This window comes from Ochrobactrum sp. P6BSIII, assembly GCF_014138065.1.
Taxonomy (GTDB): Bacteria; Pseudomonadota; Alphaproteobacteria; order Rhizobiales; family Rhizobiaceae; genus Brucella.
Genome location: NZ_JACGXB010000007.1, coordinates 57,672 through 113,424, shown reverse-complemented (window position 1 = coordinate 113,424; position 55,753 = coordinate 57,672). Strand labels below are relative to the sequence as shown.

Here is a 55,753-nt window from a genome sequence, read left to right as displayed (position 1 = left end):
CTGGTCAGCATGACTTCCAGACCGAGCATTTCCAGTTCACGTGCTACATAGCGGACGGCTTCATCTGTAAAGCCCGTTGGGCTTGGTATCGCAAGAAGTGCCTTGAGCCGTGTGACGAGATAGTCCTGATCAATGGAGATGGAATTTTGCATGATGCGAATGTCGCAGAATGCGGAAATATCGTCAACAATGCGGGGCCAACCTATCGTAAAGTTGCCCCGCGAAGTTCAATCATTAGCGATTTGCGAAGACGCTTTCAACCGCTGCTTTTGTTGCTGAAACGACTTGATCCGCTTCGTCCTGCGTCAGACAAAGTGGCGGCGCAAAGCCCAGAATGTCACCTTCCGGCATTGCACGCCCGATGACCCCATTGGCAAGAAGAGCAGCCGAAATCTGCGCTCCAATCTTGAGTGATGGATCGAAGAATTTGCGATCGGCGCGATCTTCTACAAACTCGATAGCAGCCATCAGCCCGTCGCCGCGCACATCTCCGACATGCTTGTGATTGCCGATAGCATCGTTGAGAGCATTACGGAAATAAGCGCCGGTAGAACCGGCATTTTCTACCAGTTTCAAGTCATCGATGAGCTGGAGATTTGCCACACCAGCTGCTGCGCAGATGGGATGCGCCGAATAGGTCCAGCCATGGCCTATCGGTCCCATCTTGTCCGACCCTTTGACCAGCACGTCCCACATGCGATCCGAAACTATCGATCCGGAAAGCGGTGCATAGGCAGACGTCAATCCCTTGGCGATTGTGATCAGGTCAGGCTTCATTCCATAATGTTCGGACCCAAACATGCTGCCCAGGCGACCGAAACCAGTCACGACCTCGTCTGCAACGAGCAGAATGTCGTATTTGTCGAGAACGGCCTGTATTTTTTGCCAATAGCCAGCCGTAGGCGGAACAATCCCACCGGTTCCCAATACAGGCTCACCGATGAACGCAGCAATCGTGTCTGGCCCTTCAGCGAGGATCATTTCTTCAAGCTGGTCAGCACAATATTGCGAGAATTGCTCTTCGTTCATCGAGCGATCTTCACGACGGAAATAATAAGGCGCCTGTGTGTGCAAGATGGGTGCACGTGGCAAATCGAACGCGTTATGGAAGGTCGCAAGACCGGTCAAACTGCCTGTCATCACACCCGAGCCATGATAGCCGCGCCAGCGCGAGATGATCTTTTTCTTCTCGGGACGTCCTAGAATATTGTTGTAGTACCATATCAATTTAATGTTGGTTTCATTGGCATCAGAACCGGACAAGCCGAAATAGACGCGGCTCATATGCGCTGGTGCCCGGTCGATAATCATCTTGGCAAGCGTGATCGATACTTCCGTACCGTGGCCGACATAGGCATGATAATAGGCAAGCTTATGAGCCTGCTCAGCGATAGCATCAGCGATTTCCGTCCTGCCATAACCCACATTCACGCAGTAGAGACCGGCAAACGCATCGAGGCTCTTACGTCCATTCACATCGGTGATAAACACGCCCTTGCCTTCGTCCAATACGCGGGTTGGCGTTTCGCCACGCGCATGCATGCCCATATGTGTCGACGGATGGAAAAAATGGTCGCGGTCCCAGGCGGTCAATTCGTTGCTGTTGTTCAACATTGTCAGTTTCCTTTCATTTCGCGACACATTCATGCGGCGGTATCGATGCAGAGATATTTGAGTTCCGTGAAGGCGTGGATGCCATGATGTGACCCTTCGCGCGCCAATCCGGATTGTTTCCAGCCGCCAAAGGGGATGGGAGCGCCGGTGATTTTGGCGCGATTGATGGCAACCATGCCGTATTCGAGCGCACGCCCCATCCTCAGTTGCCGTGCACCGTTTGCCGTTACGACATAAGCGACGAGGCCATATTCTGTGGCATTAGCCCGCGCGATGACCTCATCTTCTGTTTCAAAAGCAGTGATTGCAGCAACCGGGCCAAATGTTTCTTCGTGCATAATCGCAGCGTCATTTGGCACATCGACCAGCAAGGTCGGCTCATAAAACAGCGTATTGTCGCCCATACGATTTCCGCCAACAAGCACGCGTGCTCCACACGCACGCGCATCCGCAACGTGCTCTTCGACCTTGGCGACGGCGCGCTCGTGCATCAGGGGTCCGATATCCACCTCATCCTCGAAACCCTGACCAACTTTGAGCATAGCGATGCGCGCAGCAAAGGCTTCGGTGAAGGAAGCGAGAATGCCGCGCTGAACAAAGATGCGGTTTGCGGCAAGGCAGTCCTGACCTGACGTGGCGAATTTGGCTGCCATCGCCACGTCTACGGCTCGCTCGAGATCGGCATCGTCGAAGATGATCAGTGGTGCATGCCCGCCAAGCTCCATGACAAGGCGTTTGACGGTCGCAGCGCATTTGGATGCAATCAACGTGCCAATGTGGGTAGAACCGGTGAAGCTCAAGGCACGTATACGAGTGTCGTTGCAAAGCGTATCGACGATTGGAGCGGCCTTGCCCGTGACTACATTGAAAATACCGGCCGGAAATCCTGCTCTCTCGCCAAGCTCAGCCAGTGCAAGTGCAGAAAGTGGCGTCTCCGACGATGGATGAACGACAACCGGACAGCCTGCAGAAAGAGCCGCAGCTGCTTTTCTGGTAATCATGGCATTTGGAAAATTCCACGGCGTTACCAGACCCACAACACCAAGAGCCTCACGACGCACGAGCATTTCGGCATCGGGCAGATGGCTGGCTATTGTTTCTCCGTTCAGGCGTTTTGCTTCTTCAGCGAACCACTCGATAAAGGCTGCGCCATAGTCGATCTCGCCGAGGGATTCATAGAACGGTTTGCCCTGCTCCAGCGTCAAGAGCACTGCGAGGTCGCCCCTGTTCTGAACAATCAATTCGTACCATCGCCGCAAAATGCCCGCGCGATCCTGTGGGAGGCGCCGTGACCATTCAGGGAATGCCTTTTCCGCGACATCAATCGCTGTAAGCGTCCGGGTTTCATTCAAACTTGCGACACGTGCGAGGCGCTGTCCAGTTGCGGGATCTACAACCGGAAATGTCTCCGCATTCTCGCCCGACATCCAACGTCCGTTGATATAGGCAAGCTCTCGAAAGAGATGCTTGTCCCTGAGCCTTTTAAGCCCGTCGTGTTGTATAGGATGATCCAGAACGGCATTCATGGTGCTTCTCCCAATTCAGGAAAAGCATCTCATGGGAGCACTGTCGATTTGGACCAAAGCAAAGCACAACACAACTGATTTGGACCAATATTGCCTCCGTTTGTAGTCCGCTTGGTCTATGCCGGATGGTCCGCAAGAAGCGATAGCGGCGCAGCGCCGTTCGCGTCCTTGACCAGCTTGGTTACGATATAGGTGAAATAGCGCTCTATACCGATATTCTGGTCCAAGAGGCGATCAATCAGCCTCTGATAGCCATCAATATCGCGCGCGGCGACCATTAGAAAATAGTCCACGCCGCCGCCAACAGACCAACACGAAATGATTTCCGGTAACGCCGAAACGGCACGTTCAAACCGATCAAAGTCGCTCTGACGATGATTACCAAGTGTAATCTGCACAATGACATGCGCGATGGGGGCGACTTTCCGATAGGCAATGTGCGCATGATAACCGGTTACTATGCCCGCTTCTTCCAGTTTGCGGAGACGGAGCCAGCATGGTGTCGGCGACAAGCCGACCTTTTCCGCCAATGCAAGTTTTGTGATTTTCGCATTTTCCTGCACGGCATCGAGAATGCGCAGATCAACGGCATCGAGCTTCAAGGCGGACTTCATTTGGTTGATCCGGTTCAAGTGAGGTTGTCCAATTCGGAGCGCTACTCCTTGGCATGAGCAAGCAGGGCTGGCAAGGCGTGTTCCCAAAACAGCGGCGCAAATCTAATTGTAATGATCCAATATAATCATTGACATGATCTTTTCTGTCTTTCACACATATTGCAACGAAAATAATCAAGACACGGGGAACGAGCTTGCGGCCACACGGTTTCGCATATGGTGCATTATTGCGCCCTGCGTTTGAGCACCAATCAAATTGGCCGCAGCCCTTCCGTTCCTCAACAGGTTTTGAGAGGCTATAGGCGTGTCCGAAACGGTGAGTATCAGGGAAATCGAACAAGCCCGTGACAGGCTGCGCGGCCATATTGAGCGAACTCCACTTGTCCGCTCAAACGCTTTAAGCAAACTGTCCGGAACAGACATATTCCTCAAACTTGAAAATCGCCAGACCACCGGCAGCTTCAAATTGCGAGGTGCAACAAATGCTGTTCTAAGCCTGTCGACGTCGAAGAGAAACTTCGGAGTCGTCACGGCTTCAACGGGCAATCATGGTCGCGCATTGGCTCGTGCAGCTTCCTTGCAAGGCCTCAAAGCCACGATCTGCCTGTCTTCGCTTGTTCCGTCAAACAAAGTCGAAGCTATCCATCGACTGGGTGCCGACATTCGCATTGTCGGAAAATCTCAAGATGATGCGATGGAAGAAGTCGCGCGTCTCGTTCGCGACGACAACATGAATTCGATCCCACCGTTTGATGATCCGCATGTAATCGCGGGTCAAGGAACCATCGGGCTTGAACTTCTTGAAAGTTCACCTGAGATCGAGTCCGTGTTGATCCCACTCTCCGGTGGCGGGCTTGCATCAGGCATAGCTGCGGCAATCAAAGCGCATAAGCCGACGGCTAGAATAATTGGCATTTCCATGAAACGTGGTGCAGCGATGCAAGCAAGTCTCGCTGCCGGTAGGCCTGTGAATGTGGAGGAAGTGGATACGCTGGCGGACTCGCTCGGGGGCGGTATCGGCCTCGATAATCGCTGGACTTTTGCCATGTGCCGCAACCTTCTGGACGATGTTGTTCTTCTTGATGAGGAAGAGATTGCAGCTGGCATAAGGCATATGGCCATCCATGAGAACGAGATTGTTGAGGGTGCTGCAGCCGTTGGCATTGGGGCGCTTCTCAGCGGAAAAATTGCGGTTTCCACGCCTACTGCGATCATCGTTTCTGGCGGCAATATAGACCCCCGACAGCATCGCATGATCATGAATGCCAGCGTGGAAGGAGCGACCTGATGGCCGAGATGCGGATATTGAGCGAAGGGGATCTCCGTCAGTTCATAACCCTCGATCTGGAAAGCATTGCCTGTGTTGAGGATGCGTTTCGTGCGCTTGCAAGCGGCAAAGTTAGTATGCCGCCAATCCTCCGGCTCGATATCCCCTCTGAGCGCGGAGAAGTCGACGTTAAAACCGCCTATATTCCTGGCCTCGACAGTTTCGCCATCAAAATCAGTCCCGGATTTTTCAACAATCCGTCCATTGGCTTGCCCTCAACGAACGGCTTAATGATCCAGTTCTCGGCTAAGACCGGACTTATCGAAGCCTTGCTGCTCGACAATGGCTATCTGACAGATGTGCGCACCGCCGCAGCGGGCGCAGTTGCTGCAAAATATCTGGCGCGTGAAGACGCGACCACAGCGGCAATCTTCGGTGCAGGCATTCAGGCCCAGTTGCAGCTGGAAGCCTTGACGCTGGTGCGACCGATCAAAGAAGCTCGTATCTGGGCGCGTGACTTCACCAAAGCGAAAAGTGTAGCCGCTAGTCTGGAACAGAAACTCAGTATCCCAGTCATTCCTGTGCAGGATGCTCGAAAAGCCTGCGCTGGTGTTGATATCATCGTCACGACGACTCCATCTGAAACACCGCTTCTCGACGCCGACTGGCTAGAGACAGGGCAGCATCTCACTGCAATGGGTTCTGATGCTGAACACAAGAATGAAATAGATCCCGCGATCTTCCGCCGTCCAGTCCTCTACGTTGCAGACAGCTTGAGCCAAACGCGCAGACTGGGCGAATTGCATCATGCAATTGAAGCCGGGATTGTCAGAGCCGATGCTTCTTTGCCGGAACTCGAACAGATCATTTCCGAGGACGGTATTTTTCATCGCAATGCCGAAGACATCACATTCTGCGACCTGACGGGTACGGGGGTTCAGGACACCGCTATTGCACGTCTTGCGACTGAGCGGGCGACCAAGCGCAACGCAGGCACCAAAATCGACTCGAACAAATCTGCTGGAGGCAATCAATGAGCGTTGAACTCAATTTCACCCGCGCCGAGTATGATGCCAGAATTGCCAAGACCAGACGCGCGATGGAAAAGGCGGGTTTCGATATTATCATCGTAACGGACCCATCCAACATGCACTGGCTGACCGGTTACGACGGCTGGTCCTTCTATGTCCATCAATGTGTCGTTCTTGCGATGGATGGAGAACCGATCTGGTATGGGCGCGGTCAGGACGGAAACGGCGCAAAGCGCACGGCTTGGATCGGTCATGACAGCATCATTGGCTACCCGGATCATTATGTGCAGTCGCTGGAGCGGCATCCGATGGATTTGCTGGCGTCCATCCTGGACGACAAGGGGTGGGGCAACAAGACAATCGCGGTGGAGTTCGACAATTACTGGTATACCGCCGCCGCCCATCATGCCTTGCAGAAAAACCTGCCAAACGCGCGTTTCAAGGATGCGCAGGGGCTGGTGAACTGGCAACGCGCCGTCAAAAGCTCCACAGAGATCGACTATATGCGCAAGGCTGGCCGTATTGTTGAAGCCATGCACAAGCGGATCGTAGACACGATCGAACCGGGCATGCGTAAATGCGATCTGGTGGCGGAAATCTACGATGCGGGAACGCGTGGCGTCGGTGAATTTGGCGGTGATTATCCGGCCATTGTGCCGCTCTTGCCGTCTGGCGCAGATGCTTCGGCTCCGCATTTGACTTGGAACGACTTACCGATGAAGTCCGGCGAAGGCACGTTCTTTGAGATCGCCGGTTGCTACAAGCGCTATCATTGTCCACTGTCTCGCACGGTCTTTCTCGGCAAGCCCATGCAGGCATTTCTCGATGCCGAAAAGGCCACATTGGAGGGGATGGAAGCGGGTCTTTCAGCTGCCCGTCCCGGCAGTACATGCGAAGATATTGCTGCCGGATTTTTCGACGTTCTGAAAAAATATGGCATCGTGAAAGACAATCGCACTGGCTATTCGATTGGGCTTTCCTATCCACCAGACTGGGGCGAACGCACAATGAGCCTGAGATCCGGCGACCGCACTGAATTGCAGCCGGGCATGACTTTCCACTTCATGACAGGGCTTTGGCTCGAAACCATGGGGCTGGAGATCACCGAAAGCATCGTCATTACCGAAACCGGCGTCGAATGTCTTTCAAACGTACCGCGCAAGCTGGTGGTCAAGGACTAGGTCTGTCATGATGCACACAACGCCCCCTTCCCGCCCTTCCCCAATCACGCCGAGTGTCGATCTCAACCGGGATGGGATTCAGCATGGTCATTTGCGGCTGCCTTGGTCGCGGGACGATTCCGCCTGGGGTTCGTTGATGATCCCTATCTGCGTGATCCGCAACGGCGACGGTCCGACAGCGTTGCTTACAGGCGCCAACCATGGCGACGAGTATGAGGGTCCCGTTGCACTCTATGATCTTGCAGCGAACCTGAAGCCGGATCAGATCAAAGGTCGCGTTATCATCGTGCCAGCGATGAATTTTCCGGCCTTTCAAGCGGGTACACGCACCTCCCCAATTGATAAAGGCAATCTCAATCGCAGTTTTCCGGGCCGCCCTGATGGTGCCGTGACGGAGAGAATTGCCGACTACTTCACCCGCTATCTGTTGCCGGAAGCCGATATCGTTCTGGACTTTCATTCAGGAGGTCGCACGCTGGATTTTCTGCCCTATGCGGCTGCTCATGCTTTGCCGAACAAAGTGCAGGAGAAGAATTGCTTCGCCGCTGTGAAAGCTTTCTGCGCGCCCTATTCGATGCGCATGATCGAGATTGATGCCGTTGGCATGTATGACACAACTGCGGAAGAAGCAGGGAAGCTCTTTGTAACAACAGAGCTTGCCGGTGGTGGTACCATATCCGCCCTAACGGCTACTATTGCCAAACGCGGCGTTCGCAACCTTTTGCGTCATTCCGGCATTCTGGAAGGTGAGATAGAATATTCGCCGACTGTCTGGCTTGATATGCCGTCACAGGATTGTTTCGGCTTTGCAGACACAGATGGGCTTCTGGAGCCACTTGTCGATCTAGGGTCCGCAGTGCGCAAAGGCGATGTCGTTGCCCGTGTGCATAGCATCGCGCGAACGGGCGGCGCGGCGCAGGAATATCGCGCTGCACTCGACGGTGTTCTGGCTGCACGCCACTTTCCAGGCCTCGTCAAGATGGGCGATTGCCTCTCGGTCATTGCCACGATCTGCGAGGCGCCCGTCGCAAGCTAGCGAGCCAACAGAGACACTGAAGCAATAAGCCGGTGCCAACAAAACCGGTAATTTTAAAGAGGAGTGAACACGATGCGCATGAAACTTTATACGATTTCCACTTTGCTTTCTGCGGCTGCTACGCTTGCCCTCACCTTGCCGTCTCAAGCCGTCACGATTGACGACCTTAAAAGCGCTGGCTTTGTGCGTGGGGCAACTGCCAACGAGATGCCCTATGGCTATATGGATGAAAGTGGCGCGGCCAAGGGTATCGGTCCCGATGTCGCTGCGGCGATCTTTAAAAAGCTTGGCATCGAAGAAGTCGACTGGACCGTGACGCCGTTCGGCTCCCTCATTCCCGGCTTGAAAGCCAAGCGCTTTGAGTTTGTTGCCGCTGAACAGAATGTCCTGCCAGAACGCTGCAAGCAGGTGCAGTTCACCGTTGCCAATTCCAGCTATGGCGAAGGCCTCTTGGTGCCCAAGGGAAATCCGAAAAACATCCACTCATACGATGATATCAAGAAAGACCCTTCCTTGAAGGTCGCGATTGTGTCGGGCGCTGATCAAATCGACTTTCTGCATGGAATGGGGATAGACGAGTCGCAGATCGTCATGATCCAAGGCAATGCCGATGCGCCATCCACCGTGCAAACTGGTAGAGCTGATGCCTATGCTGCAACCGAACTGACGGTTGCAAAGCTCGTTGAGAACTCCCCCCAGCTGGAACAGGCTCATCCGTTCACTGACCCCGTCGTTGACGGCAAATCGGCACGAAGCTTCGGCGCTTTCAGCTTCCGCCCTGAAGACAAGGACTTCTATGCGGCTTTTAACAAAGAACTTATCGAGTTCAAGAAGACAGACGACTATAAAAAAATACTGACAACATATGGACTTAGCGAAGAAAGCGTAGAAGCTGCTCGCACGGCAGACACAGCAGCGCTCTGTAACGCAAAGTAAGCTTGTCAGCACCCGCCGGTCTAAATGGGGTCGGCGGGGCCAATCCTTTCTCTGCCCGGGAGACGACCCTATGCATTGGACGGAATATCTACCCGCCCTTTTCAAAGGTGCCCAAGTCACCATCATTCTGGCTCTCAGCTCGATGGTGATTGGCACGATACTCGCATTTGCTGCTGGCATAGCTCGCTTTGCAGGTGGACCGCTATTGTCTGCCATTGCAGTGATCTATATTGAAGTCTTCCGTGGTACATCGCTTCTCGTGCAGCTGTTCTGGCTCTACTATGCTTTGCCGCTTATCGGCATTTCCTTTGACCCGATCACGACCGGTATCATGGGGCTGGGACTGAATATAGGTGCTTATGGCGCGGAAGTCGTGCGTGGCGCACTGCAGGCCGTGCCGGAAGCCCAACATGAAGCTGCGCGCGCGTTGAATTTTGGCAAGCGGCACACGCTGTTTCATATTGTCTTGCCACAGGCAATCGTGGAAATGATGCCAGCCTTTGGCAATCTCGCTATCCACAATCTCAAGGACACTGCCCTTGCCTCTCTTATCGCTATCAGTGATTTGACATTTCAGGCCCAGAGATTGCGCAACCTGACGCTGGATAGCGTCACCATTTACTCCCTGACACTGCTTGGCTATTTCGCGATGGCCCTGGTGCTTGCAACCGCAATCCGATGGTTGGAGCGCCGTCTCCGACGCCAGACAATGGCTGGAGGTTTCGCATGATATATGGTTATGCCTGGGACACCTCGTCCACCCTATCCTTCGCCATATCAATCCTGCCAATCCTCGCGATCGGTCTGACCGTCACGCTGAAAGCCGCAGCAACCGGTTTTGCCATTGCTTTGGTACTTGGACTGGTCTTCGCGCTTTTGCGCCGTAGTCGTTTCAAGATCATATCCTGGCCCACCGTTGTTGTTGTGGAGTTTCTGCGCGATACACCACTCCTGGTCCAGCTCTTCTTCCTCTACTACGTGCTACCGGTCTATGGCATCGTCCTGCCCGCGTTTTTGACCGGTGCACTGGCACTTGGCCTGCAATATTCGGCCTACACATCGGAAGTCTATCGCGGCGGCATTGAGGCCATCCCTCGCGGACAGTGGGAAGCAGCGCGCGCGCTCAATTTAACTCCATGGCGGACCTATCGCGATATCGTCATTCCGCAAGCAGTTCCCCGCATTGTCCCAGCCATGGGCAATTATCTGGTTTCAATGCTCAAGGAAACGCCGGTTCTGTCGGTGGTCAGCATTGTCGACATGCTCAATCTTGCAAATCTGATTGGTGACCGTACGTTCGAGTATCTCGTACCATTGTCAATGGTTGGCCTGATCTTCCTCATCCTGACGCTCATCTGCTCGACAGCCATCCGTGTGCTTGAGCGCAAACTTCCAAAGAACGGGATCGCTCTCAAATGACCCAGGAAATCATTCGCTTTCAGAACGTCGTCAAACGCTTTGGAGCACTGACCGTATTGGATCAGTTCAATTTCTCGGTCACCACCGGCGAGAAAGTCACGCTCATCGGCCCTTCCGGCTCAGGTAAATCTACCGTGCTTCGGATATTGATGACCCTCGAACCCTTTCAGGAAGGCACCCTGGAATTAGATGGCATGCCCTACCATGAAGCGGGCGGCAAGGAACCGTTTCATGCCAGTGAAGCGCATCTACGCAAGATCAGATCGCATGTCGGAATGGTGTTTCAAAGCTTCAATCTCTTTCCTCACATGTCCGTGTTGCGCAACATCATCGAAGCGCCGGTTCATGTCCTTGGGCTCAAGCGGGCCGAAGCCGAAGCGCGCGCGCTGGAACTGCTATCGCTTGTTGGTCTTTCGGACAAGAAGGATCACTATCCATCACAACTATCAGGCGGCCAACAGCAGCGCGTCGCCATCGCACGATCTCTTGCAATGCGTCCTCGCGTTCTGCTCTTTGATGAACCGACATCCGCGCTCGATCCCCAGCTAGTCGGCGAAGTGCTATCGGTCATACGCAGCCTCGCACAGGAGCACGATCTCACCATGCTTCTGGTGACCCATGAGATGCGCTTTGCGCGCGAAGTCTCTGATCGCGTGTGCTTTTTCGACAAAGGACGCATCTGCGAACAGGGCACGCCCGAACAGATATTTCAAGCGCCGAAAGAACAGCGAACCAAGGAGTTTCTTCAGTCCGTCCTGTAAGGTCAGGCGATGGCGCCGACATCATAAACAGGAGGAAGTTGCGCGCAGGTCTCTCGGATTGTCTCGAGCGCCTTGCGCAATGCAGTGCGGGACAACCGCCCGCCAAGGCAAATCCGAATACCTCCTTGACCACGATCAGCGCCAGCCACAAACGGATCTGAAGGCGTTACCGCAACGCCTTTGTTGGCCAGTGCTCTCACCAGCCCATCTTCCGACCAGTGGCGCGGAATCTTGAGCCAGGCGCATAACGACAGCGGATTGCTCCCCGCGATCAAAGGCCCCAGAATATCGCTGACCTGCGCCTGTCTTGTTCTCAACTCGCCGCGTTGGATCTCGAGCAGTTCATTGACAGTGCCGTCCTCGATCCAGCGGCTTGCCATTTCGCCTAGAAGGTTAACCCCGCTCCAACTGGTCACACGCAAGATGGACGCGACACGGATGGAATATTGCGAGGGCACAACGAGATAGCCGGTACGAAGTCCCGTCATTACAGTCTTTGTGAAGCTCGTGACGAAAAAGCCGAGATCTGGAAGCAATTCCGGCATTGAGGGCAATCGTTCTTCCAGTATCGGTTTGTAAACCTCGTCTTCGATAACACACACGTCATATCTGGCTGCGATTTCAGCAATCGCCATGCGGCGTTGCGCGGACATGAGATGACTTGTTGGATTGCCAAGAGTTGGGATCAAAACAAGCGCACGCACATCTCCGGCTTTGCATGCCATTTCAAAGGCATCCGGAATGACGCCTTGTTCGTCGATTGGCAGACCGCGTAACGTAAAGCCGAGCACGTTTGCAAGCCCGATAATACCATGATCAGTCAAGCGTTCAGTCAGTACAACCTCACCCGGTTGAACAATCGTCGCTACCGCAAGAAACAAGCCATGCGCCGCTCCATTCGTAATGACAATACGGCCCGGATCTACATCAACGGAAAGTCCGCGTAGCCATTCCTGCGCAACTGCACGGTGACGATCCAGACCGGCGATTGGACGACATGGCCGCATGAAGCTGGCATTTTCGGATTGGCTCAACTGTTCGAACAAACGCTTTGAGGCCCGCTCATGCGCTTCTGTATAGACAGCCCGAATAATCGACATATCGGCAGTACCGCTTGGGTCACGGTCCAGCATGAAACGATCAGCACGCTCGGTCACACGATTGCAGACATATGTTCCGCGACCAACCTCGCCGCGTAGATAGCCGCGTCGTTCGGCCTCTTTATAGCTAATGCTGACAGTTTGAACCGAGAGACCAAGCCTGTGCGCCAACTCGCGATGGGTCGGCATTTGGGCCGACGGTTGCAGAATGCCGTTCTCTATATCGTCGACAATTTTTTCTGTCAGGAGTCGATGCTTGGTTGCGCCTTTGCGCAACTCCAATACAGGTTTCCACATGCGCGCACGGGCTCCATCATGACAAAATACCGATTGAACTGTTGTATCGGTTTTTTGTCATGATATACACATTAAATCCGGCCCGAACGAACTTCACCCACAAATTGTGAAACCGTGGAGTTATGATTGCGTGATCCATTCCGCGTCTTCTCCGGGACATGGTTTAACCTCAGAATAGCCCCGAAACTAACTCTTTGCCGTCACATTGGACCTGTGCACTGGCGTCGTCGCCCCAAAACGCCTCAAGCAAAAATTCTGGAAAGGAAAGATGATGCCAAGAATTGCATCGCTTGCATTCGTAACTCTCGTCGCCCTGACCCCTGCCGCAATAGCTCAGCAACAGGCACCGCAGCCTCCGGCCAATTCAGCACCTGCGACCCAGCAACCATCGACAGCGCCAACCATACAAACCGTATCGGTCGTTGACATCAAGGAACTCCCCGCCGAAAGTCAGAAGGAAGTCCAGGCTGTCGTTGAAAAGCGGAGTGCCGATGATCTTACCAAGCTACGCACATCCGTAAAAACATTCCCTCAGGCGCGCGAAGCGCTTCAACAAAAGGGCATGAACGAGCAGGATGTCATTGCAGCCAGTCTATCGGAAAATGGGGCTTTAACACTGATCACGAAGAAGGCGAGCTAGACGACCGCGCTCACGCATCGCATCCTTTGATAAATACCCCGTTGAAAACATAAAGTCGGGCCGGAACGGTCCGATTTTCCAGATCAAGCTTCACTAAAGCTGGCTCGAAGCGAGGCAATATCGTCATGATACTCAATATGGCCATCACGGATGATAATACCGCAATCGCCGTACTGTATGATTTGCGATAGTGAATGCGAAACCATGATCACCCGCGCATGTGAAATTTTGGCGTCAAGCGCGGCCTTGGATTTGGCTTTGAAACGTTCATCTCCCACGGCTATAATTTCATCAATCAGATAACAATCAAAGTCGATAGCAAGGCTCATACCAAAAGCCAAACGAGCTTTCATCCCGCTGGAATAGGTTTTGACGGTTGTTGCTGCAGCAGTTACACTGCAAAAATGACGGTGTTTAAAGACATTGATGGCCTATTATCGCAGACTGGTCGGCTATTGATCAGGTTTTGGCCGCAACTGCTTCTGACTGGCGCGATTGGATACATCGCGCGAGACTTATTGATGGGTGCAGCCGTTGCGACAGGTCTCAAGTTTCCTCTGGGCGGCATGGTGATACTGTCGCTGGTTGTTCTGATTAAACTCCTTGTCTTCATCACGATGTTTGCAGTTTTGCGACCCGGCCTGCCTGCACTGACAGCCTTGCGGGAAAATTCTGCTCCAGCAGCAAACGCTCAAAAGGACGATAAGCGCAGCGACCACTTACTCATAGTGACAGCCGCAGCCATTCTGCCATTCTTTGCCTATTATGCCGCCTGGGGATTTCTGGGAGACACAATTCGCGAATATTCGAGACAGGCTTTTGATCGCGCGGCCTTTGGGGAAAAAATTCAGATATTTGATCTTGTACGATCCAGCAGTTTGATTGCGGCGATCTGCCTCTGCTGGTTCATACGTTGGATTGCGAAGAAAAGCGCGGACAAGACGCAGTCACCGTGGCTTCGCCTGCTGATCGTAGCAGCTGACGCAAGCTGGATTTTCATCGGTCTTTACGCCCTCGACAAATGGAAAGACGATTTTATCGCGTGGTTAGGAGCCGGTTCGTTTCTCGAATATCTCGAAGCTCAGGCGACTTGGTTCTCAATACAGGCCTATGCGGCGGTTTCAAGTTCTGTCCCTGTTGAATTTCGCGAACCGGATTTCATAGAACAGGCAAAGAACCTCTTCTTTTATGCATTGCTGCCACTGGTCTGGTTGGTGATGACATCCATTATCTATGGTTATGATCTATCCGCAAAGCGGGCATCAGTCCCTCCTCTGCCGTCACGAGGGGCCACTTTAAGAGTTTGGTTAAAGGACTTCGCGGCTCACTATCTGGGCGGTTATCGTTCGCGATATCGACCGGTCTGGACCTGCCTGAGACTTGTGTTTGGGGCCGGACTTGGAACCTTGCTGAGTTTCATTGTGTTTTACAAAGCAATCAGTTGGGCCGGTGCATGGATCTGGTATGCCATCACCCATAGCCTCGGCCCTTATGGCATCGAAACGTGGCAACGCATCTCCGATATTCTGGTCATCTTGATCGGGAGCCCGTCAGAACTTGATGGTGGAATCTTACTTGATGCGGTACGGGTTGCGCTTCTGGCAGGCGTGCTTGAATATTCAGTCGCAGGCGGGTTGTCGGGCACTACTTCAAAATCACGCTCTGCTGTGGTTCGCCCTGCATCGCAATCTTGACTGTGAAATCCTTTGCAGCGGCGGGGACAAGAAACGTTTCGGCAATTTGCACGGTTCCCTTCTCCGCGCTTTGAATGAGATTAAGACAGTGCTGTTTTTCTGCCGCGTCCGGTTTCAACTTTTGCAAAATGCGATCCGTAAGAAAGGTCGGGCTCCAGCTTCGGTTTTGACTATCCGTCAGGGCAATAATGCAAGGCATTGCCTGCTTGAACCGATCAGGATCATCAATATTGAGTTCCAGTTCAGCCACAATCATACTGGTCTGCGGCAGCTCGCCGGGAAGCGGCGTCAGCGCCAGAAGCTTCCAGTTCGCACCTGCATAGCCCGGCATTTCGCCGCGTTCGGCTATTGTCGGTTGACGTAATTTCTTCTGCGCCCATTCTATATAGCCACCGCGTGAATGGACCAGAACCGCAAGCGGAATGAATAGCAACAGCAGTGCGAGGCTGATCCAGAAATTTCTTTTCTCGCGCCGGGCTTGTTCCACCATCATTGCACCTCCAGCGCCCAAGGTTGAATGCGACCACCGCGCTTGATCAGGATCGCGGGATGGGTGTGGCTTGCATCGAGAGGATTGATACGAATCTCGGCCTGCTGCGCGAGCGGAGTGATCAGGCTTTCTGCCACGAGAAGAGAGCCACCGTTGATTTCACGTTCCGGCAATTCGAATATGAGAAGAACGGGCCTCGGAATGCCCGGCTCCAGCCTTTCAGACCCAAGCAACCCCCACGCATTGGTGATCCGTTGGCTCATCGAATATTGCGCTCCACTCGGTCCCTGCCACAAGGCCGACATCAGATTGATACTCTCTTTGTCCGCTCTGGCCGCAGCTTCGAGCACCAGCCATTTACCCGAGCTGGTGTAATTGCGATCAGTTCCGAAACTCGATGTAACCAGCTGATCTGCTATGTAGCTATCCGCAACACCTATGGTGAATTTGGCAGTTGAGAGCGGCTTTCCCTGTTCACCCTTCACTTTAACCATCGAAACGATATCACTGTAATATGGCGTCGAATGCTGCATGGCGTACAAGGCACCAACAGTAACGACTACGGCAATGATGGTCAGCAGTATCCGTCTCATCCGCTGTCCCCGGGTGCAGCGTCGGTTACTTTCAGCTCGACGACGCCAACGGGATCGCGATCAAGCCAGTTGGATGCGCCATAGAGGTTATCGCGCTTTTTGTATATCTGGCTTCCGACTAATAGTCTTATTTCATCAGGCAACGTGACATTGGCTGGAACTTCCCAGGCAAGTGTCAGTTTTTCCGGCAGTCCTGGGTGGATCGCGCCGGCAACAAATTTGTCTCTGTCGAGATAGATCGTCGGATTAATCAACGCTGCTATCGGGGGATCAGGCATGAGCAATTTGATCGGGACAAATGCCGATTCCGCCGAGCGGTTATCCGCTTCAAAATCGATCAGAAGAAACTTTTTGGGTTCAATTGGCTGACGTCCAGTTGGGGGCGTATTGCTCAACCGCGCATCGAATACTGTGATATTCCATTGTCCGGTATCTATCGTTCCGCCTTCCGTGACGACCTGTAGCGGCTGCGGATTGGCGGCCTCATAGATGGCCGTCGCATAGGAGATTACACTCGCCAATGCGCTACCGACGCCCGCAATGATGATCGTGGCAAGACGCTGCCGGACCGTTTTTCGCTTTTCGTCCGCCATGACCCTCCCCGTCTTTGGCGTTTCAACGATTGTCCCGAGCCCGCTTATGCCCCCTATAGCATGATCCCTCCGTTTCGTCACCTTAAGCTACGTTGTCGCTTAAGGTGACATTTCATATGACCACTATGGAGCAGATAGCAGGGTCTCACCCGGCAATAAGAGGCGGATTGATCTGGGCAAAACCTGCCTGACGTTGGTAAGGAAAATGCGGATATGGTGCCGTAACTGCGCTGGCTGCATCGAGTGTTGCAATCTGCTGGGGAGACAATGACCAGCCAACTGCACCAAGATTCTGGCGCAATTGCTCTTCATTACGGGCCCCCACAATAACCGAAGCCACAGTCGGTCGCGACAATAGCCAGTTCAGCGCCACTTGCGGTACCGTTTTGCCGGTTTCTCCCGCCACGGCATCCAATGCATCGACAACATTGAAAAGATGCTCCGTTTCCACGGGCGGGCCATAGCTCGCGGTCTCGTGGAGACGACTGCCTTCAGGCAGAGCTTCGCCCCGCCTGATTTTCCCCGTTAACCGGCCCCAGCCAAGTGGGCTCCAGACCAAAGCGCCCAGTCCCTGGTCGGCTCCAAGCGGCATCAGATCCCACTCGTAATCCCGACCGATCAATGAATAATAGACCTGATTGGCAATATAGCGCGGCCAGCCATAACGATCTGCAACAGCGAGCGCCTTCATGATCTGCCAACCGGAAAAATTCGATACGCCGACATAGCGGACCTTGCCAGCCCGCACGAGCATATCAAGCGTGGACAGGACTTCCTCCACGGGCGTATGCGCATCAAAAGCGTGAAGTTGCAGAAGATCGATGTAATCCGTACCGAGTCGTTTTAGCGCCTGTTCCACGGAACGGATCAGCCGAAATCGAGAGGAACCCGCATCATTGGGACCTTCTCCAATCGGCAGGCTCATCTTGGTTGAGATAATGACACTGTCGCGCCGTCCGCGGATTGCAGCGCCCAGAACTTCTTCCGAAGCGCCGTTCGAATAGACATCCGCTGTATCAAACAGGTTGACACCTGCTTCCAAACATATGTCGATGAGGCGGCGTGCCTCATTCACATCTGTGTTTCCCCATGCGCCGAACAAGGGGCCTGTTCCACCAAACGTTCCCGCTCCAAAGCTCAAGGTTGATACTTTGAGGCCTGAACGTCCCAGATAACGATACTCCATAAGGTATTGCCTTTCAAAACGATGGGGTAATGTGGCGCCCGCAACACTTGATGAATAAACAATAGACCGCCCTCGTCCTGTGATATAGATTGTAATAATTCAAATCATTTGTGAATTAAAAGACCAATGGCTAGATCAGAGATCAACCGTTCTGGCGAGATGGAAGTCTTTGTCAGCGTAGTGGAACAAGGTGGGTTTTCAGCTGCGGCCAGAGCTTGCCGAATGACGCCTTCCGCAGTGAGCAAGCTTGTCGCCCGATTGGAAGCGCGGCTTGGCGCACGCCTGATCAATCGTTCGACGCGCGCGCTTCAGCTTACGCCTGAGGGATGTGCATTCTACGAGCGCGCAACCCGAATTCTTGTCGACATTGAAGACGCCGAACGTGTTGCAGGCGTCGGAGAAAGGCCCGTCGGGCGCATCCGTTTCAGCACCAGTCCATCCTATGCAACGCATGTTCTGGCGCCGATTTTGCCCACATTCCTGGAACTTTATCCGGACGTCACGCTTGATCTGACGCTGAGCGACACCGTTATCGATCTGCTGACCGAGAGGATTGATGTGGCAGTGCGGGCGGGACCACTGAAAAGCTCAAGTCTCGTCGCGCGCAAACTTGGTGAAACATCGCTGATCGTGGTTGGTGCACCTGCATATCTCGCCCGCTTCGGCACACCGCAAACGCTCGAAGAACTCGCTTCGCACAATCGCATTGGTCTTGGATATATACGCACAACAGATGGTTGGCCGATGGTCCAAAACGGTGAGAACATCGTCGTTCCAACGGTCGGGCGCGTTCAGGCCAGTGATGGGGAAGCGGTACGGCGCCTGGCTCTCAGTGGAACAGGACTTGCACGTTTGACCGAATTCACTGTTCGCGACGATATCGCCGCTGGAAAGCTCGTGCCTGTTCTGGAACATTTAAACCCGCATGACCGGGAGGCGTTCCATGCTGTTTACATCGGTCAAGGTGGCCCGCTGCCATCAAGGGTCCGGGTACTTCTCGATTTTCTTGCTGAAAGAGGCCGCGTAACCTGACACGATTAGCCCCCGACAACTCTTCTGTCAGGGGCAGTTTTTGAAGTCAAACCGCTTTATTCGGCGGGTTGAGCCACACAATTGACATCCGAGCTCGATGTTGTCCGCTCACCAGACAAGGCTCGCTGTCCTAATCCGACGATCAGAACGGTTGTCACGGTTGCCACAATCGACACCCAAAAACCGTTCGCAGCGCCAAAATTGTCGACTACCCAGCCTGCAATAAACGCCCCGAGCGCCATGCCGATACCAATCCCCGTCATGACCCATGTGATCCCTTCGGTCAGCATGGTTTCTGGCACCCGGCGCTCGATGAGACCAAAAGCAGTGATGAAGGTGGGTGAAATGGCAACACCGCTGACGAAGACGGCCAGAGCGAGCAAGGCAACCGACGAGCTGGCAAACAAAAGGGGTACCGCTGTAGCGGCGAGTACACTGACCGCGATCAGCAGTTGTAGCGGTAACTGAATTCTTGGCTTAAGCGCACCGAGCGTCAGCCCGACAACAAAAGACCCGATGGCGTAGACACCAATCACCAGGCTTGCCATATTGGGCTGACCGAGCTCTCTGGTGATTGCCACAGCACTGACTTCCGCGGTCGCAAAGGTTGAGCCAACGAACACAAGAGCCAGCGTTATAATCTGAACAGAACGAAGCCGGATAGCTGAACGCTGCGGACCTGTTTGATCAGAAGCACGAACCTTCGGCTCTGTCGAACGCTGCGCAAGGAACGCAATAGTGCCTAGTGCGAGAAAAACCGTGCTGATCAGCATCCCGGCCTCTGGAAACAACGCGACAGCCAGGCCAACTGAGAGTGAAGCGCCAGCGATATAGACCAGCTCATCGGCTGCGGATTCAAAGGCAAAGGCTGTGTTCAACTCTGGCCTTTCTCGAAAGATTTCCGTCCAGCGAGCCCTTACCATCGCAGGTATGCTTGGCATCGTTCCCGCCAGAAAGGCAGATGCAAATAGGGTCCAGTTTGGCCATTTCTGATTGGCGGCCAGAATGAGCGCTACAAATGCGACCACGGAAATGACAGTGACTGGCCCGACGACCGCCCGCTGTCCGAATTTGTCGACGGCTCTTGAGATCTGTGGCGAGAGAAATGCGTTGGTCAGCGCGAATGTCGCCGAAACCGCGCCTCCAAGCCAATATTCTCCATGCGTCAGAGACAACATCGCGACAATTCCAATTGGGGCCATTGCCATTGGAAGTCGTGCGAAGCCTGCTGCGCCTGAAAATCCAAGGGCACCCGGCGCTCGGAAAATCTCTCTATAAGGATTAGACATGGACGTGTTCCTTGATGATAAGGATTTACCACTTACATACGTGGCGTATGCTAATTAATTAGTTGATACACGGCGTATGTCAACTAATATACGCACCGTATGCGAAATTGGAGAATGATATGCGCAAACCCCGCAGCGAGATGATCGCGGAAACCCGGGCAAAATTACTTGCAGCCGGGCGTCAGGCATTCGGAACGGTTGGCTATGCGGACGCTTCAATGGATGACTTCACAGGCGCAGCAGGTCTGACACGTGGCGCGCTGTACCATCACTTCGGCGACAAGAAAGGGCTTCTGCAAGCTGTCATCAGCCAGATTGATGCCGAAATGACGGACAGACTTTGCGCAATTTCTTCGCAAGCTGAAACGCCCTGGCAGGGCTTCGTTGACGAGAATGTTGCCTATGTCCAAATGGCTCTTGAGCCGGAAATCCAACGCATCATGTTCAGAGACGGGCCAGCGGTGCTTGGAGACCCATCCGGCTGGCCGAATGCCAATGGCTGTATTGCAACAGTTGCCCGCAGTCTCGCCGATCTGCAAAAAGCTGGCATTATTGTCGCTGTCGACCCGGAAGCTGGCGCACGTCTCATCAATGCGGCAAGCAGCCGTGCAGCACAATGGATCGCCAATGCAGACGATCCGGAGGTCATATCGGAAAAAGCTGTCCAGACATTTCGTATTTTCCTTGAAGGGCTGCTTTTAAAAAAGGAAACAGCGGCGGCGCACTCCGAAGCCTGAGATTGGTGCTGGCTTTTCCCCGTCTTTCGTAACGCTGTCGCCCACGCGGAAAATCCTTCCCCGAAGTAGTCTATAAAAAAGATATAATACCTCCCCTCCTGCGTCGCTTGTGCGATGCTCCTCCTAAGACGGTTTGTTTGCAGCAAATCATGAAACGGAGGCGCTCATGAGCAAGACGATCCATTTCAATGCATTCGACATGAATTGCGTTGGCCATCAGTCTCCCGGTTTATGGGCGCATCCGCGCGACCGGTCCTGGAAATATAAGGATCTCGATTACTGGCAGAATCTGGCACGCACACTGGAGCGCGGCATCTTCGACGGCATATTCATCGCGGATGTGGTTGGTTATTACGATGTTTATAAGGGCAACAACTATCATGCCCTGCATCAGGCGGCACAAATCCCGGTCAATGATCCGATCCAGCTGGCTGCTCCCATCGCGCTGGCAACAGAGCATCTTGGCATCGGCATTACTGCTTCCACTTCCTTTGAGCATCCCTACACTTTCGCGCGACGCATCGCGACAGCAGACCATCACACAAAGGGACGCATTGGCTGGAATATCGTTACGTCCTATCTGGAAAGCGGAGCTAAAAATATTGGTCAGTCGGGCCTGCAAAAGCATGACAACCGGTATGATATCGCCAATGAATATCTCGAAGTGATCTACAAGCTACTTGAAGGATCATGGGAAGATGATGCCGTTGTGCGCGATCGGGACAACCGTATTTTTACCCGGCCTGAGAAAGTGCACGAAATCGCGCATAAGGGACGATATTTTGATGTTCCGGGTTATGGTCTGACCGAACCGTCACCACAACGCACGCCGGTTCTCTATCAAGCCGGTGCGTCCGGTCCAGGGAAGAAATTCGCATCTGAACATGCAGAATGCATCTTCGTCGCCTCGCAAACCAAGACGATTTTGCGCAATTACGTCCGGGACGTTCATGAACGTGCCGCAGCTGCTGGACGAAAGCCGGAAGATATTCGTATTTACAATCTATTAACTATCATCGTTGACGAAACAGATGAGAAAGCGCGTGCACGGTTTCGCGAATATCTCGACTATGTGTCTTACGATGGTTCGCTCGTTTTCATGTCCGGCTGGACCGGAGTGGACTTCTCCCGGTACCAGCCGGAAGACCTTGTCCGAAAAGTTGAAACAAACGCCATCCATTCCGCGATCGATAGCCTCTCGGAAGGCGATCCCGACAAACGATGGACAATACGGGAACTTGCCGAATGGGGCGGCATAGGGGGCATGGGGCCGGTGGTGGTTGGCTCTCCGCAGACTGTTGCCAATGAGTTGCAGGCATGGGTGGAAGAAACAGGTGTCGACGGCTTCAACCTTGCCTATGCGGTCACGCCAGAAACTTTTGAGAACATCGTCGAACTGCTCGTTCCCGAACTGCAGCGACGCGGCGTTTATCCAACCGAATATCGTACGGGAACGCTCCGCGAAAAGCTCTTTGGTAAAGGGTCTCGCCTTGGTGCATCGCACCCTGCCGCTCGCTACCGCGATATCGAGGCCATTAAACGCGCAGAAGCGCAGCACCCCGTTTTGCAACAAACAGGCTCCTGAAGCTGACACACTATCGAGGACGATAATGGGAACTCTTGCAGAAACAAATATCGATTATACGGTACATCCGCGTGTCAATTCCACGGATCCGATACCGCCGCGACCGAAGCCGTCGGAGTTGGCCCACATTGTAAAGAATGACGTTGAAGCCATTGAGATTGCAGAGCGTCTTGCTAGACGATTTCGCGAAGGTGCGGCCTTGCGCGACCGTGAAGGTTTGCTTCCATTAGCAGAACTCGACGAATATTCGCAAAGCGGTCTCTGGAGCATCAACGTCCCCAAAACCTACGGCGGACCAGAAGTCTCTTATGCTACCCTTGCCAAAGTGATTTCTATCATTGCTTCCGCCGATCCCGCTATCGCTCAGATCACCCAGAACCATCTGGCTATCGTCGCAACAGTGGAACTGGACGGAACCGAGGAACAGAAGAAGCTCTTCTTCGACTGGGCTTTGAAAGGTATCCGCTATGGCAATGCCTTCTCGGAACTGAAGAGCAAGAATGTCGCCGCCTTTGAAACCAAAGTGGCCTTTGATGGCGACGACGCGATTGTAAACGGCGAAAAATTCTACACCACTGGCGCCCTGCTCTCCCATGTCGTGCCTATTGTCGCCGTTGACGAGACAGGTCAGGGCTATCTGGTCTTTGCCGACCGCGATGCGCCGGGTTTGACCGTGACGAACAATTGGTCGAGTTTTGGACAGCGCACAACCGCTTCCGGCTCTGTAAAAATCGACAATGTTCGGGTTCCCAAAGAGCGCGCCGTCAAGGTTGTCTCTTTTGACCATCCGACAATTGGCGGACCAGTCTCCCAGATTATTCAATCGGCGATTGATCTGGGTATTGGCAAAGGCGCAATTGAAGACACGATTTCTTTTGTCAAAACCAAGAGCCGTCCCTGGATCGATAGCGGTAAAGAAAGCGCGAGCGAAGACCTCTTCACCATTGCGGCCATCGGCGATCTAGAAATCCGCCTTCATGCGGCGGAAGCTCTTCTGGATATTGCCGGTCGTGCCATCGATGCAGCCCGGCATTCTCCAACATTGGAATCTGTTTCGGAAGCGACGATCAAGACCGGCGAGTCAAAAGTGCTCACCACTGAAATCGCCATTCTCGCAACCAACAAGCTGTTCGAACTGGCCGGCACACGCTCCACGCTTGCCGAACATGGTCTTGACCGTCACTGGCGCAACGCGCGCGTCCATACACTGCACGATCCGGTTCGGTGGAAATTCTATCATGTGGGCAACTATTATCTAAATGGCGTTCATCCTCCGCGCCATGCCTGGAATTGAGGTCTGAAATGAGCAATGAAGATCGCAAACTGCATCGTGCGGCAGCGCTCGTCACGGGTAAAGCCGCGCCTCATATTCCACCCCTTCAAACGAAGGCACATCGCATTTCCGATGATGCCGAGGCCATCACGATTGCGCGCGCACTGGCCAGCGAGTTTGCCGTTGGCGCCGCCTTGCGCGACCGCGAGCGGCAACTGCCACTGGCCGAGATCGAACGTTTCTCACAATCCGGCCTATGGGCGATTACGATCCCCAAGGAATATGGCGGCGCTGGCGTGTCAGCGGTCACGCTGGCAGAGGTGACGGCTATTATATCTGCCGCCGATTCCAGTATCGGCCAGATTCCGCAAAATCACTTTTATATGGTCGAGGCGCTTCGTCTTGCCGGCACGGAGGAACAGAAGCAGCATTATTTCCAGCGCATCCTTGATGGCGAGCGCCTGGGCAACGCTTTCGTAGAAATTGGCACAAAGACTCCGGTCGATTTCAAAACAAGTTTCAGAAAGCAAGGCGAAAACCTGCTTCTTAACGGTCAAAAATTCTATGCAACCGGTTCTCTGTTCGCACATATCATCGTTGCCGTCGCCAAGGATCAGAATGGGCGCGTCCATATCGTCTTTATCGATAGAAACACCCCCGGTCTCACGCTCGTCGATGACTGGTCATCCTTCGGACAGCGTTCAACGGGAAGCGGTACGGTAACCTTTGACAACGTGGAGATCACCCCTTTTCAAATCGTCGATCATGACGTGGTCTTTGAAACCGCCTCAGTAATGGGTCCATTTGCCCAGATCATTCATGCCGCCGTGCAAACGGGGCTGGCGCGTGGAGCGCTTGCCGAGACTATCTCCTATGTGCGCGCTCACGCACGACCATTTTTCGAACTCACAATCGATCATGGCTATGAAGACCCGCACAGCATTCATGCTATCGGCGATGTCAGCATCCGCAGTCATGCCGCTGACGCTCTCCTCGCGCGCGCAGGTCGTCTGGTTGACATCGCGGCGCAAAATCCCGATGCAGACACGGTCGCGGCGGCTTCTGTCGCCGTCGCGGAAGTCAAGGCATATGCCACCGAAGCAGCGCAGCTTGCGGCCAACAAGCTGATCGAATTGGGCGGTTCCAGATCAACGCTCGAAGCCTACGGTCACGACCGGTTCTGGCGCAATGCGAGAACCCATTCGCTGCATGATCCAGTGCGATGGAAATATCACCATATCGGCAATTATTATCTGAATGATGAGCTACCACCCCGCCATGGGGCGCTTTGAATCCTTATTAATCCCCCAATGTGAAAGGCCGGTAATACCGGCCTTTCTGCTATACAATATCATCCTCTGTTGACTGGCTTCTGTAGCCTTAGTCGGTTACGGCGTCCTCGTCTCGAAACCACCTTGAATGAGAGCCACTGTCAGCAGGGCACCCGCGACCCAAAGGCACTCCGGCGCGTACCACCGGATATCAAAGAAATGCGAATTGGTGCATAGCGCTTCAGCCAGGCGACAGAGATCCGTTTCAGCCGCCATGCAGATTGCCGCCTGCGAATAGGTGATATAGCCGTTGTCAATCACGTTGCCGTAGACAAGCCACCACCAGCCAACACTTATCGCAAACAAACCTGTGCCCAGGAGACTAAGGACGAACGGCAAGCGGCGATTAGACATCGACAGAAACTCCCAAGCGTTCCAGCAGAACTTGGCGCATCTGCACAAGATCGCTGTTGTCTCGTCGGCGCGGATGTGGTTGATCAACCACAATCTCGGCGATGATGCGTGCCGGACGGTCGGAAAAGACAATGATACGGTCGGCCAACAGCAGCGCTTCTTCCACATCGTGGGTCACAAGCACTGCTGTAAAGCCCCGGCTGCGCCAAAGTTCAAGCAGCTCGCGCTGGAGGTTCAGCCGTGTGAGGGAGTCAAGCTTACCGAATGGTTCATCGAGCAGGAGAAGTTTGGGATCGTTGACCAAGGCGCGCGCCAGAGCAACACGCTGTGCCATGCCGCCGGAAAGCTGATGCGGATAGGCGTCTGCAAATGCTTCAAGTCGCACCAGCTTCAGCACATCGTCGACACGGTGGGCATGGCTCTTGAGTAACCCGCGTGCATCAAGCCCAGTAGCAATGTTTTTCCGTACGGTCCGCCACGGAAACAGTGTAGCTTCCTGAAAAACCAGAATTCGGTCGGGATTTGGACTTTCAATAGGTGCATTATTTCCACGCACATGCCCCGCAACCGGCCTTTCCAATCCGGCAGCGAGACGCAGCAGTGTGGATTTTCCGCAACCGGATGGCCCAAGCAGTGCGACGAACTCACCCGGTCGGATTGTGATGCTCAAATCATCCAAAACGTGCAAATGTCTTTCATCTAGATCGTAACCATGTGAAACATGTTCGATATCGAGCGCCATATTGGCTGACTGTTCTGCCAGCGGTGCAACAGCAAGAGTCATCAGATGATCCCCTTCTGCCAACCCAGCAAGCGTTCGCGTACGACGAAAAGTAATCTGACAAGGCCAGCACATATCAACGCCATAACGATCAGCGCCGCATAGACATTCGCATAAGCCGAATAGGCCGTATTGAATTGCAAATACCAGCCGAGCCCAAATTTGGCGCCCAGCATTTCTGCGACGACCAACACCGCAAACGAATAATAAAGCGCCATGAAAAGGCCGACGAATACGTTGGGAAGCGACGCTGGCACCGCCACCTTCAAAATGAGATAGCGGCTGTTGGCGCCCAGCGTACGCGCAACGTCATAATAGGATTGTTGCACCTGACCGACACCCGCTGCTGTGAGGATCGCGACAGGAACGGCTGAAGCCAGTGCGACGAGAAAAATTGATGCCTGAAAGGTGGTCGGAAAAATGAAAAAGGTACAAGGAATCCATGCACTGGCCGGAACGGGGCCAATCAGCTTCAGAACTGGCATCCCCCAGTAAGCGAAACGTTTCGACCAGCCGAGTGCAACTCCGCCAACAAAGCCGACAGCAATTCCGCTAAAAAAGCCCAAGGCCCAAAGCCGTGCGGTGTATGCCACACAGATAAGCAGTCGCTGCCAATCGGTCAGGTAGACATGCAACAATCCTTGCGGAGGCGAGAAAAACGGCTTTGGTAGCCAGCCAAGCTTGGCGGTCACGAGTTCCCATATCGTGAACCAGACACCAATTGCCACAAACCACGGTCCATAATAACGCAAAGTCCCAGTACCGCGACCTGTATGAGGAACAATCACGGCAAGAGCCAGAAACAGGATCGCTCCGGCTAACGTCAGGACAGCAAATTCGCTCGTCGCACCCCAACTGATGATATCGGGTATAAGCCATGTGACGGCCGATGCCGCACCCCAGCTGGCTGCAGCGCAGAGGCCGGGCAACCATATCGGATGTTTACCTATCGCGGTCAGGTCTGAAAGCTTGTCAAAGCTGTTCTCTATCGCGCTCGTCATCTTGCCTCACGCGAAAATATCTATCGTGATGCGATTGGCGATTTCCTCCGGATCGGTCGATGCATCCGCGACGCCGGTCAGCTTGAGATCTTCATAGCCAATCCTCACCTCATTCAGCAGGTCTTTTCCGAACCAGTGATCGTGATAAGTGAACGATGCCAGAACCTCTGTCAGATCCTGAAGCGGTAATCCCGGCTTCAGTGTGTCGAAATACCATTTCGCCACTTCGTCGGGGTGCTTCGCGGTATACTGATGAATTTCGAGATTAGCGGAAGCAACGCGTTTGATGGCATCCTTGTTGGCTTCATAATAGTCGCCATTGACACCCAAAACACAGCAGACCCGGTCTTTGAAACTACCCGTTTGCGTATCGGCAATTTTCACGAAGCCATGTTGCTTTTCATATGAATAAGCCCAGGGATCCATATGTGCGACCGCATCAGCCTCGCCCTTCAATACACCTTCGGCCACCAGATCAAACGGAAAGACCTTCCAGTTTACGTCTGTGTTCGGGTCAAGACCAGCCTTTGCAAGCGCCACTGAAAATGCAACGCGTGAAGGCGACATGACATCGAATGTGCCAATCGTCTTTCCCTTGAGATCGGTCAATTGTGTGATGCCGGAATCCGGCTTGACCAGTACCCGCTGGCAACCACCATGTGACCCCGCGAAAAGCCGAACATCAAACCCCTGTTCAATGGGTTTCAGCCAATCATAGAGCAAGCCCGGGCCGGCTTCAGCTTTGCGCGTTGCAAGAGCCTGAATAAGGGTCTGCCCGCTTGCACCTTGATAAAAGAGTTCCACGTCCAGACCATGCTTTGCGTAGATCCCTTTATGCAGCCCAAAGCCAACCGGCGAGTGGCAGGCGGCAACTTCCGTCCATTCCAGTTTGATGGGAACGAGATTTCCGGCGATAGCATAATTGGTCATACGCGCTGCAGCGCCTCCCACCAAAGCCGCCCCGCCCGTTACACCTACCGCTTTTAGCAAGCTGCGACGCGAGAATGTTCGGTCTTGACCTTTAAGCCTGCTTGCATCCACCATTACTGTCCCCTGTTGGATTGACTACTGGAGACAGAATAAGCTCGGCAGTTATTTTCTACAGATTTAATAGATTAATTATGTGGTCGGCGAGGGAATGATTTTACCCATTGGCGGAGCCTGACCGATGAACGTTCTTCGAAAAAAGTCCTTGGCTTTTTAGTTTAAAACAGCCTTGTGGGCCAGCGCCTCGTGAACTCTCAGCTGCTTCGCCAGAATTTCTAAATTCGCCGGCCTTAATGGAAAAACCAACCTTCGAATGCAGTGCATCTACAGGTAAAAAAGTAACTTTTAGTCGGAGATCAGATCATGGGACTTACCGCTAATTCACGCACGGCAGATCATCAGATCGAGCCCTTGTTTCTTCAGCGCTGGTCGCCGAGAGCCTTTACCGCCGAGCCTATCAGCGAGGCTAGTTTACTAGCGATCCTCGAAGCTGGCCGGTGGGCGCCTTCTGCCTATAATGCTCAGCCATGGCGCTTCATTTATGCCCGCCGCGACACACCGCAGTGGGAAAGCCTTCTCTCGCTTCTCAACGATTTCAATCGCAGTTGGGCGCAGAATGCGTCGGCACTCGTCGTACTTGCCTCTCTGAAGACGTTCACCGCACCCAACGCTACCGAAGCACAGCCCTTCTCAACCCACTCTTTCGATACGGGTGCAGCTTGGGCAGCGATTGCTTACCAGGCGACCTTATCGGGCTGGCATGCACATGCGATGGCTGGCTTCGATCACGACCGAACGCGGATAGAGCTTGCTATACCCGACGGTGTCGCCATTGAAGCCATTGCAGCGATAGGTCGCATTGCCGATAAGTTCACGCTGTCAGAAATCCTGCAAAAGCGTGAAGTTCCAAGCCCGCGCAAGCCGCTCAGCGAGATTGCATTCAATGGCTCGTTCCTGAACATCGAAAAGACGTCGGCCTGAAGAGGCCGCCACCCGCCTGCGACTTTGGACGAAACAGTGAGCCGATATTCACATCGGCTCACGTCGTTGCAGCATTCAGAACTGCATCGAGAAGGCCTGGGAAACGCTGGTCGAGTTCTTCTCGCCTCAAAGACAGTAAACGGCCACGACCGTTTGGCTTGTTCCAGACCACACCACTTTCACGCAACACTTTCATCAAATGCGAACGCGTCGATTTCGGTAGATTCGGATCGCCCATATTGCAGCGCGCCATCTCCAGTGGTCCGTCATTCAATTGCCGAACAATTTCAAGGCGCGACGGATCACTAAGCGCAAAAAGCACCTGAGCCAGCGCGATTTCCTCGCGACCCGGATGAGGTAAATCAACCGGGTGAGATAGGGTTTCTTCCGTCATGGTTCGAATATAGTTGAACCATCGTCGTTTTCATAGTAGAAAATAGTTCGAATATTATCGAACCATTGGCCAGTCGCTTCACGGCGATTGCATCAGGTAGCGCCATGTCTAACAACCAGCTTCAGGTTACAAATAGCGAGCGGTCCGGCTTCGCGATTGCGTTGCTCAGCCAATTTATCATGATGGCCAGTGCAAGCTTGCCATCTCCCTTTTACCCCGCGCTGCAGCAGGAGATTGGCTTTTCCGCCGCAGCACTGACAGGCATCTTCGCCATTTATGCTGGCGGCTTGCTCACCGCTTTACTGATTGCCGGTGCAAGTTCTGATTATATCGGACGCCGCCCGGTTCTTACCCTCGGCTCCGTGCTACTCGCAATATCCGCCTTTGATTTCATGACGGCCACAAGCCTTGAGGGACTGATGACGGCAAGATGCGTTCAAGGCCTTGCCTGTGGTTTGTTGATCACTGCGTCCTCAGCAACTGCCGTGGACTTTGAACCTCGAAAACTGCCCGGTATCGCTTCTATCTGCAACTCTGTCGTGCCACTTCTTGGACTGGCAGCTGGCGCACTTATCGCCGGCATTGTCATGAACCTGTTTGAACAACCCAGAATCTATGCTTTTGGTGGCTTGATTGGCATCAGTCTCATTCTCTCGGCTTTAGTATGGGCCTTACCTGAGAGTTCTCCATGTCATAGCGGGTTCATTACTTCGCTGCAGCCCCGTTTGAAACTACCGTCAAATGTGCGAAGGATGTTCTGGAAGTGTATGCCTGCCATTGTTGCAGCTTCCGCAACAGGCGGCTTTTACCTCGCACTCGGACCCCTCATCGACCTTCATGATTATCTCGCGCAAGCAAGCGTCATCACACTGTTAGCTTTTGGAGGAGCAATTGCAAGCTACATCGCACGCAGCCTCGCCCCTCGACATATTATGCTTTATGGCGCGACCAGCCTCGCCATCGGGACTGTATTTACCGTTGTTGGAGTTGTTTTACCCAACATTGCCATCTACCTGATTGCGATTTTCATAGCTGGAACAGGATTTGGGACCTGCTATTACGCGAGCTTACGGAGTATCGTACCGTTGACTCCATCCAGTGAGCGGAGTGAGGTTTTCGCCTCGTTCTTCACAATCAATTATCTGGCGTTCGGCGTTCCCGTTGTCCTAGCGGGTATCGCAATGCCCTATCTCGGTTTGCAAACAACACTGTTGATTTATGGCCTGGTCATAGCCCTTATGGCAGCAATGGCTGGCGCATTGAGGAAAGCCGACCGGCTCGAGAAAACATGCCAATCGCCGGTTCTCAGTGGATAGCTGAGAACTATGTCGCAAAGGCTAACTTCCATTAAAGTTTGATCTGGGTCTCAATGCGGATAAGCATTTTCCGCATTTGTTGATTTTCGGTGTTAAGCTTTTGGGCCAGTTGCCGTTTTAGTGTGGTATTTTCAGCCTCAAGCACAGCCAGTTCATCCAATATGTCAGCTGGGGCTTTGGAAACTGGCTTGGCCTTCACCGGCTTGTCAGCAATTGGCTTCAAGCGACGGCTGGCATTGACCTTTTTCTTGGCCGGGACGGGAGAAACAGCGGCTTTGACAGCGGCAGGCGCTTCCTGTTCTGGCGAGGTTATGCTCACTTTTGTGGCAACAGGTTCTGCCATATCGACAATGAGGATCTTGGGCTCAGTCTTGGCTTCTATCCGTGGCGTTGGCGCGTGGACAGGCGCGGCTGGCTCATTGTCTGCCTGGGAGACGGCCGGTGTTACCTGCTCGGCAGACATTGGCGCCTTGGTATCCTCTTCCACTTCCCGTGCAATCGACTTCAGATCAAGGTTGCCCCAAAGCGCATTGCCGCTCTTGCGCGCACGCCGGTTCTTATATTCAACGACAACATTGCGGATTGGATTCTTCATCCGAAAATAGCTTTCTCAATCAAATTCCGTGGAGGTGCCCCGACAGGTACTGTGCTCTACCTACAGATTTAAACCTCAGTTTTCAACAATCAATCCTGCTTCATAATAGATCGTCTCATCATCCTTATGTGAGGGCATCTCTTCACAAATTGTCAAAGTAATGGCACTTATAGTTGCATTAAGCATTGTCCCATATATTCGGCACCCGGAAAGCTGACCCGAGTATCAATTCAGGAGAAACTGAACATGGCTGATGAAACCATCGTAGAAGCAAACCAGACCGCAGCAGCAGAGCCTGTGAGCGCCAAGCCGAAAACCCGCGCACCACGCAAGAAGGCTGAGCCTAAAGCCGCGGCTGCCAAGCCGGCTGTAAAGGCCGCCAAGGCTCCCAAAGCAAAAGCTGCACCCAAGGCCGCCAAGGTTGTTGCAGCCGTCGCAGCCCCGGCTGGTCGCAAGGTGAAGAAATATACGCCAGCTGAACGCGCTTCCATTCTTGCTTCGGTTGAAAAGGCCACCAAGGGCGGTAAGACCACGTTGAAGGCTGCATTGCAGCATGCTGAAGTTAGCGAGCAGACCTATTACAACTGGAAGAACGCGGCTGGAAAGACCGCAGCTCCGGCAGCCGCAAAGGCATCACCGACGAGCGACGATCTGAAGGCGCTTGTGGCACTGGAAGCCGAAAACCTAAAGCTGCGCAAGGAACTGGCTGCAAAGCTTCGCTCCGAAAACACCGAACTGCGCAAGCGTCTCGGCAAGGCGTAACAAACACACTATCGGGACAACCCCTGCCCCGAACCTACCAAACAGGTGACCTGCGCAAACGTAGGTCACCTGTTTTCGTTTTGGAGGCATGCCCCGCTTTCTTCCACTGCTGCGAATGGCTTTAAAGGACCTTCCTTGAGAAGTACGGAAGCTTGATCATTCTTCGCAGTGTTTCATCTCGCCGGATGAAATGATGATAAAGCGCTGCCCCTGTATGCAGTGCAACTAGTCCTATAATGCCGTATACGCATATTGCATGTAGCCAGGACCAGAGTGCTTCATCGGCATCTGACACGGGCAGCGGCATATTGGGCATGACGAAAAGGTCAAAGACATAGCTGGGGATACCAAGCGGCGAAGTCGACACCATTGCCCAGCCGGTAACGGGCACCAAGATTGTCATTGCCAGCAGAAGCCTGTGAACAGCTTTGGCAACACGCCATTCAAGCTGATTGACACCAGGACTGGGGGAAGGATGGATATTCGTGGCAAACCAAACCATCCGGATCAGAGCTAGACCTAGGATTAAAAACCCGAGCGACTTATGCCATTGGTAAAGCGAAAACTGGATCAACGGATTATTCGCCATAGTCTGCGTGAGGAACCCGAGACCGATCTGCCCGGCGATCAACAGAGCGATCAACCAATGCAGTATCCGTGTGACGTAGCCATAAGCGCTCTGTGTGTTGCGCCACATAACACCCTCCCGATCCAGCTCCAGGGTCACTCAAACTGCTTGTAGGCGCTCATGGCAATTTGCTGAAGGCGAGAGCGCGGCAAGTCGCCAACAAGTGCGCAATCAAGAGCGTTATCGCTCCAGATGAGCGCCTCCAGATTACCCTGTGTCAGATAACGCAACGATGTTTCCTTTTTCTCGTCAGTTGGAACAATAAAAAGGGTCACGCGCTTGCCGCTCGTGTCTTCATACATCAATTGCGCCGCTGGCACGCCATTGGCTGGTAACAGTCGACCACCAACCAAAGAGAGCCCTTCCGTCCGCAGATCAGGGATGACGAGAGTGCGCTCCAGTCGCTTGGAAAGCCAAGCCGACAAATGTTGCTCCTGCTCCGCTTTCACCTCAACCGGATGCACGACTTCACTCGTATAAAGGTTGTGGGCAGCCATAGCCTCGGTCACGATTGGCATCGAAGACGATGGTGTGACCTCAAGAACACCGCGGCTAAACCATCCGGCCCCTGCTCCTACGGCGATCAATACCACTGCCGCGGCGGCCATACGCCACGAACCCAGTCGTGCCGAGCGAATTTCGCTTTTGATGGCCATCGGGTTCAGTCGTGCTGGCACGGGCTCCTCAGCGACATGGCCATAGAGCGCTTGCAAAGTTTCATTCTGTCGCTGCCAGGCTGCCATCTCGGAGGCAAGTTGGGGATTAGCGGACAGCTCTGCCTCTATCATCTGGCGGCGTTCGTCCGAAAGCAGCCCATCGACATAGGCTTGTAGCTCAGCGTCACTGAACAACCTGTTTTTCATTTCAAGGCCCTCAAATGCGAACCGTTCTCCTCTGTAAGACTGCGCAATGTCGCGCGAGCTCGCCCCAAACGTGACATCAAAGTACCGAGCGGAACTTCCAGCACTGAAGCCGCCTCGGTGTAACTCATACCTTCGACAGCGACCAATAAAAGTGCCTCGCGCTGTTCGGACGGCAGTGTTTGTATTGCGCGGGCGGTTTCAGCGAAAGCAAGCCGGGATGGAGATGCACTTGGAACCTGTGGCTCGACCATGACACTCGATAATGGCGCATTGTCCGGCGCCCGGCGCCTGTGACGCAACTCGTTGCGCCACAGGTTTACGAGGATGCGGAAAAGCCATGCGCGCAATGGACCAGACGGCTTCCACAAACTGCTTTTGCGAATTGCGCGCTCCAGACAATCCTGCACCAGATCGTCGGCCCAATCGATGTCTTGTGTCAGCGCTCGGGCATAACGCCTGAGCGCTGGAACACATTCCTCCATTTCCTCCAAAAAGCGCGACATTCCCGAACCGCTCCTGCACTCAATCCTTGGCTATGTGCCAGACACCGCCGACCCCGTCACCAGACACATCGCCGGGCTTTTTGTCGCCCTGCCAGAGATATAGCGGTTTTTCTTTATGTGCCCACTGTTTCGTGCCATCCTTGCGCGTGACGAGACTGAACTCGGAATCCATTTTTGCATCCTTGGAAGCCTCCAGAGGCGGCCATTTCTTCGCGCAGTCATCGTAACAATTGGATGCCCCCTTATTGTCCTTGTCAAACACATAAAGGGTCATTCCCTTGGCGTCGGTCAGAACTTCGCCCTTCGCTGTTTTCATCGTCTTGACGGCGCCAGAAGCATAATCTTCGCTATGGGCAGCCAATGGCATGCTGATGACAAGAGCGGCGGTTGTCAAAAACGCTGTCACTTTAATCATGATAGTCCTCCTCTACGGGTTGGTCTTAGTCTCCATCTTGAAGAACACCGCAGGAGTGAATTTAATCCCTATCACCCCACATTATTTTGCACCCAGCAGATTCATGTCGAAATCGACCACATTGGAATAGATCGGTGTGCCGACATCCATGCCATAGGGTGATCGCAAAACCTTGCCGATTACATGAAAGGTAACGGTCTTGTCGTCGTGGCCAACCATGGACGCAAAGAATGTTTCGCCATGTGACTTACCGCGGGCGGTCAAAACACCATCGATCCGGGCGTTCAGAGGCCCGGTCTGTGTGATCTTTGTCGATCGAAATGCAAGAACCGGATAATGCTCAATATCAAAGACCGCTGAAGATCTGAGAAAATCGCTGATGCGGGTCTGTTTCGCGTCGACACTCGCGGGCTTGAGCGTAAAGGACACGGACGACTTTGCCAGATTTTGAGCATTGAGATTAAAATCACCGGCAAATTCGGCGAAAGAACCCGCCAGACCGCCACCGCCAACCTGACCGACACGAAAACCGATCACCGATGAACGCTGGATCGTATAATGTCCGTTGACCGCTTCCAGACTATCGGCCAACGACGATACCGGCGAAAGGAAGAGTAATACTGAAATAGAGAGTGCGCGGATCATGACGACCTCCCATGTCTGCTGCATTATAGCATCAACACCCGGTCCTGCCTTTTAATCCGTCGCTTGTCGCATTCTTTGCGAGTAAATCTTGTTGCCGCCGGTCGCGATAATGGCGACCGGCGGGAAAATACCTGAACCTTGATTACTTATGTTCAGGCCAGCCGTAGCGGTCGTCCAGAGCGTCGTAGTCGGCTAGTCCAGTCACCGCACTGAATTCCCCATATGTCACCATGGCATCCGCTCGGCTATGCGGAGTGCCTTCCGCCTTCAACACATCAAGCGTGTCCTGAACAGCCTTTACAGCTGAGAAAAGAGCAGAAAGCGCATAGAAGGCAACATTGAAGCCAAGCTCTTCCAGGTCTTTTGCCGTCAGCACGGTGGTCTCGTTGCCGTCGACGATGCTGACGACTTTTGGACCCCGCACGCCCCTGGAAACCGCCTCAACGTCGGCGATCTTCTTGATGCCGTCGACAAAAACGAGGTCGGCGCCTGCATCCTGATAGAGCTTTGCACGGCGAATGGCCTCATCGATGCCCTCGCTCTGGATCGCATCCGTCCGTGCAATCAACAGCATAGAGTGCTGACCACGCGCTTCGACAGCACAGCGCAGGCGGCGAATGTTTTCCTCCGCAGGGATAACGCGTACGCCAGAGCGCTGGCCGCATCGCTTCGGCAATTGCTGGTCTTCAAGATGAATTGCTGCAACACCAGCCTGGATATACTCCTCGACCGTTCGCCAGATATTGGCGGGGCCACCATAACCGGTATCAGCGTCGGCAATAACCGGGATATCAACCGCCCGAACCATGTCCCGCGCATGCGTCGTCATTTCGGTTTGCGACAGCAAACCAATATCCGGCAAGCCCAACCGCGAGGCCGTCGCTCCAAAACCGGTCATGTAAATGGCGGGAAATTGCGCCATCTCGACCAGTCGTGCCGTCAATGCATCAGCAGCGCCGGGTGCCTGAAGCAACCGACCGGACTCAATGCCAGCTCTCAGTTTTTCAGCTGTATTTTTCATCATGCTCTCCCTGTTCAGCGACCGCCAGAAACATCCACAACGACACCGGTAATATAGGACGCCTCTCCGGAGAGGAGCCAAACCGCAGCATCAGCAACTTCAGCCGCAGTGCCAAGCCTCTTAAGCGGGATCATGTTGGCCATCGCTTCGATATTGGCCGGATCAGCAAAAACATCCTGCTGAATTTCCGTGTTGATAACACCGGGAGCCAGCGCATTAACACGCGCCTTCGGTGCAAGTTCCTTGGCAAGTGCGACCGTGAAAGACGCGATTGCGCCTTTGGTCGTTGCGTAAACGATATTGCCGACCATGCCACCCGTGCGCGCAGCAATCGAAGACAAATTGACAACGGAGCGGTCATCACGACTGGAAGGAGCGCGAATGAACGCGCTGGAAACATAAAAAGCGCTCTTGAGATTGACGCCGAGAACACGGTCAAGTTCCGGCTCGTTCATATCTTCGACAGTCATGCGCTGTCCGATGATACCGGCATTGTTCAATAGGTGATCAATGCCGCCAAACGACATTACAAGCGCTTCCATGGCAGCTTCAACCGACGACTGTTCTGCAACATTGACCGTTGCGGTCAATACGCGGTCGCCATGAATGGCCTGACATTCAGCGAGTCGCTCGGCATTGATGTCCCACACCGCAACTTTCGCACCAAGCCCCACCAGCTTGTCGGTAACGGCACGTCCGATTCCCGAAGCGCCTCCAGTGACAAGAACGGTCCGGTCAACGAAATAGCCCGAGCTGGCGATTGCCGATTGAGATTGCTGCACTTTAATCCTCCCGCCACAAATGGCGTCATGTTTCAGTCGGCGGCAAGAATGACCAGATCAATCCGATTGTCAACTAGGGTTCTAGTTTATGTATGCCACTTGTGCGTACTTCCTTTCCGGTCTATAGGTGCGCGACGAAAGGTGTCGCGGAGGGCGACATCAAAGCTTAGGGAGGAATGTCATGGCGGATGCAATCCGTGCTGACGGCGCTCATTTGAATACAAGTCTACGCGACCGAACGATCCGCAAACTCAATATGCGCATCGTCCTTTTCTGCTTCATCTGCTTCATCGTGAACTATCTGGATCGCGTGAATATCGGCTTCGCCGCGCTGCACATGAATGACGACATCGGCCTGACCCCATACATGTTCGGTCTTGGTGCGGGGATTTTCTTCATCGGCTATCTGGCTTTTGAAATCCCCAGCAACATGATCCTGCACAAAGTCGGTCCGCGGATATGGATCGCCCGTATCATGGTCACCTGGGGCATCGTCTCCTGTGCTATGGCCTTCGTGCAGGGACCAACCTCCTTCTATATCCTGCGTTTTCTGCTCGGCGTTGCCGAAGCGGGCTTTGCACCAGGCGTACTTCTTTATCTGACCTACTGGTTTCCTGCCAAGGAACGTGGCCGCGCAACCGCTCTTTTCATGGCCGCAACCGTGCTGTCGATTGTTATCGGAGCCCCGATTTCCGGTTGGCTGATCGATGCAGGCGAAGGCCTGTTCGGCCTTCATGGCTGGCAAGCAATGTTCATTCTTGAAGGACTTCCTGCCATCGTTCTTGGTGTCATCACCTTCTTCTATCTCGTCGATTCACCGCAAAAGGACAGCAAATGGCTGGCAGCGGACGAACGTGCCTGGCTTCTTGAACAGCTTGCTGAAGACGAGAAGAACACCCAGCCCGACACCCGTCACAGCCTGCGCGAAATCTTCAGCGATTTCCGGGTATGGCTTCTCACGCTGGTTTACATGTTCAACGGCATCGCGGTTTATGGTGTGATCATGTGGCTGCCGCAGATCGTGAAGACCTTCGGTCTGACGACCCTGCAGTCTGGCTTCGTCTCGGCCGTGCCATTCATTTTTGCAGCATTTGGACTCGTCTTCATTTCGCGCAGTTCCGACCGCACGGGTGAACGCAAGATTCACACGGCTATCTCCGGCCTGTTCGGCGGCCTCTTCCTGGCAGCCAGCGCGCTTGCGCCGAACCCTTATCTGGGCCTGCTGCTTCTCTGCATCTGCGCCTTCTTCCTCTGGTCGTACCTTGGCGTTTTCTGGACCTTGCCAACGCAGTTCCTCACTGGCGCCGCAGCGGCTGGCGGATTGGCTGCGATCAATGGCTTTGCCCAGATCGGCGGTTTTACTGGTCCCTATATTGTCGGCTGGGTCAAAACTGCGACCGATAGTTTTTCGATCTCGCTTCTGGTACTTGCAATATTTCCGATCATTAGCTTCTTCCTCTGCATGAGCTTGAAAGCTAAACGCGACTAGATCACATTACCGGCAGCGATCAAAAATTCGCTGCCGGAAATTCTTTGAGGAGACCGTGTACTGGCATGACAAAGCCGAAAACGCCCCCCCGCAAGAGTCTTGTCCCGACGATCGCTGATAAAATTCGTGCGGCCATTGTCGACGCCGAGCTTGATTTCGGGGAAAACCTCTCCGAAGACACTTTGGCCTCGGCATTTGAAGTCAGCCGGACACCTGTTCGCGAAGCGCTCAATCTGTTGCAGATGGAAGGGCTGGTAATCATTGTTCCGAAATCCGGCACCTATGTCTTCACGCCGACGCTCGAAGACATTGCCGAACTTTGCGACTATCGCGTTGGCCTGGAAAAGCAGGCTATTGCACTAACGCCGCAACAATCGCTGCCATTGGCGGTCAGTGAACTGCAGAAACAGTTGCAAGCAATGACCGAGGCCATTGAAAGCAGCGATATGCAGGCCTATGGCCGCGCTGATACGGCATTTCACCTCGCTTTCTTCCATCATTGCGGCAATCGCTATCTGAAAAACGCCTATGACCTTATTCTAGGCCGCGTGGCGTCATTGAGAACGCATCTCGCCATTCGCGCCGAAGGTGAACCGGACCGGTCCTATAAGGATCATGCGCATATGATCAGCCTTTTTGCCGATAATAAGCGCGACCAGCTCTCAACGATACTGACCGCGCATATTCTTCGCACCAAGGATAATTATCTCGACGCATTTCAGAAGTTGTCGGCAAACGTCAATGGCGGCAGAGCAGCGCGACTTCGCCGGCGTCTGGCACTGACCGAATAATCCAGAACCACATCGCCCTATGGCGGGCTGGTTTTAATGGTGCCACGGCGCCATTTTTATTTTCAACATCATCAGACTTCTAACAATTCACTGCTCGTCTGTGCGGCGGATGGCACGCCAGCGCGCATGACAATCGCTAATCGTTCGCGGTCACTTAAAATCTGATACATCAGATATTGACATATCACGAAGTAAGCAGCTATTCCTTTCGCCGAGGAGTTTCAGGGAGATTTGAACTTTGGATTCGCAGGCGTTAGCTCTCAAGCCGATTAAGCTGAGAAATCTCAGAGATCATGTGCATGACAGTTTGCGGGAAGCGATTATTTCCGGCCGTCTGAAATCCGGTGAAAAACTGAACGAACGCCAGCTAGCCGCCGATCTCGGCATCAGCACCAGCCCGCTCAAGGAAGCGCTAAGGCAACTTGAGGGCGAAGGTCTGGTCAGGACTGAATCGCGTCGCGGAACGTTTGTCTGCTTCAACGAACGGCAGGCGGAAGAAATGATGCTGGCGCGCGCCGCGTTGGAAAGCATCATTGCGCGACAGGCTGCAAAACACGGAAGCGAGGAAGCCTTTGAATTCCTTCGCGCCACCATTGAGGAAATGCGCGCGGCGGTGGAAACCGGCGATGTCGACGAACTAATTGAATTGAACGAGAAATTCCACGACGGCATCCATGAAGCATCCGGTTGTGAATATCTGCGTCGGCTGCAAAACGCGCAACGCATGTATGACCACGCCGCACGCGTGACCGTGCTGTCACGCGACGATGTTCGCCGTCAGTCTTTCGGCGAGCATGAGGCCATCATGCTGGCGATAACCAAAAGAAATGGGGATTTGGCCGAACGGTTGATGCGAGAGCACATCGTAAAGGCAGGGGAGACGCATATCGAACTGGTCTTCTGATCAGTCTATTGGGAGGAAACAATGGATCTAGCAGGCTACCGCCGGGTGCTTCGCGGCATTTCGGGCGTGCATGCAACCGCTTATGACGCGCAGGGCGAAATCGACCCGGCGCTGACGGCAAAAATTGTCTCGCGCATCGCTGATGCCGGCGTTCATAACATTGTCAGTGGCGGCAACACCGGAGAGTTCTATAGCCTAACCGAAAACGAAGTCATCCGCCTGCAGGCCATTGCAATTGAGGCCGTTGCCGGAAAGGCAGCCGTCACCGCGGCTGCGGGACGTTCGGTGCGTGAAGCCATAAAAGTAGCAAAAGCGGCAAGCGCCGCCGGTGCGGACGGCGTGATGATCCATCACCCGCTCGATCCCTTTGCAGCTCCGCACGCTCAGGTTGACTACTTTATCGCGATTGCAGAAGCGATTGAACTGCCGATCGTCGCCTATATCCGTTCTGATCTGATACCTCTTGATGAAATGGTCCGGCTTGCCACCCATCCGAAAGTCGCCGGGGTCAAGTTCGCATCCCAGAACACGATGCTGTTTTTTGAATGCTGCCGGGCAACAAAAGGAATGGATGCCACCTGGATTTGCGGCCTCGCGGAAAGCTGGGCCCTGCCCTTCTATGCGCTTGGCGGACGCGGCTTCACATCCGGGCTGGTCAATGTTGCGCCCAAGCGTTCGCTCGCCGTGTGGAAAGCACTGGAAGCAGGCGATTACAATCGCGCGCGTTCGCTTGTCGAGAGCATCGCCGAATTCGAAACCATGCGCACAAAATACCGCAATGGCGCCAATGTGACGGTCGTCAAGGAAGCATTGCAAATTCAATGGCTTGCCGTGGGCAGGGTCCGGCTTCCGGGGCTGCCGCAACTTGAAAAGCATGACCGCGAAACGCTTCAGCAGATCGTCGCGGGTTGGGAGACAGATGGCTTAGTCTGACAGATGAAATCAGGGCGTCCTGACAGGGAGAAGACGGACGTACCGCAGAACCAAAATGGAGGAGAACATGAATAAGGGAATTTCACGCCGTACATTCATGGCGGGGGCCGGGCTTGCGACAGGCATGGGGATCATGCTGCCGAAAGGTGTTTGGGCACAGTCGGCAAAGCTGCCATCATCACCCGTAGCATTGAACGTTATCGATGCTGCCGGCAATCTTGCCCTGACCCAACCGATATTTGATAATTTTGCATCCGAACAAAAGGCACTCGTTTCGCGCTTTACTTTCAACAAGGCGCCAGCGCCTGAACTGCCGGGCAAGATCAAGGCTCAACAACGCGCCAACCGCATCGATATCGATCTGGTCATTGTCGGCCCTGACGCACTGTCGGCAGGACTTGCCGACGATATCTGGACCGATATCATTGCTCTGCCGGAAAACGGCCTGCCCAAGCTTCAGGACATCTATCTTGAGCCAGCATGGCGCATGCAGGAAATGTCCAAGGGCAAAGGCGTCGTGGTTTCTTATTACCCGTCGGGCCCACTTCTTGAATTCCATCCGGACAAGGTCAAGACCGCGCCTAAAAACGCTGAGGAACTTCTGGCCTGGACCAAGGAGAACCCGAAGAAGTTCATTTATGCACGTCCCGCCAATTCCGGTCCCGGACGTACATTCCTGATGGGCCTGCCCTATCTTCTCGGCGACAGCAATCCGAAAGATCCTATCAATGGTTGGGAAAAGACCTGGGCCTATCTGAAGGAATTGCACAAGAACATCGAATATTATCCGGCAGGCACCGGCGCCCTGATGAAGGAACTGGGCGAAGGCACTCGTGATATGACGGTGACCACCACGGGCTGGGACATCAATCCGCGTGCGCTCGGCGTCGTGCCGAAGGAGATGGGTGTCAGCAAGCTTGAGGGTTTCCATTGGGTTTGCGATGCGCATTATTTTGCAATTCCAAAGGGTGTTTCGGAAGAAAAGATCGCCGTTTTGATGGAGTTCATCAAATTCGCATTGAAGCCGGATCAGCAGGCTTATTCTTACGATGCCGGTTATTTCTATCCAGGCCCTGCGGTCAAGGACGTTACGATTGAGATGGCGCCGAAGGAAAGCCAGAACATCATCGCTGAATTCGGACGCCCCGAATATGCGGAGTGGATCGCCAACAATCCGATTGAACTACCGCTTGAACCGGAGGCGCTTGTAGCCGCTTTCCGGCGCTGGGATGAAGAGGTCGCGGCCAGCTAAGCTCTTAAACGGGCATTTCCGGGCGAGCAGTATCGGCCCGCCCGGAAGGGTCCATGATCGTCAAACCAATCATGGTGTTTGCGTCAATGTCCTTTCAAGAACTCCGGCTAGACCGGATGAGCCGATCATTCGGAACTTTCAATGCGCTGAGGGAAATCAACCTCACCATCCGGAAAGGCGAATTTATCGCACTTCTCGGCCCTTCCGGTTGCGGAAAATCAACCGCTCTCAATTGCATAGCCGGTCTTCTCGGCACTACGGGCGGCGGCATTTATATCGATAACCGTCGCGTCGACCAGCTGAAGCCGGAGGATCGTGGCTTTGGCATGGTTTTCCAGAACTATGCGCTGTTTCCACATATGAACGTTCTGCAGAATGTTGGCTTCGGCCTTAAAATGCGTGGACTAGCCAAAAGCGAAATAGAGAAGCGCTCACGCGCTGCGCTCGCTCTGGTGCGCTTGCAAGGACAGGAAGAAAAGCTCCCTGGACAACTCTCTGGCGGCCAACAACAGCGTGTAGCCATTGCCCGCGCTATTGTGATCGAGCCTCCTCTGGTTTTGATGGATGAGCCGCTTTCCAATCTCGACGCCAAGCTTCGCCTTGAGATGCGCGCCGAAATCCGTCGCATCCACAATCAGCTTGGTTCCACCACAATCTACGTTACGCATGATCAGGATGAAGCCTTGTCGCTTGCAGATCGCATTGTGGTGTTGCGTGATGGTGAGATCCGCCAAGTTGGCAAGCCCAACGAGCTTTATGAAGCGCCTCTTTACAGAGATGTTGCCGCATTCATGGGATTTCGAAACGCCCTACCCGGTAAGATCACCCGTATAGAAAACGGGCAGGCGACGATAGCGGTTGCAGGCAGTGAGCTGACCGGGCGTGCGGCTGATACGTTGAAAGTCGGAGACGAAGCCATTTTGATGGCGCGCGGCGACGATGTCGTTTCAGGCTCAACCCATCAGAACACCCTAGAAGCAACAGTCGAAACCATCGAATATCGCGGCCGTGAATATGTGGGCACAGCACGCACGCAAACCGGTCTGGAACTGATCTTTCACGGTCCCAAAGGCGTAGAGCCCGGCAGCCAGATTGAACTTGGCATCGATGCCGCCAATGCGCTCGTCTTTCCGGCGGAGGGCTGAGATATGGCCGATATAGCTCAAGAGCGATATGCCGAAGCTCCACTGACACCCGGCCTACGACAAAGGCTGGCCAATCGTGGCTTTGACGGCGTGACGCTGCTGATCCTGCCCGCTCTGTTGTTTGTGATCGGCGTCTTCATTTACCCGTTTCTCTATGGTCTGGTTCTGTCGTTCAATCCGTTGGACGGCGGTGGCGCGCTCGCCAATTACGCAAAATTCTTCTCCGACCCGTTTCTCTATAAAACCATCGGCGCCACCCTGTGGCTTGCCGTTCCGGTTACGATTATCAGCGTGTTGTTTGCGGTGCCGATCGCCCTGCGCGTTCGGCTGATGCGACGTCAACGGTTGCTGACGACCATCCTTGTTCTGCCTATTACGCTTGGTACAGTTCTGATTGCGGAAGGCCTGCTCAACTATCTTGGTCCGCAAGGCTGGTTCAGTCGCACACTAATTTTCATCGGCCTGATCGACAGTCCATTGAAACTGACCAACAATTACTGGGGTGTTTTCGCCTCGCTCGTCATAACCGTCTTTCCATTCACGTTTCTACTGACGCTCTCCTATATCACAGGCATCGACCCTGCGTTGGAACGGGCGGCAGCCACGCATGGAGCCAATAGCTGGCAGCGTTTTCGATATGTCATGCTGCCCTTGCTGGTGCCGGGACTGGTTGTCGCGGCGTGCCTTACCTTCGTTCAGGCTTTTGCCGTCTTTCCGTCCGCCGTGCTCTTGGGCGCTCCATCAGGCCCCACACGCGTCATATCCATTGCTGCAGCACAAGCTGCATTCGAGCAGTACGACGACTCCATGGCGTCTTCGATCGCCATGATCATGGCAGCGGTACAGTTGCTCGTCGTCGGTGCGCTTCTCGGCGTCCGCTCGCTTTTCTATCGTGGCTCGACAGCGGGCGGGAAGGGATAAATCATGGTTCGCGATACATCCCTTCTCTCTAAACTCTGGATCACGGTTGTCTGGCTTCTGACCGGCTTCTTCGTTCTCAATGTACTGGCGGTCATCACGGCTGTGGTCGTATCGAGTTTCGGCACGCGCTGGCTTGGCACCTGGTTGCCGGACGCTTTCACGACGCGTTGGTATGCGGCGGCTTGGGCCGAATTTCAGCTGGATCAGGTCTTGCTGGTAACGTTTCAGGTGGTCTTTGCCGTTGTTATTCTATCCGGCATTCTCGGCGTAACCGCTGCCTACGCGATGGCTCGACGCGATTTTCCCGGCAAGAAATTCGTGTTGCTGATTTTCCTTTTGCCCCTGCTCGTACCACCGATAACCTTCGGGATACCGCTTGCAACCGTTCTCTATAAATTCGGTGTCGGTGGAACATTCTGGGGCGTGGTTCTTGCCAATCTCGTCCCGACCGTACCTTTTGTCATTCTCGTTATGATCCCGTTCATTGAACAGATCGACCCCAAGGTCGAAGCGGCAGCACGTGTATTTGGGGCCGGGACATTCAAACTCTTCATCCATGTGCTTCTGCCCATGCTTTTACCCGGTGTTCTGGCGGCCATGCTTCTGGTTTTGGTGCGTACGGTAGCCATGTTTGAACTGACCTTCCTGACAGCAGGTCCCACATCGCAAACACTTGTGGTGGCACTTTACTATTCGGTGTTCGCTGCCGGTGTTCGCTCCGTCCAATCCATCGACGCCATGGCCGTGATTTATATGGTCACTTCGCTAGTCTGGCTCCTTCTGGCCCTGCGCTTCGTCAATCCCACGCAAATTGTTGCGCGCAACCGTCAACCATCCGCGTATTAGCGTGCAAGACTGAACAGGAGCCTCTGATGAAGATCACGGCTGTCGAAACGGTGCAGCTACCGCACCTGAACAACATCTTGTGGGTTCAAATCCACACTGATGAAGGCATCGTCGGTCTGGGCGAGACATTTCGCGGCGCGAATGCCGTGGCCGCCTATATTCATAGCGATATTGCGCCGCAACTGATCGGCCAGAACCCACTTGAGATCGACCGGATATCCAAACTGCTGCTGGAGCCTTATGTCGGCTTTCGATCTTCCGGTGTGGAGATCCGCGCCGCTTCTGCCATCGATATCGCGCTTTGGGATATTTTTGGAAAGGTCACCGGGCAGCCAATCCACCAACTGCTGGGTGGGCTGTCGCGGCAATCCATCCGTACTTACAATACCTGTGCAGGCTACACCTATAACAAGAGCGGCTCGCGGCGCTATATTGGCGATACGGACGAAGGCAAGGAAGGGCCTTACGAAGACCAGCTTGCCTTTCACCGCGATGCAGGAGCGCTGGCCGAAAGCCTCCTTTCCGAAGGCATTACAGCCATGAAAATCTGGCCGTTCGATCCATTCGCTGTGGCGTCGGGAGGCAACTTCATCCATGCGCAGGATCTAGACAAAGCCCTCGTGCCATTTCGACAAATACGCGATACTGTCGGCGACAGAATGGAGATCATGGTCGAGTTCCACTCCATGTGGGACCTCACTTCTGCGCTAACAATTGCACGGGAACTGAAAGCTTTCCGTCCATTCTGGTCCGAAGACCCGATCAAGATGATGAACCCGCAAGCACTTGCGGTCTATGCGCAAAAGTCCGGCATTGCCGTTTGCGCCAGCGAGACAATGGCAACCCGCGCGCAGTTCCTTGATGTTCTGCGTGCCGATGCTTCCGATTATGTCATGCTGGATATTTCATGGTGCGGCGGACTTTCCGAAGCGAAGAAAATCGCCACTATGGCCGAAGCTTTCCAGCGCCCCATTGCGCCACATGACTGCACGGGACCTGTCGTTTTCGCAGCTTCGATTCATCTGTCGCTCAATGCGCCCAATGCCATCTATCAGGAGTCTGTTCGCGCCTATTACACCTCATGGTATCGCGATCTGGTCACAGTAATGCCGCGTATTGAAAACGGGCTGATCTATCCTTTTGAAGGTGCCGGGCTCGGCCTCTCACTCTCTGAATTTGTTCTCGGACACCCTGACGTTATCCGCAGAAAGACGAACGCATTATGATTGGACCATTTCACTGCATTGCTGATCTGCGCGGGGAACTGATGGAAAGTCCCGTCTGGGACGAGCGAAGGGCAACGCTCTTTGCGTGCGATATCAATGGACGCAAGGTTTACGAAATAGACCTCGAAAAGGGTCCCGTGCGCGATTGGACTTTTGAAAGCGAAGTTCCCTGTGTTGGGCTAGCAGAGAGTGGCAAGCTGATTGTGGCTCTGGCCCGAGAAGTTATTCTGTTCGACCCGGATAGCGGTGACAGACAGACACTCTGGAACGGCTATGACGAGCCTGACACGTCACGTCTGAATGACGGTAAGATTGGTCCCGATGGGGCGCTATGGATTGGCAGTATGGATTGTCGTCCGACACGGCAGCCCATTGCAAAGCTCTACCGGATAACCGCCGACGGGCATACTCAGATTATGGCAGACGATATTGAAGTTTCGAATGGTCTCGCCTGGACACCAGATGGAACCACCATGTTCCACACGGATTCTCGTGGTCCATGGATCGACCGCTATGAGTTCAACCCGGCCACAGGCCATCTGGGTGGCCGCAAACGCATTCGCAATCTCGACGAAGAAACCGGCAGGCCGGACGGCGGCGCTTGCGATGCCGAGGGTGCCTACTGGAGCGCAGGCGTATCCGCTGGCGTCTTGAACCGCTTCGACGCGGATGGAACTCTACTTGCCAGTTTTCCCGTCCCGGTTCCGGCTCCGACAATGCCTTGTTTCTGCGGTCCCGATCTGAGGCAGATCGCGCTGACGTCACACCGCCTTGGATCGGCCGATAAATTGGCATCTGCCCCCCAATCCGGCGGCGTGCATCTCGCAACCATCGCAGTTGCCGGGGCAAAAGTGGCCCGTATGAAGGGAATTTGACCCAATGAAACACCTCCTTTTGACCGGCGCCTCCGGTAATCTTGGCCGCATGCTGACCCGGAAACTTTCGCGTGCCGGATACCGCCTGCGCCTGTCCGATATTGAGCCATTTCCCGACGCATTGCCCGAAGACGCAGAATTCATCCAGGCGGATTTGAGCAATGCCGATGCGGTTGCCGAACTGGTTCGCGGAACCGATGCGATATTGCATTTTGGCGGCATCAGTATCGAAAAGCCCTATGAACTGATCGCCCGTGCCAACCTTCTCGGTGTCACGCATATTTTCGAAGCTGCGCGCTCAGAAAAACAACGAGTTATTTTTGCCAGTTCCAATCACACGATCGGTTTCTACGAACGCGACGTTGTTCTGAACAGCGACCATCCTTTCAAACCCGATGGCTATTACGGGCTGTCCAAGGCTTATGGTGAGCTGCTCGGTCAGATGATGTTCGAGAAGCATGGCGTTGAAAGCGTTCATGTGCGGATTGGTTCATGCCTTCCGGAACCTACGGAAGCGCGGCATCTGGCCACCTGGCTGTCACAGGATGATCTGGTGCGGATTTTGATCGGAGCGGTCGAAGCGCGCGAAACCGGCGTTGCCATTGTCTGGGGAATTTCCGCCAACGCTGGTCGCTGGTGGGAAAAGGACGATGCCAGTCGCATCGGATATGTGCCGCAGGACGACGCCTCACGTTTCGGCAATCTGGCCGAAACTGGCGATCCGATCACACGGCGGTATCAAGGCGGCGCGTTTACAGCACAAGATTACACACGCGATGACTAGCTTCCGTCGACCAACTCATAATGTTGCAATCACATCTGAAATTGGCTCGCGGATTATAAGCCGAGCCGGACAATTTTCGGGGAGAACTTGAAATGCCCAGAAAGCAATATACCGATCTGCGTTCTTCACGCTGGATGTTGCCGGATGATCAGCGCTCTTCGGGTCATCGTTCCAGAACCATGCAGATGGGCTATGACCCGGTGGACTGGGAAGGCAAGCCGATCATTGCGATCATCAACACGTGGTCGGATGCGCAGCCATGCCATGCCCATTTCAAAGACCGCGTGGAATGGGTCAAACGCGGTATCTTGCAGGCAGGCGGTTTCCCCCTCGAACTGCCCGCACTATCCCTATCCGAAAGCTATGTTAAACCCACAACCATGCTCTATCGCAATATGCTTGCGATGGAGACCGAAGAACTGCTGCGCTCTCATCCGGTCGATGGCGCTATCCTGATGGGCGGATGCGACAAGACCACGCCAGCACTCATCATGGGTGCCACGAGCGCTGCCCTGCCCTTTATCTTCCTACCTGCAGGCCCGATGCTTCGTGGCAATTATGCCGGGAAGACGCTGGGTTCGGGCACCGATATGTTCAAATTCTGGGATGAACGCCGCGCAGGCACCATCGGCAAGGAAGAATGGCAAGGGATCGAAGGCGGCATTGCTCGCAGCTATGGTCACTGCATGACGATGGGCACGGCCTCAACAATGACGGTGATCGCCGAAGCAATGGGGCTCTCCCTTCCCGGCGCGTCATCCATTCCAGCTGCTGATGCCAACCACCAACGCATGTCTACCCAATGCGGACGCCGCATTGTCGAGATGGTCTGGGAAGATTTGAAGCCTGATCAGATCATAACGTCTGCTGCGGTTAAGAATGCGGTTATCGTTGCAATGGCGACCGGATGCTCGACCAATGCCATCATTCACCTGATTGCCATGGCGCGTCGCGCAGGCATTCCGTTGGAGCTTGATGATCTCGACCGTATCGGGCGCACGACGCCAGTGATTGCCAATATTCGACCATCAGGAACCACATATCTGATGGAAGATTTTTATTATGCTGGCGGCATTCGCGCGTTGATGAAGCAACTCGCCGACAAGCTCGACCCCACCGCGATAACCGTTACGGGTGAAGCACTGGTGGAAGGGTTGGATAAGGTACAAGTCTGGAATGACGATGTTATCCGTCCGCTGTCCAATCCCGTTTATCACGAAGGTTCGCTGGCCGTTTTGAAGGGCAACCTTTGCCCCGATGGAGCGGTCATCAAGCCCGCGGCCTGCGATCCGAAATTCCATCGTCATAAAGGCCCGGCATTGGTTGCAGACAGCTACCCCGAGCTGAAAAAGATCATTGATGATCCTGATTATCCGCTAACACCGGACACAGTGCTTGTATTACGGAACGCCGGGCCGCAAGGCGGTCCGGGCATGCCGGAATGGGGTATGATCCCTATGCCGAAGGCGCTTTTGAAGCTCGGCCTGCGCGATATGGTGCGCATTTCCGATGCCCGCATGTCAGGGACCAGTTTTGGCGCCTGTGTCCTGCATGTAGCCCCTGAATCCTTCATCGGAGGACCGCTCGCCCTCCTGAAGACAGGCGATATGGTGGAACTCGATATTCCCGCCCGCAGCCTCAACATGCTTGTTCCAGACGAAGAACTGGCTGAACGCCGCGCCGCCTGGAGAACACCTGAGCCCAAATATGAACGCGGCTATGGCTTTGTCTTTTCCAAACATGTGGAACAGGCAGACAAGGGCTGCGACTTCGATTTTCTGAAAACCGACTTTGGCCGTCCGGTTGATGAACCGGTGATCTATTAAGAGGCAGACCATGAGCGAATATGTTCTCTCCGATGAAACCCGCGCCAAGCTGAAAAAGGTCTCCACGGCCTCGGTTGCCACAGCGCTTTACAAACGCGGCCTGCGCAATCAGTTCATTCAAGGTGCGCTTCAGGTGGCGCGTAAGCCAGAAAACATGGTCGGGCAGGCCTTCACCTTGCGTTATATCCCCGCGCGCGAAGACCGAAACCCTATCACGGTCTTCCGTAACCCAGACCACAAGCAGCGTGTCGCCATAGAAACCTGCCCGCCCGGATGGGTTCTGGTTATGGATGCGCGAAAGGATGCGCGCGCGGCAACGGCAGGGTCTATACTAGTGACCCGGCTTGCATTGCGCGGTGCGGCAGGCATCGTCTCGGACGGCGGTTTTCGCGACGTAACGGGAATTGGCGAATTGCCCATGCCTGCTTATTGCGCAAAGGCATCAGCGCCGACCAATCTGACTCTGCATGAAGCCATCGACATCAATGTGCCAATTTCCTGCGGTGACGCGGCAGTGTTCCCCGGCGACGTGCTGGTGGGCGATGCCGATGGCGTCATGGTTATTCCCGCGCATCTTTGCGAGGAAATCGCCGAGGAATGTGTCGGTATGGAAACCTACGAAGATTTCGTGTTGGAAGAGGTGAAAAACGGCGAGGCTATTATTGGACTTTACCCCTGCACCAAGGAGAAATTCGAACAGAAATTTCAGACATGGCGGCGCGACCATAATCGATAGCGAGATCAGCAGTCTTGAACGATATGCCAGATCCTTCCGACAACCATTTGTCGCTCATACTGCGTGTTTTACGGCTGCCAGCATTTTCGTTTCGTCGGGACGCAAGGTTAGGACACGTACGCCATTGCTGGTGACCGCAACCGTGTGCTCGAACTGTGCCGACAGCTTCCCGTCGCGTGTAACCACCGTCCAGCCATCCTTTTCGGTTTTCACCTTGGCAGTCCCCTGATTGAGCATCGGCTCGATGGTGAAAACCATGCCTTCGCGCAAGCGTTCTCCGGTGCCCGGTTTGCCGAAATGGAGAACCTGCGGTTCCTCGTGCATTTGCGTACCGATACCATGCCCGCAATATTCACGCACAACGCTGTAGTCATGCCGCTTGGCATGGCGCTCGATGGCATAACCAATATCGCCCAGCGTCGCGCCGGGGCGCACCGCCGCAATGCCTTTCCACAGCGCCTCATAAGTCACGCGTACCAGACGGGATGCAAAAGGCGCAACGTCGCCAATCATGTAAGTCTTGCTGGAATCCGCAATATAGCCGCCCTTTTCAAGGGTGATATCGAAGTTGATGATCTCGCCATTCGCAATGACGTCATCATCGGACGGCATGCCGTGGCAAACAACATTGTTTTTTGAGGTATTCAGGACGAAGGGATAGTCATACTGCCCTTTACTGGCAGGCCGCGCCTGTAGTTCGCCGGTAATGAACTCCTCGACCAGATTATTGACTTGCATCGTTGTCATCCCAGCAAGCGGTGTGCGATCCAGAAGCGAAAACACAGAAGCCAGCAATGCTCCAGATATCGCCATCTGCTCAACTTCGGCAGGCGTTTTCGTCATGATGGCCGAACGACCATAACGGGGATTTCTACCTGTGCCGCACGCAGCTGCATCTGCACAATTTCGTTGAACGACATATCGGGGTTGGCCTGCGCCAGCATTCCGATCTTCATCCAGTATTCAGCCTGCGCATTGATTGAACGGCACATGACGTCGCTCGCCTTACGCAATTCTTCATGCAGGTCGTCACCGATCTTCACGATACCCATCACTGTCTCCTAGTCCCATGCCATTATATGAATCATATACGTTTCATATATCATGCGCAATACGCTTGGCAGACCCTTCTGCACGGCTGTGCACATTTCAATTTAAAACAGAACAATTGAACCATTTAACAAAAATTCGGAATGAATTTTACAAATGCGTTGACAGCTCTGCGCAAAAAGCAAAGATTATGCACACGTTTGCAAAAACGTCGGCGTGGAGGCGCCGGATATTGGGAGGGAAACAATGCGTTCGACATTTTTGATTGCGGCGCTCGCCGCTGGTATATCGTCAATAACTTTCGCAGCACATGCCGCTGGCAATCTCAATTTGATCTGTTCGGCAGACGTCGTGATCTGCGAGCAGATGAAGAACATGTTCGAAAAAGACAGCGGCATCAAAGTGAACATGGTTCGGCTTTCTTCCGGCGAAACTTATGCGAAGATTCGAGCCGAGGCACGCAACCCCAAGACCGATATCTGGTGGGCGGGTACTGGCGACCCGCATTTACAGGCTGCCTCGGAAGGGCTGACGCTGGAATATAAGTCACCAATGCTTGATCAGTTGCAGGACTGGGCCAAGAAACAGGCGGAAAGCGCCAATTATCGCACTGTCGGCGTTTATGCGGGCGCGCTCGGCTGGGGCTACAACACCGATATTCTGGCAAAGAAGCAGCTGAAAGAACCCAAATGCTGGGCTGACTTGCTGGACGCGTCCTACAAGGGCGAAATTCAAATGGCCAACCCCAACTCTTCCGGCACCGCCTATACTGCCCTTGCGACGCTGGTGCAGATCATGGGTGAGGACAAGGCCTATGATTACCTGAAGAAACTCAACGAGAACGTTTCTCAATATACCAAATCCGGTTCGGCGCCGGTCAAATCGGCTGCGCGGGGAGAGACCGGCATTGGCATTGTTTTCATGCATGACGCTGTGTCGATGACTGCCGAAGGGTTCCCGGTCAAATCGATCGCTCCTTGCGAAGGCACGGGTTATGAAATCGGCTCCATGTCCATCGTTAAAGGTGCCAAGAACCTCGACAATGCGAAGAAGTGGTATGACTGGGCGCTCACGGCAGACGTTCAATCTCATATGAAGGATGCCAAATCCTTCCAGCTTCCGTCGAACAAGTCCGCCGAAGTACCAAAAGAATCACCGCGCTTTGAGGATATCAAGCTCATCGATTATGACTTCAAGACCTATGGTGATCCCGCCAAGCGCAAAGAGCTTCTGGAGCGGTGGGACAAGGAAATTGGCGCGCACGCCAATTGATCCTGCTTTGAACTTTCTATCGTCGTTTGGACGCGTTGCCGCTACTGGCAACGCGCCTGCCCTGAATGGCTTTGCGGCGAAAACCTAAACCGGTCATCGCTGTAAATCTGAAACACGAAGGGAAGCGGGCACCCATGGTTCAGCAAAATCGCAGACTGGATATCGTCCTGGCGCTTGCGCTGGTCGCCTTCGTTCTATTGCCATGGTATCGCATAGAAGAAGGCTTTTTGAGCTTCGGCTGGCTCGCGGACATGTTCAGCGAAAGTGCTAACGCACCCGGAATTTTGCAGATATTTGCCTTCTCTCGCCATTGGCTTGGCATACCCGTCGCTTTGATGCTTGTTTGTGCATTTGCCCGCATCACATTGCCTGTGGGCAGTCGCAGCCCTATTCTGATCTGGGCAAGCCTAATTGGCCTTCTGTTCCTCGTCCTTCAAGGGCTGGCAATCGGCATTTCTGGTTGGAACTGGGCAATCAGCGAAAATCTATTCGGTCCGCTCGCTGATGGACAACCAGCCTTCGGTGCCGGTGCTCTTCTGATCTGCATTAGTTTTCTACTGATTTTCTCGTTCGGTCTTGCAGAGCGCGGCGTCATGAAAGGCGATGCTTTTGTCGTTTCCTCGATCACCTTACTCGTAGCTCTGGTAGGCGTGTTTGTATTCTATCCTGTGCTCAGTATGTTTGCTGGCTCCGTTCAGGATTTCGATGGTTCGTTCAAACCGGAAGGTTTCATCGGGAACATACAAGACGCCTCGATCTGGAGTTTCGCCTGCATTGTTGGAGAAGGACGCTGCGGTGTCGCATGGCGCACATTGTGGCTTGCGTTAATGACAGCATCTGGCTCCACATTACTGGGCCTCGCTTTCGCGCTCGTCGCCACGCGAACCGCCTTCCCCTTCAAAAAGGGGCTTCGGCTTCTGACCATCCTTCCCATCATCACACCGCCATTCGTTGTCGGTCTCGCACTGACATTGTTGTTCGGACGGGCAGGCGTGGTAACCGAACAGATCTCTAACATATTCGGTGTCGAGCCGGGTCGCTGGCTCTATGGTCTCACCGGCATCTGGATCGCGCAGGTTCTGTCCTTCACGCCAATCTCCTTTCTGGTTCTCATCGGCGTTGTTGAAGGCGTGTCACCGTCAATGGAAGAAGCGTCGCAAACATTGCGTGCCGACCGTTGGCGCACATTCCGTAGAGTTTCGCTGCCCTTGATGGCGCCAGGTCTTGCCAATGCTTTTCTCATAGCATTCATCGAAAGCATGGCCGACTTCGGCAATCCCATGGTGCTGGGCGGCAGCAACGGAGTGTTGTCGACCGAAATCTTCTTCGCGGTGGTCGGCGCACAAAATGATCCATCGCGCGCAGCCGTGCTGGCCATGGTGCTTCTATGCTTCACGCTGAGTGCCTTCCTTATCCAGCGCCTTTGGCTGGCGGGCAAGAATTTTGCGACCGTTACCGGCAAGGGCGATTCAGGCGTGCACGCCGCCCTGCCGCGTGGATTGAAAATCGGCGTCTATGCACTGGTCATTCCATGGATGATGTTCACTGTCATCGTTTATCTCATGATCCTCATTGGCGGCTTTGTGCGCCAGTGGGGGCTGGATAACACCCTGACGCTGGAGCACTATGCACGCGCTTTTTCCATTAGCTGGACCGAAAACGGCATCGCATGGACCGGCGTCGCTTGGAACTCCTTCTGGACCACGATGGAAATCTCTCTGCTCTCGGCACCGCTTACGGCCGCCGTTGGCCTGCTCACTGCCTATCTGATTGTCCGCCAGCGTTTTGTCGGGCGGAATGTGTTCGAATTTGCGCTGATGCTCAGCTTTGCTATTCCCGGCACCGTGATTGGCGTCAGCTACATTATGGCGTTTAATCTGCCGCCACTCGAAATGACGGGCACTGCGGCAATCCTTATTGCCTGCTTTGTCTTCCGTAACATGCCAGTAGGCGTTCGCGGCGGCGTCGCGGCAATGAGCCAGCTCGACAAAAGCCTCGACGAAGCATCGCTGACTTTGCGAGCCAACAGTTTCCGGACCATTCGCAAAGTCATTCTGCCGCTTTTGCGCCCGGCCATTACTGCCACATTGGTCTATTCATTCGTGCGCGCCATCACGTCAATCAGTGCTGTGATCTTTCTGGTCTCGGCTCAATACAATATGGCAACATCCTATATCGTTGGACTTGTCGAAAATGGCGAATTCGGGGTCGCCATCGCTTACTCCTCAATGCTGATTGTGGTGATGATCGTCATCATTACTGGGTTCCAGATGCTTGTCGGTGAACGAAAACTCAGACGAGAAAATCGTGTTGCCGCAGTCACGCCCGTCAAAACCGTTAATCAGGAGAAAGTAGCATGACTACGATCCGTCCCGGCTCCGTGACTTTCGAGAACGTCTCCAAAAAATTTGGAAGCTTCACCGCCCTGCCTGACTTGTCCCTCATTGTTG

Annotated in this window: 60 protein-coding genes (2 of these 60 only partly in view); 34 read left to right on the top strand and 26 right to left on the bottom strand. The window is 54.0% G+C overall.

The features are described from left to right. The 4 genes from FHW00_RS11955 to FHW00_RS11940 form a co-directional block, all read right to left on the bottom strand. Positions 1 to 152, bottom strand: the start of a protein-coding gene (locus FHW00_RS11955) for an osmoprotectant NAGGN system M42 family peptidase (protein WP_078340941.1). It extends 1,009 nt beyond the left edge of the window; only the first 152 of its 1,161 coding nucleotides appear in the window; the start codon lies at positions 150 to 152; the stop codon falls past the left edge of the window. Between the two features lie 82 nt (positions 153 to 234). Next, positions 235 to 1,614, bottom strand: coding sequence for an aspartate aminotransferase family protein (locus FHW00_RS11950; RefSeq protein WP_078340942.1), 1,380 nt, complete (start codon positions 1,612 to 1,614; stop codon positions 235 to 237). A 29-nt stretch (positions 1,615 to 1,643) separates the two neighbouring features. After that, complete coding sequence (locus FHW00_RS11945) at positions 1,644 to 3,140, bottom strand: NAD-dependent succinate-semialdehyde dehydrogenase (protein ID WP_078340943.1); 1,497 nt, start codon at positions 3,138 to 3,140, stop codon at positions 1,644 to 1,646. Between the two features lie 116 nt (positions 3,141 to 3,256). Then, positions 3,257 to 3,742: an Lrp/AsnC family transcriptional regulator gene (locus FHW00_RS11940; protein WP_176168374.1), complete on the bottom strand. Its 486-nt coding sequence runs from the start codon at positions 3,740 to 3,742 to the stop codon at positions 3,257 to 3,259. Positions 3,743 to 4,070: 328 nt separating this feature from the next. On the opposite strand from FHW00_RS11940, the gene eutB reads away from it, so the two are divergent. From eutB to ehuA, 8 genes are all read left to right on the top strand, one after another. After that, positions 4,071 to 5,042, top strand: coding sequence for a hydroxyectoine utilization dehydratase EutB (gene eutB / locus FHW00_RS11935; protein ID WP_445558008.1), 972 nt, complete (start codon positions 4,071 to 4,073; stop codon positions 5,040 to 5,042). After that, positions 5,042 to 6,058 (top strand): cyclodeaminase, encoded by a 1,017-nt coding sequence (locus tag FHW00_RS11930; RefSeq protein ID WP_078340946.1) that lies wholly within the window; start codon positions 5,042 to 5,044, stop codon positions 6,056 to 6,058. Before eutB ends, FHW00_RS11930 begins: the two co-directional genes overlap by 1 nt. Next, a complete protein-coding gene (gene doeA / locus FHW00_RS11925; protein ID WP_078340947.1) occupies positions 6,055 to 7,233 on the top strand; it encodes an ectoine hydrolase DoeA in 1,179 nt (392 codons plus the stop codon). The genes FHW00_RS11930 and doeA overlap by 4 nt, the downstream gene beginning before the upstream one ends. Before the next feature lie 7 nt (positions 7,234 to 7,240). Then, positions 7,241 to 8,269: a N(2)-acetyl-L-2,4-diaminobutanoate deacetylase DoeB gene (doeB, locus tag FHW00_RS11920; RefSeq protein ID WP_139364444.1), complete on the top strand. Its 1,029-nt coding sequence runs from the start codon at positions 7,241 to 7,243 to the stop codon at positions 8,267 to 8,269. A gap of 72 nt (positions 8,270 to 8,341) precedes the next feature. Next, the gene (ehuB, locus tag FHW00_RS11915; protein ID WP_078340948.1) at positions 8,342 to 9,205 is read left to right on the top strand and encodes an ectoine/hydroxyectoine ABC transporter substrate-binding protein EhuB; all 864 of its coding nucleotides are present in this window, start codon (positions 8,342 to 8,344) and stop codon (positions 9,203 to 9,205) included. Positions 9,206 to 9,275: 70 nt separating this feature from the next. Further along, a complete protein-coding gene (gene ehuC, locus FHW00_RS11910; protein WP_078340949.1) occupies positions 9,276 to 9,935 on the top strand; it encodes an ectoine/hydroxyectoine ABC transporter permease subunit EhuC in 660 nt (219 codons plus the stop codon). Next, positions 9,932 to 10,624, top strand: a complete 693-nt coding sequence (gene ehuD / locus FHW00_RS11905) for an ectoine/hydroxyectoine ABC transporter permease subunit EhuD (protein WP_078340950.1) — start codon at positions 9,932 to 9,934, stop codon at positions 10,622 to 10,624. The genes ehuC and ehuD overlap by 4 nt, the downstream gene beginning before the upstream one ends. Further along, positions 10,621 to 11,385 (top strand): ectoine/hydroxyectoine ABC transporter ATP-binding protein EhuA, encoded by a 765-nt coding sequence (ehuA, locus tag FHW00_RS11900; RefSeq protein WP_078340951.1) that lies wholly within the window; start codon positions 10,621 to 10,623, stop codon positions 11,383 to 11,385. Before ehuD ends, ehuA begins: the two co-directional genes overlap by 4 nt. Before the next feature lie 2 nt (positions 11,386 to 11,387). Here ehuA and ehuR read toward each other — a convergent pair whose 3' ends face one another. Further along, complete coding sequence (gene ehuR, locus FHW00_RS11895; protein ID WP_078340952.1) at positions 11,388 to 12,782, bottom strand: MocR-like ectoine utilization transcription factor EhuR; 1,395 nt, start codon at positions 12,780 to 12,782, stop codon at positions 11,388 to 11,390. Positions 12,783 to 13,050: 268 nt separating this feature from the next. Between ehuR and FHW00_RS11890 the strand changes: the two genes are divergently transcribed. After that, positions 13,051 to 13,422, top strand: a complete 372-nt coding sequence (locus FHW00_RS11890) for a hypothetical protein (protein WP_445558009.1) — start codon at positions 13,051 to 13,053, stop codon at positions 13,420 to 13,422. 83 nt (positions 13,423 to 13,505) lie between these two features. Here the strand turns inward: FHW00_RS11890 and FHW00_RS11885 are convergent, their stop codons facing one another. After that, positions 13,506 to 13,751 (bottom strand): hypothetical protein, encoded by a 246-nt coding sequence (locus tag FHW00_RS11885; protein WP_078340953.1) that lies wholly within the window; start codon positions 13,749 to 13,751, stop codon positions 13,506 to 13,508. 75 nt (positions 13,752 to 13,826) lie between these two features. Here FHW00_RS11885 and FHW00_RS11880 point away from each other — a divergent pair, with 75 nt between their 5' ends. Continuing rightward, positions 13,827 to 15,116, top strand: a complete 1,290-nt coding sequence (locus FHW00_RS11880) for a hypothetical protein (protein WP_078340954.1) — start codon at positions 13,827 to 13,829, stop codon at positions 15,114 to 15,116. Here FHW00_RS11880 and FHW00_RS11875 read toward each other — a convergent pair. The 4 genes from FHW00_RS11875 to FHW00_RS11860 all read right to left on the bottom strand — a co-directional run bounded on the left by FHW00_RS11875 (position 15,067) and on the right by FHW00_RS11860 (position 17,978). Continuing rightward, complete coding sequence (locus FHW00_RS11875; RefSeq protein WP_078340955.1) at positions 15,067 to 15,609, bottom strand: hypothetical protein; 543 nt, start codon at positions 15,607 to 15,609, stop codon at positions 15,067 to 15,069. The genes FHW00_RS11880 and FHW00_RS11875 overlap by 50 nt on opposite strands. Next, entirely contained in the window at positions 15,606 to 16,199 is a 594-nt protein-coding gene (locus FHW00_RS11870; RefSeq protein WP_078340956.1) for a hypothetical protein, read from the bottom strand. The genes FHW00_RS11875 and FHW00_RS11870 overlap by 4 nt, the downstream gene beginning before the upstream one ends. Beyond that, positions 16,196 to 16,792: a hypothetical protein gene (locus tag FHW00_RS11865; RefSeq protein WP_078340957.1), complete on the bottom strand. Its 597-nt coding sequence runs from the start codon at positions 16,790 to 16,792 to the stop codon at positions 16,196 to 16,198. The genes FHW00_RS11870 and FHW00_RS11865 overlap by 4 nt, the downstream gene beginning before the upstream one ends. A gap of 145 nt (positions 16,793 to 16,937) precedes the next feature. Continuing rightward, positions 16,938 to 17,978: an aldo/keto reductase gene (locus tag FHW00_RS11860; RefSeq protein ID WP_078340958.1), complete on the bottom strand. Its 1,041-nt coding sequence runs from the start codon at positions 17,976 to 17,978 to the stop codon at positions 16,938 to 16,940. A gap of 126 nt (positions 17,979 to 18,104) precedes the next feature. On the opposite strand from FHW00_RS11860, the gene FHW00_RS11855 reads away from it, so the two are divergent. Continuing rightward, positions 18,105 to 19,010, top strand: coding sequence for a LysR family transcriptional regulator (locus FHW00_RS11855; protein WP_078340959.1), 906 nt, complete (start codon positions 18,105 to 18,107; stop codon positions 19,008 to 19,010). Between the two features lie 56 nt (positions 19,011 to 19,066). Here FHW00_RS11855 and FHW00_RS11850 read toward each other — a convergent pair whose 3' ends face one another. Further along, on the bottom strand, positions 19,067 to 20,299 hold the full coding sequence (locus FHW00_RS11850; RefSeq protein ID WP_078340960.1) for an MFS transporter: 1,233 nt from the start codon (positions 20,297 to 20,299) through the stop codon (positions 19,067 to 19,069). A 119-nt stretch (positions 20,300 to 20,418) separates the two neighbouring features. On the opposite strand from FHW00_RS11850, the gene FHW00_RS11845 reads away from it, so the two are divergent. From FHW00_RS11845 to FHW00_RS11830, 4 genes are all read left to right on the top strand, one after another. Next, positions 20,419 to 21,036 (top strand): TetR/AcrR family transcriptional regulator, encoded by a 618-nt coding sequence (locus FHW00_RS11845; protein WP_078340961.1) that lies wholly within the window; start codon positions 20,419 to 20,421, stop codon positions 21,034 to 21,036. Positions 21,037 to 21,202: 166 nt separating this feature from the next. Continuing rightward, the gene (locus FHW00_RS11840) at positions 21,203 to 22,621 is read left to right on the top strand and encodes an LLM class flavin-dependent oxidoreductase (protein ID WP_078340962.1); all 1,419 of its coding nucleotides are present in this window, start codon (positions 21,203 to 21,205) and stop codon (positions 22,619 to 22,621) included. Between the two features lie 25 nt (positions 22,622 to 22,646). Beyond that, positions 22,647 to 23,915, top strand: a complete 1,269-nt coding sequence (locus FHW00_RS11835) for an SfnB family sulfur acquisition oxidoreductase (protein WP_078340963.1) — start codon at positions 22,647 to 22,649, stop codon at positions 23,913 to 23,915. Between the two features lie 8 nt (positions 23,916 to 23,923). Continuing rightward, positions 23,924 to 25,186: an SfnB family sulfur acquisition oxidoreductase gene (locus FHW00_RS11830; RefSeq protein ID WP_078340964.1), complete on the top strand. Its 1,263-nt coding sequence runs from the start codon at positions 23,924 to 23,926 to the stop codon at positions 25,184 to 25,186. Between the two features lie 96 nt (positions 25,187 to 25,282). Here FHW00_RS11830 and FHW00_RS11825 read toward each other — a convergent pair whose 3' ends face one another. The 4 genes from FHW00_RS11825 to FHW00_RS11810 are packed head-to-tail and all read right to left on the bottom strand — an operon-like array spanning position 25,283 to position 28,405. Continuing rightward, the gene (locus tag FHW00_RS11825; RefSeq protein ID WP_078340965.1) at positions 25,283 to 25,579 is read right to left on the bottom strand and encodes a hypothetical protein; all 297 of its coding nucleotides are present in this window, start codon (positions 25,577 to 25,579) and stop codon (positions 25,283 to 25,285) included. Then, the gene (locus FHW00_RS11820; protein ID WP_078340966.1) at positions 25,572 to 26,363 is read right to left on the bottom strand and encodes an ABC transporter ATP-binding protein; all 792 of its coding nucleotides are present in this window, start codon (positions 26,361 to 26,363) and stop codon (positions 25,572 to 25,574) included. Before FHW00_RS11820 ends, FHW00_RS11825 begins: the two co-directional genes overlap by 8 nt. Continuing rightward, entirely contained in the window at positions 26,363 to 27,361 is a 999-nt protein-coding gene (locus FHW00_RS11815; RefSeq protein WP_078340967.1) for an ABC transporter permease, read from the bottom strand. Before FHW00_RS11815 ends, FHW00_RS11820 begins: the two co-directional genes overlap by 1 nt. A 6-nt stretch (positions 27,362 to 27,367) precedes the next feature. Beyond that, complete coding sequence (locus tag FHW00_RS11810; RefSeq protein WP_078340968.1) at positions 27,368 to 28,405, bottom strand: ABC transporter substrate-binding protein; 1,038 nt, start codon at positions 28,403 to 28,405, stop codon at positions 27,368 to 27,370. Positions 28,406 to 28,711: 306 nt separating this feature from the next. On the opposite strand from FHW00_RS11810, the gene FHW00_RS11805 reads away from it, so the two are divergent. Then, entirely contained in the window at positions 28,712 to 29,329 is a 618-nt protein-coding gene (locus FHW00_RS11805) for a nitroreductase family protein (protein ID WP_078340969.1), read from the top strand. 58 nt (positions 29,330 to 29,387) lie between these two features. Here the strand turns inward: FHW00_RS11805 and FHW00_RS11800 are convergent, their stop codons facing one another. Beyond that, entirely contained in the window at positions 29,388 to 29,723 is a 336-nt protein-coding gene (locus FHW00_RS11800) for an ArsR/SmtB family transcription factor (protein ID WP_078340970.1), read from the bottom strand. A 104-nt stretch (positions 29,724 to 29,827) separates the two neighbouring features. On the opposite strand from FHW00_RS11800, the gene FHW00_RS11795 reads away from it, so the two are divergent. Continuing rightward, a complete protein-coding gene (locus FHW00_RS11795) occupies positions 29,828 to 31,039 on the top strand; it encodes an MFS transporter (protein ID WP_078340971.1) in 1,212 nt (403 codons plus the stop codon). Between the two features lie 31 nt (positions 31,040 to 31,070). Here the strand turns inward: FHW00_RS11795 and FHW00_RS11790 are convergent, their stop codons facing one another. After that, positions 31,071 to 31,634 (bottom strand): hypothetical protein, encoded by a 564-nt coding sequence (locus FHW00_RS11790; RefSeq protein WP_182514657.1) that lies wholly within the window; start codon positions 31,632 to 31,634, stop codon positions 31,071 to 31,073. 246 nt (positions 31,635 to 31,880) lie between these two features. Here FHW00_RS11790 and FHW00_RS11785 point away from each other — a divergent pair, with 246 nt between their 5' ends. Then, positions 31,881 to 32,396: a transposase gene (locus FHW00_RS11785; protein ID WP_078341371.1), complete on the top strand. Its 516-nt coding sequence runs from the start codon at positions 31,881 to 31,883 to the stop codon at positions 32,394 to 32,396. Positions 32,397 to 32,517: 121 nt separating this feature from the next. Here FHW00_RS11785 and FHW00_RS11780 read toward each other — a convergent pair whose 3' ends face one another. From FHW00_RS11780 to FHW00_RS11750, 7 genes are all read right to left on the bottom strand, one after another. Further along, positions 32,518 to 33,093 (bottom strand): cytochrome b, encoded by a 576-nt coding sequence (locus FHW00_RS11780; protein WP_078340616.1) that lies wholly within the window; start codon positions 33,091 to 33,093, stop codon positions 32,518 to 32,520. Between the two features lie 26 nt (positions 33,094 to 33,119). Next, positions 33,120 to 33,887 carry an anti-sigma factor family protein gene (locus tag FHW00_RS11775; RefSeq protein ID WP_078340617.1) on the bottom strand — a complete coding sequence of 256 codons (768 nt, stop codon included), beginning with the start codon at positions 33,885 to 33,887 and terminating at the stop codon, positions 33,120 to 33,122. Further along, positions 33,884 to 34,390 (bottom strand): sigma-70 family RNA polymerase sigma factor, encoded by a 507-nt coding sequence (locus FHW00_RS11770; protein ID WP_078340618.1) that lies wholly within the window; start codon positions 34,388 to 34,390, stop codon positions 33,884 to 33,886. Before FHW00_RS11770 ends, FHW00_RS11775 begins: the two co-directional genes overlap by 4 nt. A 19-nt stretch (positions 34,391 to 34,409) precedes the next feature. Beyond that, positions 34,410 to 34,805, bottom strand: a complete 396-nt coding sequence (locus tag FHW00_RS11765; protein ID WP_078340619.1) for a hypothetical protein — start codon at positions 34,803 to 34,805, stop codon at positions 34,410 to 34,412. A gap of 81 nt (positions 34,806 to 34,886) precedes the next feature. Beyond that, positions 34,887 to 35,450, bottom strand: coding sequence for a YceI family protein (locus FHW00_RS11760; protein WP_445557994.1), 564 nt, complete (start codon positions 35,448 to 35,450; stop codon positions 34,887 to 34,889). A 142-nt stretch (positions 35,451 to 35,592) separates the two neighbouring features. Next, positions 35,593 to 36,474 (bottom strand): isocitrate lyase/PEP mutase family protein, encoded by an 882-nt coding sequence (locus FHW00_RS11755; RefSeq protein ID WP_445558204.1) that lies wholly within the window; start codon positions 36,472 to 36,474, stop codon positions 35,593 to 35,595. 11 nt (positions 36,475 to 36,485) lie between these two features. Then, complete coding sequence (locus FHW00_RS11750; RefSeq protein ID WP_078340622.1) at positions 36,486 to 37,253, bottom strand: SDR family NAD(P)-dependent oxidoreductase; 768 nt, start codon at positions 37,251 to 37,253, stop codon at positions 36,486 to 36,488. A gap of 181 nt (positions 37,254 to 37,434) precedes the next feature. On the opposite strand from FHW00_RS11750, the gene FHW00_RS11745 reads away from it, so the two are divergent. The 13 genes from FHW00_RS11745 (at position 37,435) to FHW00_RS11685 (ending at position 50,981) form a co-directional block, all read left to right on the top strand. Beyond that, on the top strand, positions 37,435 to 38,742 hold the full coding sequence (locus FHW00_RS11745) for an MFS transporter (protein WP_078340623.1): 1,308 nt from the start codon (positions 37,435 to 37,437) through the stop codon (positions 38,740 to 38,742). A 65-nt stretch (positions 38,743 to 38,807) separates the two neighbouring features. Then, positions 38,808 to 39,533: a GntR family transcriptional regulator gene (locus tag FHW00_RS11740; RefSeq protein WP_078340624.1), complete on the top strand. Its 726-nt coding sequence runs from the start codon at positions 38,808 to 38,810 to the stop codon at positions 39,531 to 39,533. A gap of 295 nt (positions 39,534 to 39,828) precedes the next feature. Then, positions 39,829 to 40,437: a GntR family transcriptional regulator gene (locus tag FHW00_RS11735; RefSeq protein ID WP_078340692.1), complete on the top strand. Its 609-nt coding sequence runs from the start codon at positions 39,829 to 39,831 to the stop codon at positions 40,435 to 40,437. Between the two features lie 21 nt (positions 40,438 to 40,458). Beyond that, positions 40,459 to 41,370 (top strand): dihydrodipicolinate synthase family protein, encoded by a 912-nt coding sequence (locus FHW00_RS11730; protein WP_078340625.1) that lies wholly within the window; start codon positions 40,459 to 40,461, stop codon positions 41,368 to 41,370. 97 nt (positions 41,371 to 41,467) lie between these two features. Next, complete coding sequence (locus FHW00_RS11725; RefSeq protein ID WP_440632334.1) at positions 41,468 to 42,622, top strand: extracellular solute-binding protein; 1,155 nt, start codon at positions 41,468 to 41,470, stop codon at positions 42,620 to 42,622. Between the two features lie 71 nt (positions 42,623 to 42,693). Beyond that, positions 42,694 to 43,767: an ABC transporter ATP-binding protein gene (locus FHW00_RS11720; protein WP_176168370.1), complete on the top strand. Its 1,074-nt coding sequence runs from the start codon at positions 42,694 to 42,696 to the stop codon at positions 43,765 to 43,767. 12 nt (positions 43,768 to 43,779) lie between these two features. Continuing rightward, positions 43,780 to 44,688: a carbohydrate ABC transporter permease gene (locus FHW00_RS11715; protein ID WP_139364438.1), complete on the top strand. Its 909-nt coding sequence runs from the start codon at positions 43,780 to 43,782 to the stop codon at positions 44,686 to 44,688. 3 nt (positions 44,689 to 44,691) lie between these two features. Continuing rightward, positions 44,692 to 45,534: an ABC transporter permease gene (locus tag FHW00_RS11710; protein ID WP_078340627.1), complete on the top strand. Its 843-nt coding sequence runs from the start codon at positions 44,692 to 44,694 to the stop codon at positions 45,532 to 45,534. A gap of 26 nt (positions 45,535 to 45,560) precedes the next feature. After that, complete coding sequence (locus FHW00_RS11705; protein ID WP_078340628.1) at positions 45,561 to 46,760, top strand: mandelate racemase/muconate lactonizing enzyme family protein; 1,200 nt, start codon at positions 45,561 to 45,563, stop codon at positions 46,758 to 46,760. Further along, complete coding sequence (locus FHW00_RS11700) at positions 46,757 to 47,635, top strand: SMP-30/gluconolactonase/LRE family protein (protein WP_078340629.1); 879 nt, start codon at positions 46,757 to 46,759, stop codon at positions 47,633 to 47,635. The genes FHW00_RS11705 and FHW00_RS11700 overlap by 4 nt, the downstream gene beginning before the upstream one ends. A 4-nt stretch (positions 47,636 to 47,639) precedes the next feature. Continuing rightward, positions 47,640 to 48,419 carry an NAD-dependent epimerase/dehydratase family protein gene (locus FHW00_RS11695; protein WP_078340630.1) on the top strand — a complete coding sequence of 260 codons (780 nt, stop codon included), beginning with the start codon at positions 47,640 to 47,642 and terminating at the stop codon, positions 48,417 to 48,419. Positions 48,420 to 48,511: 92 nt separating this feature from the next. Beyond that, complete coding sequence (gene araD, locus FHW00_RS11690; protein ID WP_078340631.1) at positions 48,512 to 50,245, top strand: L-arabinonate dehydratase; 1,734 nt, start codon at positions 48,512 to 48,514, stop codon at positions 50,243 to 50,245. Positions 50,246 to 50,255: 10 nt separating this feature from the next. After that, positions 50,256 to 50,981, top strand: a complete 726-nt coding sequence (locus tag FHW00_RS11685; protein WP_078340632.1) for a ribonuclease activity regulator RraA — start codon at positions 50,256 to 50,258, stop codon at positions 50,979 to 50,981. Positions 50,982 to 51,035: 54 nt separating this feature from the next. Here FHW00_RS11685 and map read toward each other — a convergent pair whose 3' ends face one another. Together map and FHW00_RS11675 are read right to left on the bottom strand one after the other, a co-directional pair. Continuing rightward, positions 51,036 to 51,824 carry a type I methionyl aminopeptidase gene (map, locus tag FHW00_RS11680; RefSeq protein ID WP_078340633.1) on the bottom strand — a complete coding sequence of 263 codons (789 nt, stop codon included), beginning with the start codon at positions 51,822 to 51,824 and terminating at the stop codon, positions 51,036 to 51,038. Then, positions 51,821 to 52,033 (bottom strand): ParD-like family protein, encoded by a 213-nt coding sequence (locus FHW00_RS11675; protein WP_078340634.1) that lies wholly within the window; start codon positions 52,031 to 52,033, stop codon positions 51,821 to 51,823. Before FHW00_RS11675 ends, map begins: the two co-directional genes overlap by 4 nt. A 244-nt stretch (positions 52,034 to 52,277) precedes the next feature. Here FHW00_RS11675 and FHW00_RS11670 point away from each other — a divergent pair, with 244 nt between their 5' ends. The 3 genes from FHW00_RS11670 to FHW00_RS11660 form a co-directional block, all read left to right on the top strand. Beyond that, positions 52,278 to 53,303: an ABC transporter substrate-binding protein gene (locus FHW00_RS11670; protein ID WP_078340635.1), complete on the top strand. Its 1,026-nt coding sequence runs from the start codon at positions 52,278 to 52,280 to the stop codon at positions 53,301 to 53,303. Between the two features lie 134 nt (positions 53,304 to 53,437). Continuing rightward, positions 53,438 to 55,663, top strand: coding sequence for an ABC transporter permease (locus FHW00_RS11665; RefSeq protein ID WP_078340636.1), 2,226 nt, complete (start codon positions 53,438 to 53,440; stop codon positions 55,661 to 55,663). Next, on the top strand, positions 55,660 to 55,753 hold the beginning of the coding sequence (locus FHW00_RS11660) for an ABC transporter ATP-binding protein (RefSeq protein ID WP_078340637.1). Its footprint extends 968 nt past the window's final position; only the first 94 of its 1,062 coding nucleotides appear in the window; the start codon lies at positions 55,660 to 55,662; its stop codon lies beyond the right edge, outside the window. The genes FHW00_RS11665 and FHW00_RS11660 overlap by 4 nt, the downstream gene beginning before the upstream one ends.

Excerpts from the sequence above, each read along its gene's own strand:
- FHW00_RS11840 (WP_078340962.1), top strand. The coding sequence starts at position 21,203 with ATGAGCAAGACGATCCATTTCAATGCATTCGACATGAATTGCGTTGGC.
- FHW00_RS11875 (WP_078340955.1), bottom strand. The coding sequence starts at position 15,609 with ATGATGGTGGAACAAGCCCGGCGCGAGAAAAGAAATTTCTGGATCAGC.
- map (WP_078340633.1), bottom strand. The coding sequence starts at position 51,824 with ATGACGAAAACGCCTGCCGAAGTTGAGCAGATGGCGATATCTGGAGCA.
- FHW00_RS11800 (WP_078340970.1), bottom strand. The coding sequence starts at position 29,723 with ATGACGGAAGAAACCCTATCTCACCCGGTTGATTTACCTCATCCGGGT.
- araD (WP_078340631.1), top strand. The coding sequence starts at position 48,512 with ATGCCCAGAAAGCAATATACCGATCTGCGTTCTTCACGCTGGATGTTG.
- FHW00_RS11890 (WP_445558009.1), top strand. The coding sequence starts at position 13,051 with ATGATGCCAAGAATTGCATCGCTTGCATTCGTAACTCTCGTCGCCCTG.
- FHW00_RS11745 (WP_078340623.1), top strand. The coding sequence starts at position 37,435 with ATGGCGGATGCAATCCGTGCTGACGGCGCTCATTTGAATACAAGTCTA.
- FHW00_RS11695 (WP_078340630.1), top strand. The coding sequence starts at position 47,640 with ATGAAACACCTCCTTTTGACCGGCGCCTCCGGTAATCTTGGCCGCATG.
- FHW00_RS11700 (WP_078340629.1), top strand. The coding sequence starts at position 46,757 with ATGATTGGACCATTTCACTGCATTGCTGATCTGCGCGGGGAACTGATG.
- ehuB (WP_078340948.1), top strand. The coding sequence starts at position 8,342 with ATGCGCATGAAACTTTATACGATTTCCACTTTGCTTTCTGCGGCTGCT.
- FHW00_RS11775 (WP_078340617.1), bottom strand. The coding sequence starts at position 33,887 with ATGAAAAACAGGTTGTTCAGTGACGCTGAGCTACAAGCCTATGTCGAT.
- FHW00_RS11825 (WP_078340965.1), bottom strand. The coding sequence starts at position 25,579 with ATGTCTAATCGCCGCTTGCCGTTCGTCCTTAGTCTCCTGGGCACAGGT.
- FHW00_RS11855 (WP_078340959.1), top strand. The coding sequence starts at position 18,105 with ATGGCTAGATCAGAGATCAACCGTTCTGGCGAGATGGAAGTCTTTGTC.
- FHW00_RS11930 (WP_078340946.1), top strand. The coding sequence starts at position 5,042 with ATGGCCGAGATGCGGATATTGAGCGAAGGGGATCTCCGTCAGTTCATA.
- FHW00_RS11805 (WP_078340969.1), top strand. The coding sequence starts at position 28,712 with ATGGGACTTACCGCTAATTCACGCACGGCAGATCATCAGATCGAGCCC.
- FHW00_RS11760 (WP_445557994.1), bottom strand. The coding sequence starts at position 35,450 with ATGATCCGCGCACTCTCTATTTCAGTATTACTCTTCCTTTCGCCGGTA.
- ehuR (WP_078340952.1), bottom strand. The coding sequence starts at position 12,782 with ATGTGGAAACCTGTATTGGAGTTGCGCAAAGGCGCAACCAAGCATCGA.
- FHW00_RS11675 (WP_078340634.1), bottom strand. The coding sequence starts at position 52,033 with ATGGGTATCGTGAAGATCGGTGACGACCTGCATGAAGAATTGCGTAAG.
- FHW00_RS11795 (WP_078340971.1), top strand. The coding sequence starts at position 29,828 with ATGTCTAACAACCAGCTTCAGGTTACAAATAGCGAGCGGTCCGGCTTC.
- FHW00_RS11755 (WP_445558204.1), bottom strand. The coding sequence starts at position 36,474 with ATGATGAAAAATACAGCTGAAAAACTGAGAGCTGGCATTGAGTCCGGT.
- FHW00_RS11765 (WP_078340619.1), bottom strand. The coding sequence starts at position 34,805 with ATGATTAAAGTGACAGCGTTTTTGACAACCGCCGCTCTTGTCATCAGC.
- FHW00_RS11820 (WP_078340966.1), bottom strand. The coding sequence starts at position 26,363 with ATGACTCTTGCTGTTGCACCGCTGGCAGAACAGTCAGCCAATATGGCG.
- FHW00_RS11865 (WP_078340957.1), bottom strand. The coding sequence starts at position 16,792 with ATGGCGGACGAAAAGCGAAAAACGGTCCGGCAGCGTCTTGCCACGATC.
- doeB (WP_139364444.1), top strand. The coding sequence starts at position 7,241 with ATGATGCACACAACGCCCCCTTCCCGCCCTTCCCCAATCACGCCGAGT.
- FHW00_RS11770 (WP_078340618.1), bottom strand. The coding sequence starts at position 34,390 with ATGTCGCGCTTTTTGGAGGAAATGGAGGAATGTGTTCCAGCGCTCAGG.
- FHW00_RS11835 (WP_078340963.1), top strand. The coding sequence starts at position 22,647 with ATGGGAACTCTTGCAGAAACAAATATCGATTATACGGTACATCCGCGT.
- FHW00_RS11725 (WP_440632334.1), top strand. The coding sequence starts at position 41,468 with ATGGCGGGGGCCGGGCTTGCGACAGGCATGGGGATCATGCTGCCGAAA.
- FHW00_RS11810 (WP_078340968.1), bottom strand. The coding sequence starts at position 28,405 with ATGGTGGATGCAAGCAGGCTTAAAGGTCAAGACCGAACATTCTCGCGT.
- FHW00_RS11815 (WP_078340967.1), bottom strand. The coding sequence starts at position 27,361 with ATGACGAGCGCGATAGAGAACAGCTTTGACAAGCTTTCAGACCTGACC.
- FHW00_RS11850 (WP_078340960.1), bottom strand. The coding sequence starts at position 20,299 with ATGTCTAATCCTTATAGAGAGATTTTCCGAGCGCCGGGTGCCCTTGGA.
- FHW00_RS11830 (WP_078340964.1), top strand. The coding sequence starts at position 23,924 with ATGAGCAATGAAGATCGCAAACTGCATCGTGCGGCAGCGCTCGTCACG.
- FHW00_RS11950 (WP_078340942.1), bottom strand. The coding sequence starts at position 1,614 with ATGTTGAACAACAGCAACGAATTGACCGCCTGGGACCGCGACCATTTT.
- FHW00_RS11780 (WP_078340616.1), bottom strand. The coding sequence starts at position 33,093 with ATGTGGCGCAACACACAGAGCGCTTATGGCTACGTCACACGGATACTG.
- FHW00_RS11790 (WP_182514657.1), bottom strand. The coding sequence starts at position 31,634 with ATGAAGAATCCAATCCGCAATGTTGTCGTTGAATATAAGAACCGGCGT.
- FHW00_RS11860 (WP_078340958.1), bottom strand. The coding sequence starts at position 17,978 with ATGGAGTATCGTTATCTGGGACGTTCAGGCCTCAAAGTATCAACCTTG.
- FHW00_RS11785 (WP_078341371.1), top strand. The coding sequence starts at position 31,881 with ATGGCTGATGAAACCATCGTAGAAGCAAACCAGACCGCAGCAGCAGAG.
- FHW00_RS11685 (WP_078340632.1), top strand. The coding sequence starts at position 50,256 with ATGAGCGAATATGTTCTCTCCGATGAAACCCGCGCCAAGCTGAAAAAG.
- FHW00_RS11880 (WP_078340954.1), top strand. The coding sequence starts at position 13,827 with ATGACGGTGTTTAAAGACATTGATGGCCTATTATCGCAGACTGGTCGG.
- FHW00_RS11845 (WP_078340961.1), top strand. The coding sequence starts at position 20,419 with ATGCGCAAACCCCGCAGCGAGATGATCGCGGAAACCCGGGCAAAATTA.
- FHW00_RS11740 (WP_078340624.1), top strand. The coding sequence starts at position 38,808 with ATGACAAAGCCGAAAACGCCCCCCCGCAAGAGTCTTGTCCCGACGATC.
- FHW00_RS11730 (WP_078340625.1), top strand. The coding sequence starts at position 40,459 with ATGGATCTAGCAGGCTACCGCCGGGTGCTTCGCGGCATTTCGGGCGTG.
- ehuA (WP_078340951.1), top strand. The coding sequence starts at position 10,621 with ATGACCCAGGAAATCATTCGCTTTCAGAACGTCGTCAAACGCTTTGGA.
- doeA (WP_078340947.1), top strand. The coding sequence starts at position 6,055 with ATGAGCGTTGAACTCAATTTCACCCGCGCCGAGTATGATGCCAGAATT.
- FHW00_RS11710 (WP_078340627.1), top strand. The coding sequence starts at position 44,692 with ATGGTTCGCGATACATCCCTTCTCTCTAAACTCTGGATCACGGTTGTC.
- ehuD (WP_078340950.1), top strand. The coding sequence starts at position 9,932 with ATGATATATGGTTATGCCTGGGACACCTCGTCCACCCTATCCTTCGCC.
- ehuC (WP_078340949.1), top strand. The coding sequence starts at position 9,276 with ATGCATTGGACGGAATATCTACCCGCCCTTTTCAAAGGTGCCCAAGTC.
- FHW00_RS11945 (WP_078340943.1), bottom strand. The coding sequence starts at position 3,140 with ATGAATGCCGTTCTGGATCATCCTATACAACACGACGGGCTTAAAAGG.
- FHW00_RS11670 (WP_078340635.1), top strand. The coding sequence starts at position 52,278 with ATGCGTTCGACATTTTTGATTGCGGCGCTCGCCGCTGGTATATCGTCA.
- FHW00_RS11870 (WP_078340956.1), bottom strand. The coding sequence starts at position 16,199 with ATGAGACGGATACTGCTGACCATCATTGCCGTAGTCGTTACTGTTGGT.
- FHW00_RS11665 (WP_078340636.1), top strand. The coding sequence starts at position 53,438 with ATGGTTCAGCAAAATCGCAGACTGGATATCGTCCTGGCGCTTGCGCTG.
- FHW00_RS11885 (WP_078340953.1), bottom strand. The coding sequence starts at position 13,751 with ATGAGCCTTGCTATCGACTTTGATTGTTATCTGATTGATGAAATTATA.
- FHW00_RS11705 (WP_078340628.1), top strand. The coding sequence starts at position 45,561 with ATGAAGATCACGGCTGTCGAAACGGTGCAGCTACCGCACCTGAACAAC.
- FHW00_RS11720 (WP_176168370.1), top strand. The coding sequence starts at position 42,694 with ATGGTGTTTGCGTCAATGTCCTTTCAAGAACTCCGGCTAGACCGGATG.